We start from the raw sequence: 57,029 nt of genomic DNA, 5'->3' as shown, positions 1-57,029 counted from the left end.
TCTCCGTGGTGATCGCCAACGCCGGCCGTGAGAACGCGCCGTCGCTGCCCTCCACGTTCGTCACCGTCCCCGGCCCGCCGATGATCGCGCCGCCCCGGCCGGACGCCTTCGCGGAACCCGTCCCGGAGGACGTCGCGGCCGACCCCGGGGCACGCCCGGGGGGCGAGCCGCGCGAGCGGAACTGAGCCCGAGCCGGCCCCCGACCGGTTCCGGGCCGCCCCTCGGCCGACCGCGGAGGGTCCGCCGAAAACGGAATCCAACCGCGTACCAAGCTCAAGAAAAGCTCAGATCAATCATGTTGTTCCGGTGCCGGGCGGCGGGCTACCCGTGACATACTTCGTACGCGCTCCGCATCCCCCGTCGGAGCGACAGACCGACGCCGGGCAGCTCCCCCCGTGGCTGCTCGGCGTCGCCTTTTCGGAGCCGTCTAGGGTTGAGTCGTGATTTTCCCGCTCCCCGACACGTCCCCCGCCCCCGGCACTCCGCAGTGCTCCGCCAAGGGCTGCCGCACCGATGCCGTGTGGGTACTCGCCTGGAACAACCCGAAGCTGCACACGCCCGAGCGGCGCAAGACATGGCTCGCCTGCGAGGAGCATCGCGAGCACCTGTCCAAGTTCCTCGGTGTGCGGGGCTTTTTGAAGGACGTGGTCCGGCTGGAGGACTGGGAGGAGCCTGACGCCCTCTGAGGGGCGCGGGGAACTGCCGCGAGCAACCAGGGACGGTCCGCGGCTTCCGGACGGCCCTGGACACCCCTGCGCCCTGCCTTGCCCGATGTCTTGCCCGACGCCTTACCCGCCTATCGCCGACATCGGTCTGTCCGGCTGCAGGAACGACGGGTCGTCCAGGCCCGAGCCCGCCTTCTTGCCCCACATCGCGAGGCGCCAGACGCGGGCGATCTCCTCGTCGGGGGCGTCCGAGCGGAGCGCGGCGCGCAGGTCGGTCTCCTCGGTGGCGAACAGGCAGTTGCGTATCTGGCCGTCGGCCGTCAGCCGCGTACGGTCGCAGGCCGCGCAGAACGGGCGGGTGACCGAGGCGATCACGCCGACGCGGTGCGCGCCGCCGTCCACGAGCCAGCGCTCGGCCGGGGCGGAACCGCGCTCGCCGGCGTCCTCCTCGGTGAGCTCGAAGCGCGTACGCAGCGAGGCGAGGATGTCGCCGGCGGTGACCATGCCCTCGCGCTTCCAGCCGTGCTGGGCGTCGAGGGGCATCTGCTCGATGAAGCGCAGCTCGTAGTCGTGCTCCACCGCCCAGGCCAGCAGGTCCGGCGCCTCGTCCTCGTTCAGGCCCGGCATCAGGACCGAGTTGACCTTGACCGGGGCGAGGCCCGCGTCGCGGGCGGCTTCGAGGCCTTCGATGACGTCGTGGTGGCGGTCGCGGCGGGTGAGGGCCTTGAAGACGTCGGGACGCAGGGTGTCCAGCGAGACGTTCACCCGGTCCAGGCCCGCGGCCTTCAGGGCGGTGGCGGTGCGCTTGAGGCCGATGCCGTTGGTCGTCAGGGAGATCTGGGGGCGGGGTGCGAGGGCGGCAACGCGCTCGACGATGCCGACCAGGCCGGGGCGCAGCAGGGGCTCGCCGCCGGTGAAGCGGACCTCGGTGATGCCGAGGGAGGTGACCGCGATGTCGATGAGGCGGACGATCTCGTCGTCCGTCAGCAGGTCGGGCTTGGCCAGCCACCGCAGGCCCTCTTCGGGCATGCAGTACGTGCATCTGAGGTTGCACCGGTCGGTCAGCGAGACACGCAGGTCGGTAGCCACTCGGCCATAGGTGTCGATGAGCACTGGGGCCCCCTCCCTCGATGCGATCACACGTGCCGGACACGATCGAGCGTACGTGACGTGACCGACATCGACGGCGGCCGTGTCCCACGAGACGCGACGCGGCCGCGTCGTAGCTCTCTACGACGCGGCCGTCGGCGACGACATGCGGGATTCAGTGTGCTCCGGTGCCTGTCAGGGACCGCACCTCCAGCTCGGCGTACTTGCCGGTGTCCGGCTCCTCCTTGGACAGGATCGTGCCGAGCCAGCCCAGCAGGAATCCGACCGGGATCGAGATGATGCCCGGGTTCTCCAGCGGGAACCAGTGGAAGTCGACGTCCGGGAACATCGAGGTGGGCTTGCCGGAGACCACCGGTGAGAACAGCACCAGGCCGACCGCCGTGACCAGACCGCCGTAGATCGACCACAGCGCGCCCTGGGTGGTGAACCGCTTCCAGAAGAGGCTGTAGAGGATCGTCGGCAGGTTGGCGGACGCGGCGACGGCGAAGGCGAGCGCGACGAGGCCTGCGACGTTCAGGTCGCGGGCGAGGGCCCCCAGGCCGATGGACACGGCTCCGATGGCGATCGTCGCGTAGCGCGCGGCGCTGATCTCCTGTTTCTCCGTGGCCTGTCCCCTCTTGATGACGTTCGCGTAGATGTCGTGCGCGAAGGAGGAGGACGAGGCCAGGGTCAGGCCCGCGACGACCGCGAGGATCGTGGCGAAGGCCACGGCGGAGATGGAGGCGAGCAGGATCGCGCCCCAGTTGGAGTCGACGCCTCCCAGGTGCAGTGCGAGGAGTGGTGCCGCCGTGTTGCCCGCCTTGTTGGAGGCGATGATCTCGTCCGGTTTGATCAGCGCGGCGGCGCCGAAGCCGAGGGCGAGGGTCATCAGGTAGAAGGCGCCGATGAGGCCGATCGCCCAGTTCACGGACTTCCGCGCGGTCTTGGCCGTGGGCACGGTGTAGAAGCGGATCAGGATGTGCGGCAGGCCCGCGGTGCCCAGGACCAGCGCCATGCCCAGGGAGATGAAGTCCAGCTTGGTGGTGGACGTGGCGCCGTACTTGAGGCCGGGCTCCAGGAAGGGCGCACCCTTGCCGCTGTTGTCGGCCGCCTTGCCGAGCAGGTCGGAGATGTTGAAGTTGAACTTCAGCAGCACCAGGAAGGTGAGCAGCAGGGCGCCGAGGATCAGCAGGACGGCCTTGACCATCTGCACCCAGGTGGTGCCCTTCATGCCGCCGATGGTGACGTACACGATCATCAGGACGCCCACGAGGGCGACGATGCCGACCTTGCCGCCGTCGCTGGTGATGCCGAGGAGCAGGGAGACGAGGACGCCCGCGCCCGCCATCTGGGCCAGCAGATAGAAGATCGACACGACGATGGTGGAGGTGCCCGCGGCCGTACGGACCGGGCGCTGGCGCATGCGGTACGCGAGGACGTCGCCCATCGTGTACCGGCCGGAGTTGCGCAGTGGTTCGGCGACCAGGAGCAGGGCCACCAGCCAGGCGACCAGGAAGCCGATGGAGTACAGGAAACCGTCGTACCCGAAGAGGGCGATCGCACCCGCGATGCCGAGGAAGGACGCGGCGGACATGTAGTCGCCGGAGACGGCCAGGCCGTTCTGGAAGGCGGTGAACTGGCGGCCGCCCGCGTAGAAGTCGGCCGCGTCCTTGGTCTGGCGGCCCGCCCAGACGGTGATGACGAGGGTCGCGGCGACGAACACCGCGAAGAGGCTGATGATCAGCGGCCGGTGCTCGCCGGCCTCGCCGGCCGCCAGCAGTGTCGTGGTCGTGGGGCTCATGCGCCGCCCTCCATCCGGGCCTTGATCGCCTCGCCCTTGGGGTCCAGCTTCGCGGCCGCGTACCGCGAGTACCACCAGGCGATGAGGAACGTGGTGAGGAACTGGGCGAGTCCGAGTACCAAGGCGACGTTGATGTTGCCGACCACCTGGGTGCCCATGAAGTCGCCCGCGTAGTTCGAGAGCAGGACGTACAGCAGGTACCAGGCGATGAAGCCGACGGTCAGCGGGAAGGCGAACGAGCGGTGCGAGTGGCGCAGTTCGGCGAACTCGGCACTCTCCTGCACCTCGATGAACTCCTCGGTCGAGGGAAGCCGGGGATCGGCCTTCGAGGGGGGCGGTGCGTCGGTGGCCACGAAGTCTCCTCGCGTTGCGGGTGCGGTTGCGACGGTGAACGGGGGCGAGTCGGGGCTCGCGGACGGGAACGGCTCGGGTGCGGACATACGGTTCTGACCTCACAGTGACCTGGATCACGTGACCGAGTGCGATGAATTCACTCCCGTGCGTGATCCAACAGGGGGCTCGATCGTCCACGGGCTCCCTGCTCAAGGTCACGGCGCCACGCGTGGACCGGTTCAACTCCCCCGACTTCTTTCGGAAGTCGTCCCCGGAAGTCATTGCTGGCCAGGTCGGACGGGAGATAGCTTCGGCCTGCACCGCTTCGTCATGTACCTGCCCGAGCACCACCCGTGTTCGGGCAGCTCCGTTTTCCGGATGATATGGAGACCCCATGGCTCATCTGCGCTTGCGCTCCAGACGTCGGCTCGCCCTCGCCGTGCCGGTCGTCCTGTCGCTCACCGCCTCGCTCGGGTTCCTGCCGGGCGCCGCGTCGGCCGCCCCTCTCACCATGTCGGCCACCACGCGCGCGGACGGCCGCGACCTGGCGTACGTGGTCAACACCAGGTCGGACCACGGCACGATCCGGTCGGTGGAGAAGGCGATCACCGCGGCGGGCGGCACCGTCGTCATCGCGTACGAGAAGATCGGTGTGATCGTCGTCCACTCGGCCAACCCGGACTTCGGCAAGCAGATCCGCGCGGTGCGCGGGGTGCAGTCGGCGGGCGCGACCAGGACGGCGGCGCTGACCGCCGCGGGGACGACGGACGAGGGCGCGGCGCAGATGCTGTCCGCCGCCGAGGCCGCGAAGGTCTCCCGGACCGCCGCCCCGGGCGAGGAGCCCCTGGAGGCCGACCAGTGGGACCTGCGGGCGATCGGCGCGGACAAGGCGGCGAAGATCAACCCGGGTAGCAAGAGCGTGACGGTCGCCGTGATCGACGTCGGTGTCGACGACACCCACCCGGACATCGCCCCGAACTTCTCCCCCTCCCAGTCCGCGAACTGCGTGGGCGGCAAGCCGGACACCACGTACGGTGCCTGGCGGCCCGTGGACGCCGACCACTACCACGGCACGCATGTCGCGGGGGAGATCGCCGCGGCCCGCAACGGCATCGGCGTCGCGGGCGTCGCCCCCGGTGTGAAGGTCTCGGGCATCACCGTGGCCCAGCCGGACGCGGGCCAGCTCTTCTATCCGGAGAGCGTCGTCTGCGCCTTCGTCTTCGCCGCCGACCACGGTGTGGAGATCACCAACAACAGCTACTACGTGGACCCGTGGCTCTACAACTGCCTCGACGACCCCGACCAGCGGGCCATCGTCGACGCGGTCAACCGGGCCCAGCTGTACGCCCAGAGGAAGGGCACCCTCAACGTCGCCGCGGCGGGCAACTCCAACGACGACCTCGACTCCGACGCCCTCGTGGACGCCTCCAGCCCCGACGACTCGACCGCCGTGACCCGCACGGTCGACCCGCACAAGTGCTTCGACGTGCCGACCCAGCTGCCGGGTGTCGTCACGGTCGCCTCGACCGGCGTCGCCGGCGCCAAGTCGTACTTCTCCAGCTACGGCAAGGGTGTCATCGACGTCGCGGCGCCGGGCGGCGACAGGTACCAGATCCCGGACACGCCGTCGCGGAACGGCCGCATCCTGTCGACCATGCCGAACAACCAGTACGGCTTCCTGCAGGGTACGTCGATGGCGACGCCGCACGTCGCGGGCGTGGCCGCGCTGCTGAAGTCCACGTACCGCTGGGCCTCCCCGGCCCAGCTCCAGGCGCTCCTCAAGGCCGAGGCGGACAACCCGGGCTGCCCCACCGCCCCGTACGACGGGAACGGCGACGGCGTGGTGGACGCCACCTGCGTGGGCGGCAGGCACCTGAACGGCTTCTACGGGGCCGGGATCGTCAACGCGCTGCGGGCGGTCAGGTAACCCGGCTGCCCCGGTAACCCGACCAGCCCTCCAACAGGCTTCCGCACGGCCCGTACCGCGAGTTCTCGCACGGGCCCGTACCGCTGAACTTCCGCACGGTTCCTACCGCGAGTTCTCGCACGGCTCGCACGCTCGTACCGCGAATGAACTGGAGACTCCATGACCGCGCCTCACAAGCGCTCCCGTCGCGCCATAGCCGTCCCGCTGGGGATGGTCACGGCGACGGCCCTCGCCTTCCTGCCGAACATCAGCGCGGCGGCGGCCGACACCGACAGTGCCGCCGCGCAGACCGCCACGGCGACGACGGCGGACGCGACCGCCCTCAGCTATGTGGTCAACGTCCGCCCCGGGCACGGCACTTCCGCCTCCGTGAAGAAGGCCGTCGCCAAGGCCGGCGGCACGATCGTGACGTCGTACGACCAGATCGGCGTGATCGTCGTCCACTCCTCGAACGCCGACTTCGCCAAGACGATCCGTCACGTACGCGGTGTGCAGTCGGCCGGCAACACGCGCAACGCGCCGCTGCCCGCGCAGTCGACCACCGACATGGGCGCGCCCCAGGTGCTCACCGCGGCGCAGGAGAAGGCCGCGAGCGCCGAAGCCGCCGCCGGGCAGGACCCGTTGGAGCCGCTGCAGTGGGACCTGCCCGCCATCAAGGCGGACAAGGCGCACGAGAAGACCCTCGGCAGCAGCAAGGTCACCGTCGCCGTGATCGACACCGGTGTCGACGACACACACCCGGACATCGCGCCGAACTTCGACCGCGCCGCCTCGGTCAACTGTGTGACGGGCAAGCCGGACACGACCGACGGGGCCTGGCGGCCGACCGCCGCGGAGAGCCCGCACGGCACGCATGTGGCGGGTGAGATCGCGGGCGCCCAGAACGGCGTCGGCATCACCGGAGTCGCGCCCGGCGTGAAGGTCGCGGGCATCAAGACGGCCACGACGGCCGGCTACTTCTACACCGAGGCCGTGGTCTGCGGTTTCGTGTGGGCGGCCGAGCACCACGTCGACGTGACCAACAACAGCTATTACACCGACCCCTGGTACTTCAACTGCAAGGACGACCCGGACCAGAAGGCCCTGGTCGACGCGATCACCCGCGCCACGCGGTACGCGGAGCACAAGGGCACGGTCAACGTCGCCGCGGCGGGCAACGAGAACTACGACCTGGCCGCCGACTCGATCACCGACCCGGTCTCCCCGAACGACGGCACCCCCTCGGACCGGGTGATCGACCCCTCCAAGTGCTACGACATCCCCACCCAGTTGCCGGGTGTGGTCACGGTGGCCGCGACGGGCGCCAAGGGCATCAAGTCGTCCTTCTCCAACCACGGCCTGGGCGTCATCGACGTCGCCGCGCCCGGCGGCGACTCGACGCGCTACCAGACCCCGGCCCCGCCCGCCACCAGCGGCCTGATCCTCGGCCCGCTGCCCGGCGGCACCTGGGGCTACATGGCCGGTACGTCGATGGCGTCCCCGCATGCCGCCGGCGTCGCCGCCCTCATCAAGTCGACCCACCCGCACGCCTCCGCCGCCCTGGTGAAGGCACTGCTGTACGCGGAGGCCGACGCCACGCCGTGCACCGACCCGTACGACATCAACGGCGACGGCAAGGTCGACGCGGTGTGCGAGGGCACGAAGAACCACAACGGGTTCTACGGCCGGGGCACCGTGGACGCGCTGGACGCGGTCACGAAGTGACCCCATGAGCGTGCGGGGCCGGGGGGGGCGCCCCCTCGGCCCCGCGCGCCATGTTGATTCCGTACACCCGGCATAGTGCCTGTATGACGCGATCGGATGCCGGTACGGAGTTCGTGTGGGCGGCGCTGGGCGGCGACGCCGCGCTGCTGTCCCGGGTGTCGTCGGTGGTACGGGCGGGAACGCTCGACGCCCGGCTGCCCGTACGGGAGCTGGCGCGGGCGTGCGTGGGTGCGTGCGCGCTCGCGGGCGCCGAGCTGGCCGCCGTCCGCTCCGGAGGGGCCGTTCCCGAGGTGCGGGTCGACGACGGGGCCGTGGCGACGGCGTTCGTGAGTGAGCGGCATCTGCTGATCGACGGTCGGGCGCCCGTCAGCTTCGCTCCGCTGTCCCGGTTCTGGCGGACCGCCGACGGCTGGGTACGGACGCACGCCAACTATCCGCACCACCGGGCGCGGCTGCTGGGCGCGTTGGGGCTGGGCGAGGACGTGTCCGTGGAGACGGTCGCGGCCCTGCTCGCCGAGCGGTCCGCCGCGGAGGTGGAGGACACCGTGTACGCGGCCGGGGGCCTCGCCGTCGCCCTGCGTACGGCCAAGGAGTGGGCGGAGCACGGACAGGGGGCGGCGGGGGCAGGCAGGCCGCTGCTGACCTCGGAGCGGGCCGACGACGCGCCCGCGGGAGCGCTCGCGCCGCTCACCGGGGATCCCCTGCTGCCCGCCGCGGGCGTACGCGTGCTGGACCTCACCCGGGTCATCGCGGGCCCGGTGGCCACCCGCACCCTCGCCCTGCTGGGCGCCGACGTCCTGCGCGTGGACTCGCCACGGCTGCCCGAGGACCCCGACGCACACGCCGACACGGGCTTCGGGAAGCGCTCCACGACGCTCGACCTGAGCGTGCGCGCGGACCGCCGTACCTTCGAGGAACTGCTCGCCGGGGCCGACGTCGTGGTCACCGGATACCGGCCCGGCGCCCTGGACCGCTTCGCGCTCACGCCGGAAGCACTGGCCGGGCGCCGACCCGGGCTGGTGGTGGCGCAGTTGTCGGCGTGGGGCGGGTACGGGCCGTGGGCCGGGCGGCGGGGCTTCGACAGCCTGGTGCAGGTCGCCACCGGGATCGCGGAGATCGAGGGGCCCGCACAGCGGCCGGGCGCGCTGCCCGCGCAGGCCCTCGACCACGGCACGGGATACCTGCTGGCCGCCGCGGTGCTGCGGGCGCTCACCGAGCGCACCCGGGAGGGCGGTACGCGGCTCGTACGGCTGGCGCTGGCGCAGACGGCCGAGTGGCTCGTGAGCGGGCTCACGCGGCAGGACGAGTCGCCCGCCGGCGCCTCGTACGAACCGGCCTCCTGGCTCGCCGGGGCCGACAGCGCGCTGGGCCGGCTCAGGTATGCCCGGTCGCCCGTCTCCTTCGCCGGCGGACCGGCCGACTGGGCACGGCCGCCGGAACGTTGGGGGACCGACGCGGCCCGGTGGGAGACCGACGCGGACCGGTGAGGAACCGACTCCGATCGGTGAGCAACCGACGCGGGCCGGTGAGGGACGGACTCGGGCCGGTGAAAGACGGACTCGGCCCGGCGGGCGTGAGCGGCGGCCCGACCGGAAACGTACCTATGAGCGGAATGCCGAACCACCGCTTGTTTCCCCGCACTTGCCCGGTTCTGTGCCGACTGGTGAAGATCTTGGGGTGGCCTTGATACGACCGACAGCCGAGGCGGCCGACGCGAGCGGTCCGGCGCGGCGCCCCGCCGCCGGCCGGGCCGTCGCCGTACTCGCCCTGGTGGCCGTGGCCGCCCTGATCCCGTTGCTCGGCCCGCGCCCCGCGCTGCACGGCACCGGCGAGGCGGCGGCTCCCGGAGTCGGCGGGATCGCCCTGCTGCGCGCGGTCCTGTTCGCCGCGCTGTGCGTCCCGGCGGGCGAACTGTTCGCGGCCCGGCTGGCCCGCCGGGTGCCCGGCGCGCCCCTGGAGCACGCGCCCCGCAGCTGGGCACCGTACGCCGCGGCGGCCGGGTTCGTCGCCGCGCTGGGACTCGCCTCGGTGGTGGCCACCGGCAATCTGCTGCCGCACCACCTCTCCGACATGGACGTCGGCGGGCTCTACCGGACCCGGGACGGCAAGCTCGCGCTCCTGGAGGTCAACGCGTTCCTGGCCGCCGGGCTGTGTGCCCTCTCCCGCCGACCGGCCGCCCAGGTGTGGCCACTGGCCGCGGTGGCCGTCGCCGAGGCGCTGCGCGCCCACCCCGCGCCGGAACACGGCCCGCTCGTCGGCTCCGCTCTGACGCTCGTCCACGTGACCTGTGCGGCCCTGTGGACGGGCGGCCTGCTGCACGTCCTGCGGATGCTGCGCGCCTGGCGCACCTCTTCGGAGGCGGCCGCCGCGTCCGGTGCGGCGCTTCTGGGCCGCTACGCGCGCGTGGCGGCCGTCCTGTTCGCGACGCTCACCGCGACGGGCGTGTGGAGCGCGCTGCGCCGGATGCCGCCGGGCACCGTCCTGGACCAGCTGACGGCGACGTCGTACGGGCGCGCCCTGCTCGCCAAGCTGGTACTGGTGGCCACCGTCGCCGTACTGGCCCTGCTCGCGCGGCTGCGGCTGCGCCGGGCCACCGACCCGCTCAGCGCCTGCGTGCCCGCGCGCGCGGAGGTGGTGGCACTGGGCCTGGTCGTGACGGTGTCGGGACTGCTGACGGCGCTCCCGCTGCCCATCAGATGGTCATGAGCAGCTGATCTCTCGGACGGTCAGGAGCGGATGATCCCCCGGACGTTCAGGAGCCGTTGCTGACGAGCACCTTGAGGGCGGTGCGCTCGTCCATCGCCTTGTAGCCGTCGGGCACGCCCTCCAGGCCGACGGTCATGTCGAAGACGGGCGACGGGTCGATGGTGCCGTCCAGGATGTCGGGCAGCAGTTCCGGGATGTACGCCCGTACGGGCGCCACACCGCCGCGCAGCGCGATGTTCCGGTCGAACATCACCCCCAGGTCCAGCCCCGTCCCGCTGCCGTGCGGCACTCCGACGAAGCCGATGGCGCCGCCGTCGCGGGTGATGTTCACGGCCGTCCGCATGGACTGTTCGGTGCCCACCGCCTCCACGACGGCGTGCGCGCCCTGTCCCCGGGTCAGCGCGCGCACGGCCTCGACGGCCGCCTCGCCGCGCTCGGCGACGACGTCCGTGGCACCGAAGGCACGCGCGATGTCCGTACGTGCCTGGTGGCGTCCGAGCGCGATGATCCGCTCGGCGCCGAGCCGCTTGGCGGCCAGCACGGCGCACAGTCCGACGGCCCCGTCCCCGACGACGGCGACGGTGGCGCCCTTGCGGGCCCCCGCGCCGAGGGCCGCGTGGTGGCCGGTGCCCATGACGTCGGAGAGGGTCAGCAGGGCGGACAGCAGGTGGTCGTCGGAGGCCGCCTCCTTGGGCAGCTGTACGAGGGTGCCGTCGGCGAAGGGAACCCGGACGGCCTCGCCCTGTCCGCCGTCGTACCCGACCGCGCCCCAGAAGCCGCCGTGCTCGCACGAGGTGGTGAGACCCTCACGGCAGTGGTCGCAGACGCCGTCCGACCACATGAAGGGCGCGACGACCAGGTCACCGCGGCGCACTCCGGTCACGTCGGAGCCGGTCTCCTCGACGACGCCGAGGAACTCGTGCCCGATCCGCTGCCCCGGCTGCCGCGCCGCCTCACCGCGGTACGCCCACAGGTCGCTGCCGCAGATGCAGGAGCGCAGCACCCGGACCACCGCGTCGGTGGGCAGCTGCACCACGGGCTCGGGCACGTCCTCCACGCGCATGTCGAACGGGGCGTGGATGGTGGTGGCGCGCATGACGAGGATCCTTCTCGGCCGAGGTGCTTGTTGGATGCGCTCAGGGGGTGGTTGAGCGCATCCAACCGTACGCCGCCCTCGCCGCGGATTGCGCGCCGAGGGTGCCCAGCACTCCGCTGACCAGCAAGAACTGGGCGGCGGCATACGTCATCATGATCCAGAAGTCCGGCCTCGGAAGCTGCGGCCAGTGGGCGACACCGGCGGCGATGAGGGTGTCGGACGCGGGAAGAGCGCCCCGCCCGCGACGGGCCCGAGCTGGATGCTTCGGGCCCACCATCGCGGTCAGCAGCACGCTTTGACGCCCTCCCCTGCCCGAGAGCAGGAGATTCCGGTCCGTACCGCTACGCGGCACCACCACGGGTTCCTGTTTCACGGGCCCTTGCCGACCGGTGAAGGTCGGTCTTACAAGGCCTCCGCAGGCCTGACTTCCCGCCCGTCCGGCGGTAGGTCCGAAAGCTCCGCTGTCGGACAAGGCGATGCCAGCCCAGACGCTGAGCCCCTCCGGACAGGATGCCCTGCACCTCCACCCCGAAGGGTGGACCCCTGGGCAAGCGTTCGGTAGCTCGCGACGGGGATCCGAAGGGCGGCGAGCAGCGGCATCAGGAGCGGCTTGGCGACGAGGTGCCCCGGGGCGAACCCGGCGGCGAGGGAGACGAGGTCCACGACCACCGCGAGGCCGAACACAACGAGCAGCACGCGCGCGTGCCGTGGGCTCACGCGACGGGCTCCGTGACCGGCTTGGGCGCGGCGGCGGCCGGCGCCGGCTGCCAGCCGGGCCCGCGCAGGACCCGACCGACGCGCTCGCGCCAACCGGCCGCCGCCCTCAGGTCCCTGGCGATGGCGGCGTACTCGTGGGTGGCGACGCGCAGCGGGTTGTAGGTGTCGATGTTCTTGGTGAGCCCGTAGACGGGCCGCTCGGTCTCCGCGACGAACGATCCGAAGAGCCGGTCCCAGACGATGAGGATCCCGCCGAAGTTGCGGTCCAGATAGCCGCCCTGGGAGGCGTGGTGGACCCGGTGGTGCGAGGGCGTGTTGAGGACGAACTCGAACCAGCGGGGCATCTTGTCGATGCGTTCGGTGTGGATCCAGAACTGGTACACGAGGTTGGCGGACGAGCAGAACGCCAGCGCGGCAGGGTGCACGCCGAGCGCGATCAGCGGCAGGTAGAAGGGCCAGACCGTCCAGGTCGTCCAGGGCTGGCGCAGCGCGGTGGTGAGGTTGAACTTCCGGCTGGAGTGGTGGACGACATGACAGGCCCACAGGATGCGGATGACGTGATGCCCGCGGTGCGACCAGTAGTAGAAGAAGTCCTGCCCGAGCAGCATCAGCGGGACGGTCCACCACAGGACGGGCACCCGGAGCGGCGTCAGCTCGTAGACCGCCGTGTAGAGCGCGACGATCGGGATCTTCCAGAGGAAGTCGAAGACGAGACTCCCGAGCCCCATGCCGACGCTCGTCGCGGCGTCCTTCGCCTCGTACCCCGCTCCGTCCTCGTCCGGATGGAACCTGACGCTCACCATCTCGATCACGGTGAGCAGCACAAAGGCGGGTATCGACCACAGCACGACATCGGGCAGGTTCGGCATGGGTGCACCGTAGAACCGCCGGTCGGCTGCGGCTAGACGTTGTTACCCACAAGTATTACCGGGGGTACGCGCTTGCTTCTTGGTGATCTCCGCCAAGGGCCCCGCCCATGACCCGGGCAAGGACCCCGGCAAGGGTCCCTGCGGATCCGGGCCGCCGGCCGTCACACCCCCGCCGCCCCCAGCAGCGCCCCCGCCGCGTAGGTGACCCCCATCGCCAGCGCACCCCCGACCACGTTCCGCAGCACCGCGCGTCCCGGGTCCGCCGAGCCCAGCCGCGCGCTGCTCCAGCCGGTGAGGACGAGCGCGGCCGACACGGACACCACGGTGACTCCCACCCGCCAGTCCGGCGGGGGCAGCACGATCGCCAGCAGGGGCAGCAGGGCGCCCACCGTGAAGGACAGGAAGCTCGCCCAGGCCGCGTGCCAGGGGTTGGTGAGGTCGTCGGGGTCGATGCCGAGCTCCACGCGCGCGTGCGCCTTCAGGGCGTCCCGTTCCGTGAGCTGCAGCGCCGCCTCGCGGGCCACCTCCCGGGACAGCCCGCGATCCTGGAGCAGCTCCGTCAGCTCCTCCAACTCGGCCTCGGGCTGCTCCTTGAGTTCCCTCTTCTCCACGGCCAGGGCGGCGAGTTCCGAGTCCCGCTGGGTGGAGACGGACACGTACTCCCCCGCCGCCATCGACATGGACCCGGCGAGCAGCCCGGCCAGTCCCGCCGTCAGCAGCGCGGAGCGGTCGTCCGTGGCGCCGGCCACGCCGACGACGAGGCCCGCGGTGGAGACGATGCCGTCGTTGGCGCCCAGGACCGCGGCCCGCAGCCAGTTCAGCCGCGAACCGAGGCTCTCGCCGTGGGCCTCTTCGTGGGCCTCTTCGTGGGCCTGGTCGTGCGTGGGTTCCGTCACAGAGGGAGGATCGCACCCGGGGCACCCACAGCGGCGTACCGCCCCATCCGTCACCAGACCCGGACGGAGGCTCCCCTCGCGAACACCGGGCTGGTCGCGTCGGCGGGCGGCTTCTCCAGGGGCTCGGCCAGCTCCCGCACGGTAGGTCCCGCCTTCGCCGCGATCGGGTCGAGCAGGTCCAGGTCGAAGCCGTACACCCGCGCGGCGTTGCCGCCGACCATCGCCGCGATCTCCGCCCGGGGCAGGCCCGCGTACGCGAACCGCAGGCCCTCGCGGGAGTAGGGGTGGGTGCCCTCGTCGTGCGGGTAGTCGCTGCCCCACATGATCTTGTCGATCCCGATCCGGTGGCGCAGCGGCACCTCGTGCGGGCGCATGAAGCTCGCGCCGACGAAGCAGTTGTCCCGCCAGACGTCCGAAGGGCCCTTGCCCATCGCCGCGGCGAGTCCCGCGCCGAACTTCGACTCCGCCGTCGACCTCTTCGTCGCCGCCGCCGACAGCCGCCCGTGGTAGTAGTCCAGCATGTCGAGCACCCCGGGGATCCAGCCCGAGCCCTGCTCGGTCAGCACCAGCTTCAGGCCGGGGTGGCGGCGGAAGGCGCCGCCGAAGATGAGGTGCCAGAGCGCGCGGTGGGAGAACCAGGTCGTCTCGACCATGAAGACCGCGCGGGCCGCCGGTTCCTCGCCCAGCGGCGGGGACGCCGAACCCGCGTGGTGGTTCACGGGGACGCCCAGTTCCTCGCAGACCGCCCAGATCGGGTCGTACGTCGACGAGTACAGCTCGGGCAGTCCCGAGCCCGGCGGTGTGCCGGGGAGCAGCAGGCCGCCCTTGAGGCCCGCCCGGGAAGCCCAGCCGATCTCCTTCACCGCCTCCTCCACGTCGTTCAGGAGGATCTGGAAGACGCCCGCCCGGCGGCCCGGCGCGGCCGCGCAGAAGTCCGCGAGCCAGCGGTTGTGGGCGCGCAGGCCCGCCCAGCGGCGTTCGAACTCCGCGGCCGTCGGCGCGGGCGCCATCAGGGAGGCCGACGGGAAGAAGGGCGGGATGGTGTTGGGGAACACCACCTCCGCGACGATGCCGTCCTCCTCCAGCTCCGCCAGGCGCCGCTCGGAGTTCCAGTTCTTGTCGGCGGTGTCGGCGAGCAGGTCCTCGTACGGATTGACGTAGCCGGCCGCCCACGCGTCGAACGCCTCGTGGTGTTCCTTCGCCAGGTAGGGCCGGTAGTCCAGGAGGTCCGCTCCGGCATGGCAGTCCGCCGAGATCACGGTGTACCGGTCGGTGACGGGATCGGTGACGGGATCGGTGACGGGGCCGGTCCTGGGGGCGGTCACGGCGTCGTCCCCAGGACCGGGAAGTCGTGGTCGGTCAGCCAGTGGCGGCCCACCTCCCGCGAGCGCGCCCAGGACGCCTCCACGGCCGCCTGGCCGTCGCTCTGGCCGAGATCGGCCGGGGTCGGGCCGATCCGCCGGGCGAGCGGGGTCAGCGTCTCGACGTCGAAGCCGAAGACGTCCGCGGCCGCGAGACCGAGCATGCGGCGGGTCTCCGCCACGGGGATGTCGTGGAAGGTCTTCGACAGCCACGCGCGCGTGTCGGGCCAGGTGCCTTCGGGGTGCGGGAAATCGCTGCCCCAGAGGATGTTGTCGACACCGATCTCGTAGCGCTGGGCGAGTTCGCGGCGCTTGGTGTTCGTCGCGCAGATGAAGAGCTGCCGGTCGAGGTACTCGTGCGGGGGCCGCTTCAGCCCCTCGAAGGGCGACAGCTTCTTGCCGCCGTGCGCGCCCAGATAGAGGCGGTCCATGAACCAGAGGAGGTTCGGCAGCCACCAGCAACCCGACTCCGCGACACCGAACTTCAGCCCCGGGTGGCGTTCGAGGACGCCCGACCAGAGCAGGAACCACAGGGGCCGAGCGGGCCACCAGGTGACTTCGGAGACGAAGATCCCCAAGTGGTCGCCGTACTCGTGGCGCGGCGCGGCGCCGGAGTGGGTGACCACGGGCATCCCGCACTCGGCCGCCGCCGCCCACACCGGGTCGTAACGGCGGTCGTGGTAGGGCTCCTTGTCGACCCACATGGCGGGGATCATCAGGGCGCCGAGTCCCGACTCCTTGGCGCGGTACACCTCCGCGACGACCACGTCGGGGGACGCCGTGATCGGCAACAGGGCGACCCCGCAGTGCCGTTCGGGGTTCTCCCCGACGAACTCCGCCAGCCAGCGGTTGTGGGCCTGCGCGCCCGCCATGCCGAGCTGCGGGTCATGGTCGCCGGAGAGGCCGAGGCCCACGCCGAAGGGGGCGGCCGTGCGGCTGTCCACGGCATCGGCGTCCGGGAAGACCACCTCCCCGGCCACACCGTCGCCGTCCAGCTCCTTGAGGCGCTGCGCGGTGTCCCAACCGCCGCGCAGGCCCTCCTCGTTGTCCTGGAACCACTTGTCCGCGAACGCGTCGTTGCGGATGCCGAGGCGGGTCATCTCCGCGCGGCGCCGGCCCTGGCCCGCGAGGAACTCGTCGAAGTCCCGGTGGAAACGGGCGTCCAGATAGGGCCGGTACTCCTCGGTCGGGAGCCCGGCGTGGCAGTCGGAGGAGATGATCAGGTAGGGGTCCCGGTCGGTCATCGTCCGCCTCCTCAGTCCAGAATGAAGTGCTCTAGGTACGACGGGTCGGCCCGGTCGAGCATCGACTGCGACCTGGCCCGGATCTGCCGGTCGCTGTGCTCGCTCGCGGGCAGCAGCCAGAAACGGCCCTCCCCGATGCCGTCCGCCACCAGGTCGGCGACCTCCTCCACCGGCGTGAACCGCACCTCCTGTCCCGCTTCCCTCATCGCGGCCTCCCACTGGTCGAGGCTGCGGTACGGGGTCTTCCTGGGGCGCTGTTTCGCGTACCGGGAGGGCCGGTTGCGGTGCGACTCCCACAGGCCGGTACGGAGCATGTGGGGCCCGGGGAAGAGCACGGACGCCCCCACGCGCGCGTGCTCCGCCTTCAGATGCGCGTAGAGGGACTCGGTCATCGTCACCACGGCCGCCTTGGTGACGGCGTACACGGAGGCGGTCGGCAGCGGGGCGATCCCGCCGTCGCCGGACGAGGTGTTGACCACGTGGCCCGGCTCTCCCCCGGCGATCATCCGCGGCACGAACGCCTGAATGCCGTGGAAGACGCCCCAGACGTTGACGGCGAAGGCCCACTTCCAGTCGTTCGCATCGTGCTCCCACATCCGGCCCTCGGCGCCGGAGCCCACCCCGGCGTTGTTGCACAGGACGTGCACGGCGCCGTACTTCTCGTACGTCTCGGCGGCCAGCGCTTCGAGCTGTTCCCGCTCCCCGACGTCCACCACGCGCGCGTGCACCTCGGCGCCGTCCTCCCGCAACCCGGAAGCCGCCTTCTCCAGGGCGCCCTCCTCGACGTCCGCGAGGACCACCTTCAGACCGTCGGCCGCGAACCGCCGGGCCATGGCGAGCCCGATGCCGCTCGCCGCGCCGGTGACGACGGCGACCTGCCCCGCTCGGAGGTCCATCAGGCACTCCCCTCCGGCGGGCCGTCCAGGATCTGCCGGGGATCGTCGTAGCGCTGGTGGATGTACGGGAGCAACGCCTGCCCGTCGACCCGCTCGACGACCTTGCCGCGCTGGTCGGTGGTCTTCTCGCCGATGGTGATCTCAAGGAGCTCACGCACGGGGAGGTCGGCGACCGGGTCGTACATCGACTCGCGCAGCACGACGTCCCCGGTGACGCGTTCCAGCCTGCGGACCTTCTCGTTGCGCAGGCAGTGCACGAGCACCGGGTCGGTGTCGAAGCCCGAACCGTCCACCGAGGGCAGGAACTTGAAGTAGAAGTCGGTCTTCTGGACGGGTTCGGGCAGCGGCAGGTCGCCGCTCACCGCACCGCGCACCTCGACGAACGCGATGCCGTGCCGGGCGAGCACGGCGCGTACGACGAGACCGTCGCGCTCGACCGTCACCTCGCCGAGTTTCTTGGGCTCCCCGAAGACCTCGCGGCCGCCGATGAGGGCCCGTTCGTGGGTCATCGGCATGACGAGCGGATACCAGCCCTCGACACCGTCGTGCGCCGCGGCCACGGCGAACGAGCCCGCGCCGAGCGGGTATCCGGGCAGCTCGACCTTGCTGATGTTCACTCGCACCAGGGGGCGCCCGGTGGGTTTGAGCGGGGGCGGCAGGACCGCCGCGACCGCGTCCGGATCGCTCTCCCAGAGGGCCACCACACCCGTGGACCAGATGTCGGGGAGCCTGGCGCTCGCGGTGCGCGCGGCGGCGATCTCCGCCTCGGTCCGTGCGCCGTACCTCACTCGTGCCATGTCCGTACCGCCCTTCGTAGGCGCTACCTGCTGGGGCGCGCAGCACGCTTGCACCGCGCGCGCGAAAGGTCCATAGCCGTGCGCTCCGGGCTTGCCCCGGGCCGAACCAACCGTCCGCCCGGGCCTCAGTAGCACCGCGCGTACGGACGACCTGTACGGACGACGTCGTCGGGGTGGTGCGGCGGGCAGCCGCGGGCCGGCCGCGTCAACTTCGGGCCGCCGTGCCCGATTACGGGGTCCACGCGCGCGTGGCCATGTCCCGGGCCCTCAGGGGCGCCGGATCGGGCCGGGCGGCGGTCTGACTGTCAGTCGCGGCCCGTATCCTCAGTGACCATGCTCGAAGACCTGACGACCGCAGCGTCCCCAGCCCCTTGGCCGGCCGCGTATCCGCAGGGGTACGCGGTCGTCGACGTGGAGACCACCGGGCTCGCCCGGGACGACCGGATAATCTCGGCCGCCGTCTACCGGCTGGACGCGCGCGGCGAGGTCGAGGACCACTGGTACACGATGGTCAACCCGGAGCGGGACCCGGGCCCGGTCTGGATCCACGGTCTGACGACGGACGTGCTCGAAGGCGCCCCGCTCTTCCAGGACATCGCCGAGGAATTCGCCGACCGGCTCGCCGACCGCGTACTCGTCGCGCACAACGCGGTCTTCGACTGGTCGATGATCGCGCGGGAGTACGCGCGCGCGGAGCGTGAGGCGCCGGTGCGCCAGCGGCTGTGCACCATCGCGCTGGCCAAGGAGCTGGGCCTGCCACTGCCCAACCACAAGCTGGAGTCGCTGGCCGCGCACTTCGGCGTCGTACAGCGGCGGGCGCACCACGCGCTGGACGACGCGCGGGTGCTGGCGGAGGCGTTCCGGCCGAGCCTGCGGGCCGCCGCGCGCGACGGGATCCGGCTGCCGCTGCTTGAGTGCCGGCCGCTCAAGGAGTGGTCGGAGAGCCCCGCGACGCCGCGCATCGGACAGCAGTCCGGCGGCTACTCGGCCGGGGGTCACGCGGCCGGCGGTTACCCGTCCGGTGGTTACCCGTCCGGGAGTTGGCGCCCCTCCCGCAAACGCCCCGCATGCCCCTATCCCAATCCAGGGCGTTACGAAACGGGCAAACCGCTCAAGCAGGGCATGAGGGTCGCGTTCTCCGGAGACACCTCCGTCGACCGCGAGCTGCTGGAGGACCGCGCCGTCGAGGCCGGGCTGCACGTCGCGACGAGCCTGTCCCGGCTGACCAGCCTGCTCGTCACCAACGATCCGGACTCCAGTACGTCCAAGGTGGTCAAGGCCAAGCAGTTCGGGACACCGGTGATCGACGAGGCGGCGTTCGGCCAGCTGCTGCGTGACGTGGAGCCGGCCACGGAGAAGTGACGGGGCCACCCACGGACGCACCGGCACGCTGACGAACTCACCGGCGCTCCGACGGACGCACCGACACAGTGACGGACGCACCGACACGGTGACGGACGCACGGGCGCGCTGACGGACGTACGGGTGATTGCCGGGCGACTCGCCCGGCGCCCGCTCGCCCGCGCCGCGTCGGCGTCCCACCCTGTGGCGCATGGCCAGATGCGAAGTGTGCGGCAACGACTACGGCATGACCTTCGAGGTGCACGCGCAGGGCGCGGTGCACGTCTTCGACTGTTTCTCCTGCGCGATCCACCGGATGGCCCCCATCTGCGAGCACTGCCGGGTGCAGATCATCGGCCAAGGGGTCGAGGTCGAGGGCCACTGGTTCTGCGGCGCGCACTGCGCCCGCGCCGAGGGGAAGGTGGGGATCATCGACAGGGTCTGAGAGCACCCGCCGACGTCCGGGCCGACATGCACCCCCCTGAATTCGCCCCACGACCGAGTTGTACGGTCGTGGGGTGTACCGCTTCCTGTTGTCCCGGCAGTGGGTGATTCTCACCCTCGTGGCCCTCGTGCTCATCCCCACGATGATCAAGCTGGGCTTCTGGCAGCTGCACCGTCATGAGCACAAGGTCGCGCTGAACAAGGTGATCTCCCAGTCACTGACGGCCACACCGGTGCCCGCCGAGTCGCTCACCGCGCCGGGGCGGCACATCAAGCACGCCGACCTGTACCGCCGGGTCACCGCGAAGGGCACCTTCGACACCGCGCACGAGGTCGTCGTCCGGCGCCGCACCAACGCCGACGGCGAGGTCGGCTACCACGTCCTGACCCCGTTCGACCTGGACGACGGCCGGGTGCTGATCGTCAACCGGGGCTGGATCGACTCGGACGGCTCGCAGACCACGTTCCCGAAGATCCCTGCGCCCGCCAGGGGCGAGATCACCGTCACCGGGCGGCTGATGCCGGACGAGACGACCGGCGACAGCGGCATCAAGAACATCCAGGGCCTGCCCGACCGCCAGGTCATGCTGATCAACAGCGAGCAGCAGGCGAAGAGCCTCGGCAAGCAGGTCCTCGGCGGGTACATCGAGCAGACCGCGCCCGCGCCCAAGGGTGACTCCCCCGAGCTGATCCCCGATCCCGAGCACAACGACATCGGTCCGCACATGGCGTACGCGATCCAGTGGTGGCTCTTCTCCGCGGGCGTACCGGTGGGCTGGGTGATCCTGGTCCGCCGAGAGCGCCGCGACCGGGCGGAGGCCGCCGCCGCCCCGACCGCGCCGGAAGCGGCCCCGGCCGTCGTATAGCCGCCGTACAGCCGCCGTACAGCCGCCGTACAGCCGCCGTCCGGGCCGGCCGGTGAGCGGCTCCGCCGCATTCCCACCTCACGAAGCATCACCCGGTCGGCCCCCGGCCCGATTGGCCCCGGCCCCCGCCGGGAACTCGCCCCACGTGCACCCACGCATCGAGGACTACGCGCTCATCGGGGACGAACAGACCGCCGCGCTGGTGGGCCGGGACGGCTCCGTCGACTGGCTCTGTCTGCCCCGGTTCGACTCCGCGTCCTGCTTCGCCAGACTCCTGGGCGACGAGGACAACGGCCACTGGCAGATCGCGCCCAAGGGGGCGGGCCCCTGCACCCGACGCGCCTACCGGCCGGACTCACTGGTGCTCGACTCCGAATGGGAGACGGCCGAGGGCACCGTCCGCGTGACCGACTTCATGCCGCAGCGCGAGCACGCCCCCGATCTCATCCGCGTCATCGAAGGCCTCAGCGGCCGGGTGACGATGCACAGCGCACTGAAGCTGCGCTTCGACTACGGCTCGGTCGTGCCGTGGATGCGCCGGACCAACGGCCACCGGGTGGCGATCGCGGGCCCCGACTCCGTGTGGCTGCGCAGCGAGCCCGAGGTACGCACCTGGGGCAAGGACTTCTGCACGCACTCGGAGTTCACCGTGGGACCGGGCGAGCGGGTCGCCTTCGTCCTGACCTGGCACCCCTCGCACGAGTCACGCCCCCCACTGGTCGACCCGTTCGAGGCGCTGCGCTCCAGCGTCGAGGACTGGCAGGCGTGGGCGGCGCGCTGCCGTTACGACGGCCCGCACCGGAACGCCGTCGTGCGCTCCCTGATCACGCTCAAGGCGCTCACCTACGCGCCGACCGGCGGCATCGTGGCCGCCCCCACCACCTCGCTCCCGGAGGAACTCGGCGGCGTCCGCAACTGGGACTACCGCTACTGCTGGCTGCGCGACTCGACCCTCACCCTGGGCGCGCTCCTGTCGGCCGGGTACCACGAAGAGGCCGAGGCCTGGCGCAACTGGCTGCTGCGCGCGGTCGCGGGCGACCCGGCGGACCTCCAGATCATGTACGGCCTCTCCGGTGAGCGCCGGCTGCCGGAGTTCGAGCTGCCGTGGCTGCCCGGCTTCGCCGGCTCCTACCCGGTGCGGATCGGCAACGAGGCCGTCAAGCAGCTCCAACTGGACGTGTACGGCGAGGTCATCGACTCGCTCCAGCTGGCCGTGCGTTCGGGCCTGTCGTCCAAGCCGCACATGTGGCGGCTGCAGTGTGCCCTGATGGACTTCCTGCGGACGGCCTGGCGGCAGCCGGACGAGGGGATCTGGGAGGTGCGCGGCCCACGCCGGCACTTCGTGTACTCCAAGGTGATGGCGTGGGTGGCCGCCGACCGTGCCGTACGCGCCATGGAGACCGCTCCGGGGCTCGTCGGCGACCTGGACGGCTGGCGCACGATGCGCGACGAGGTGCACGCGGAGGTGTGCGAACAGGGCTTCGACACCGAGCGGAACACCTTCACGCAGTCCTACGGTTCGCGCGAACTCGACGCCTCGCTGCTGCTGATCCCCCGCGTCGGTTTCCTGCCGCCGGACGATCCGAGGGTCGTCGGCACCATCGACGCCGTGCGCGCGGAGCTCGAACGCGACGGCTTCCTGCTGCGCCGCTACAGCGCCGAGGGCACCGGTGTCGACGGGCTCCCGGGCGGCGAGGGCACCTTCCTCGTCTGCTCGTTCTGGCTCGCGGACGCGCTGCACATGACGGGCCGTACGAAGGAGGCCCGGGCGCTGTTCGAACGACTGCTCGGGCTCGCCAACGACGTGGGGCTGCTGTCCGAGGAGTACGACCCCGTCGGGCGCCGCCAGCTCGGGAACTTCCCCCAGGCGTTCAGCCACCTCGGTCTGGTGGGGACGGCCTTCAACCTGTTCGTGGACGAGCAGCCGGGAGGAGTCGAGCGGACCGGATAGGGGAGGATGGGGCCATGGATCTTGGACTGAAGGACCGTGTGTACGTCGTCACGGGAGCCACCCGTGGTCTGGGCAACGCCACCGCCCGCGAGCTCACCGCCGACGGCGCGAAGGTGGTCCTCACGGGGCGCGACGAGAAGAGCGCCGCCGGCGCGGCGTCCGCGCTCGGCCCGAACGCGGTCGGGGTGGCCGCCGACAACGCCGACCCGGGGACCCCCGACCGGCTGATCGCGACGGCCCGAGAGCACTTCGGCGCCTTCGACGGCATTCTGATCAGCGTCGGCGGCCCGCCGCCCGGCTTCGTCGCGGACAACACGGACGAGCAGTGGACGGCGGCGTTCGAGTCCGTCTTCCTGGGCGCGGTGCGGCTGGCCCGCGCGGCCGCCGCGGAGCTCGGCGAGGGCGGCGTCATCGGCTTCGTGCTCTCCGGCTCGGTGCACGAGCCGATCCCGGGCCTGACCATCTCCAACGGTCTGCGCCCCGGCCTCGCGGGCTTCGCCAAGTCCCTCGCGGACGAACTGGGCCCGCGCGGCATCCGTGTCCTGGGCCTGCTCCCGGCCCGCATCGACACGGACCGCGCGCGGGAGCTCGACGACCTCTCCGCCGATCCGGCGGCCGCCCGCGCGGCCAACGAGTCCCGCATCCCGCTGCGCCGCTACGGCACCCCGGAGGAGTTCGGCCGCGCGGCCGCGTTCCTGCTCTCACCGGCCGCGTCGTATCTGACCGGCATCATGCTGCCGGTGGACGGCGGCGTGCGGGGAGGGTACTAGGCCGACCGGGCCCAGCGGCCTCGTACGGCGCTCAACCGACCCTCTCGGCCCGGTGCTTGACCCCGCGGAGGCGCACCTCCGCGGGGAACGCGGCGAGGCCCGCCGAGTCCCGGGCGTGCGCGAGCGCCTCCGTCGTCAGCAGGTGCAGCGCGTAGCCGGGGTCCACATGCGGTTCCAGCAGCAGCTGCACCCGTGTGCCCGGAGCATCGCGCCGCCCGGTCAGCTGGACCTGGGCCCGTTCGACGCCGTCCAACCGTCCCGCCTCGTCGGCCAGTACGCCTTCCAGGGCCCGCCCGCGCAGCAGCGCCCCCTCGCCGTCGCCGGTGTCGACGAGCACCTCCGTGAGCCGGCGGCGCCGCAGCACGGCCGCCAGCCACCACAGGGCGAGCAGGACGAGGACCGCGAGAACGGCGATGACGGTCGGCCACCACCAGCCCTGCTCCCGCCACCGGGTCCGCTCGGCGGCGCTCAGCAACACGTCGTGCCGCCCGTGGTGGATCCACCAGGACGGTGGCCGCGCCCCCAGTCCCACGGCGAGCACGGAGCCGCCGAGAACGAGCAGCGCGAGTCCGACGATTCCCAGCAGAACACGGTTGACGATCCCGAGCACCGTCCTCACCCCTTCCGGCCGGGGCGCACCACATGCACCGACAGGGCGGGCGGCCGGGCGAGCCCGAGCCCCCGGATGCCGTCGGTGAGCGTGGCGTCCACGTCGGCACGTACGTCGTCGAGCTCGCGGAAGTGCGAGACCACCCGCACGTCGACCTTCCTGCGCCTCATCCGCACCCGGACCGACCGCACCCCGGAGACCTCCATGGCCCGGTCGCGCAGCGCCGTCGCGGCGGCACCCCGGTGCAGTCCGGCCCGTACGTCGGGGTGGGTGCGTCGCATCGGCAGGACATCGCGCACCCCCGGGGTCACGGCGAGGACGATCAGCCAGAGCCCGAGCGCCGCGGCGACGCCGCCGCCGACCAGCACCCAGGTGTCGTCCAGGGGCCGTTCGGCGAGCTGTCGGGCCAGGGACCTGCGCCAGTGCAGGGCGGGCCGGTGGGCGCGTACGGCCGCGATGTCGTACAGGAAGACGCCCGCGGCGACCAGGATCAGCAGCGCGAGGATCCCCGCGGGGACCCGGCGCGCCGACCAGAACCGCCCCTGTCCGTCGTCGTCGGCAGCCGCGGTGGGCGGTGGGCCGTAGTCGGCCGCGGGTGCGGACCCGCCGGGTTCTCCCTCGGCCGGCGCGCTCTCGGACGGCCCGCCCCGGGCCGCCTTCTCCAGAACGGGCATACGTCGGGTGGTGTTCTCCGAGCCCTGGGGCTCGCTCATCGCGTCCTCCCCTGTGCCACGCCGGCCGCCGGCACCAGGTGCAGCCGCTCCACCTGAACCGTCACCTCCGGCACTTCCATCCCCGCCAACGCGTGTACCCGCTCGGCGACATGACAACGCACCGCGTTGCAGCGGCCGCCGATGTCGGAGGGATAGCCGAGTTCGAGGTGGACGCGGACGCGGGCACTTTCGTGGTGGACGACGACGGTGGCGTGCGGGGACGCGGCGTCCGGGGGCAGTGCCTCCAGGGCCTCGCGGGCCGCCTGCGCGGCGATCTTCGCCACGACCCGGTCGGCGATCCGCGTCGCGCCGCGCTCGGCCGCGGCGACGGCCGTCACGGGCCGTCGGGACTCACCGGGCGGGCCGGTCACGGATGTCACCGCCGACGGTCGTCACGGGGACGGAAGAAGTCACCGAGATCCAGGTCCCCTTCGAGGAAACGTCCGACGACGAATCCGACGGCACCCAGGGCGGCGACGAGCAGGAAGGCCCCGAAACCCCCGAAGTACCCGGCGAAGCCCAGCGCCATTCCGGCGATCATGCCGATCACGGCCAAGCTCATGTTGCGCTCCTCAGCGGTTCGACGGCCGGGATGTCGTCGGCGGTCCGGTGGCCGGGATGTCGTGGGCCGTTCGATGCCCGGGTCGGTCACTGGAGCCGCGTCTCCGGCTCCTCATCTTCTTCCTCGGGAAGCTTCACATCACTCACCGCGATGTTGACCTCGACGACCTCAAGCCCCGTCATGCGCTCCACGGCCGCGATCACGTTCTCGCGGACGGCACGGGCGACGTCCGCGATCGACACCCCGTACTCGACGACGATCTCCAGGTCGAGGGCGGTCTGCAGCTCCCCGACCTCGGCCTTGACGCCTCTGCTGACGGACTTCGAGCCGCCCGGGACCCGGTCGCGCACGGCCCCGAAGGTACGGCTCAGCCCACTCCCCATCGCATGCACACCGAGGACGTCACGGGCGGCGAGTCCGGCGATCTTCTCCACGACTCCGTCGGCGATCGTGGTCCGCCCCCGGGTGGCGGGATCACCGCCGCCGCGTTTGGTGACTCCGGGCCTGCGGGACTGGGGCGCTTCCTTCTCGCCCTCAGGGCTCTCCGTCCGGTTCCGCTCCGTCATGTCGGTCATGGCCGCACGCCCCTTTCGGTCGTCCTTCTCCGCCCACAGTAAGTGGGGTGGCGCGTCGGCGCGCCACCAATGCGGCAGGCTGGAGGAATGACGGCGGACCGGTGGACGCAGGCGGTACGACAGCAGCTCGGGCTCGGACGGCTCCTCCCGCTCGGGCATGCGCGCGACGGCGCGTGGATCACCGAGGAGGCGGCGGACACGGTCCTGCGGCGCGCGGCGGCCAGGGTGCCCGGCATCCGCCTCGGCACGCTCCGGATCGGCCTCGCGCACCCCGACGAGGTGGACGACCCCGCCGTCCCGCCGCCGCCCAGCGCACTGCCGCCCGGGCCGCTGCGCATCACCGCGGAGTTCACCGCCTCGACGGACCCGACGGCGCCCGGGGTCGAACCGCTTCCCACCACGGCGGCCCGGCTCCGTCTGCCCCTGGCAGAGACGGCGACGGAACGTCTCGGCCTGACGGTCACGGAGGTGGACCTGCATGTGGCGGAGCTGCGCGACACGCAGGAACCCCTCACCGCCGTACAACCCGACGGCCCACGCCCGGCCGCCGTACCGACCACTGCCGACGAGGCCCGGGCGGCGACCGCCGCGCTGTCCGTCCGGGGCGTACTGCATCTGACAGACGTGCTGGGCCACCCGGTCCGCATCACCGAGGTCCACGGCGGTGGGACCGCCCTGCCCCGCCGCCACATCCGCGTCGAACTGGCGGTGACGACGACGGAGCGAACGGTGGACGTGGCAAGAGCCGTCCGAACAGCGGTCACGGACGCACTGACGGACACCCCCTCAGTGACGGTACTGGTGACGGCCGTCGAGTAGAGCGCCCCTCAGTCCCCCATGCCGGCCAGGTCCCGCAGCCGCCGGGCCTGAGCCGCCCGCTCGGCGACCCGCTGCTCCTCGTACGTCCGCTCCTGTGCCCCCCGCAACAACGCCTTCGTCTCGACGACCGCGTCCCGGGGCGCGGCCAGCACCGCGGCGGCAAGGTCCCGCACGGCACCGTCGAGCTGATCCGCGGGCACGGCGAGATTGGCGAGCCCCGTGCGCTCGGCCTCCTCGGCCGCCACGAAACGTCCCGTCGCGCAGATCTCCAGCGCACGGGCGTACCCGACGAGGCTCACCAGCGAATGCGTACCCGTGAGATCGGGCACGAGCCCGAGGCTGGTCTCCCGCATGGCGAACTGCACATCGTCGGCGACGACACGCAGGTCACAGGCGAGGGCCAGCTGGAAACCCGCGCCGATGGCGTGCCCCTGCACGGCGGCGATGGAGACGACGTCGCTGCGCCGCCACCAGGTGAACGCCTCCTGGTACTCGGCGATGGTCGCGTCGAGTTCCGCGTCGGTGCCGCGCGCGAGGTCGATGAACGACGGCTCGCCGTCGAAGCCCTCGGGCGTGAACGCCTGCCGGTCGAGCCCGGCCGAGAACGACTGGCCCTCGGCGCGCAACACGACCACACGGACGGTGCCCGGCAGTGACCGCCCGGCCTCCGTCAACGCCCGCCACAGAGCGGGACTTTGGGCGTTGCGCTTGGCCGGATTGGTCAGCGTCACCGTGGCGATCGCGTCGTCGACGGTGAGCCGTACGCCGTCCTTGTCGAGTACGGGGTCAAGATCCTTGTCGAGCGAAGCCATGGGCTGCCTCCGATGGGTGCGGTCGGATCAGATACGTACCTCATGGCGGGCATGAGGTAACACACCTAAGTGACTGCACAGTAACCACCCGGTCGATCATCCGACCGACCGGGTGGCCACCACCGAAGCCGATGGGGACGCCCGGCCTCAGGCCGAGGCGGCCTTCTTGCCCCGCGTCGCTCCGCCACGCCCTCGCAGCGTGACGCCCGACTCGCTGAGCATCCGGTGCACAAAGCCATACGAGCGGCCGGTTTCTTCGGCCAGCGCCCGGATGCTCGCACCGGAGTCGTACTTCTTCTTCAGGTCTGCCGCGAGCTTGTCGCGCGCGGCGCCGGTCACCCGGCTGCCCTTCTTCAGAGTCTCGGCCACCCGTGCCTCCTCATGGGAAGTGCGCTCTGGACTTCTCATGATCACCCCTCAAGGGCTTCATGGCCACCCATTCGGCAAGGTCCGTGAGACAAGGTTTTGACGACAGGAGCCCGTACACACAAGTGGAATCACAGACTCCGCACTGACTTGTCCGTACGGCCGAACGGGTTCTCCCGTGAAGTGCCAGGTCAGCGACGCAAGACGGCCGAGCCCTTGAGAACAAAGGGCTCGGCCGGCAAATCGATGTAGGACACACCTCGGTACGAGGAGATCTCACACAGATGATGGATCACGGATCGGCCGAATGATCCATACACAGTGGATCAGTCATTCGATCAAGCCGCGCGGACACCTCGTGAAAGCGCGGAACGGCACGGGCGACGGCAACGCCATCGGCCCAGTCGGCTCAGGCGAGGGCCACCAGGTCCGCGTAGTCGGCACCCCACAGGTCCTCGACGCCGTCCGGCAGCAGGATGATCCGCTCGGGCTGCAGCGCCTCCACGGCGCCCTCGTCGTGGGTGACGAGGACCACGGCGCCCTTGTAGGTGCGCAGGGCGCCGAGGATCTCCTCGCGGCTGGCCGGGTCGAGGTTGTTCGTCGGCTCGTCGAGGAGGAGGACGTTGGCGGAGGAGACCACGAGGGTCGCGAGCGCGAGCCGGGTCTTCTCGCCACCGGAGAGAACGCCGGCCGGCTTGTCGACGTCGTCGCCGGAGAACAGGAACGAGCCGAGCGTCTTGCGGACCTCGACCAGGTCGAGGTCGGGGGCGGCGGAGCGCATGTTCTCCAGGACCGTGCGCTCGGGGTCGAGGGTCTCGTGCTCCTGGGCGTAGTAGCCGAGCTTGAGGCCGTGACCCTCGATGACCTCGCCGGTGTCGGGCTGCTCGGCGCCGCCGAGCAGCTTCAGCAGGGTCGTCTTGCCGGCGCCGTTGAGACCCAGGATGACCACGCGCGAGCCCTTGTCGATGGCCAGGTCGACATCGGTGAAGATCTCCAGCGAGCCGTACGACTTCGACAGGCCCTCGGCCATGAGCGGGGTCTTGCCGCAGGGCGCGGGCTCCGGGAAGCGCAGCTTGGCGACCTTGTCGGAGACGCGGACCGCCTCAAGGCCGGCGAGCAGCTTGTCGGCGCGCTTGGCCATGTTCTGCGCGGCCACCGTCTTGGTGGCCTTGGCGCGCATCTTGTCCGCCTGCGAGTTCAGTGCGGCGGCCTTCTTCTCGGCGTTCTGCCGCTCGCGCTTGCGGCGCTTCTCGTCGGCCTCGCGCTGCTGCTGGTAGAGCTTCCAGCCCATGTTGTAGACGTCGATCTGGGCGCGGTTGGCGTCCAGGTAGAAGACCTTGTTGACGACCGTCTCGACGAGGTCGACGTCGTGGGAGATCACGATGAAGCCGCCGCGGTAGGTCTTCAGGTAGTCGCGCAGCCAGACGATCGAGTCGGCGTCGAGGTGGTTGGTCGGCTCGTCGAGCAGCAGCGTGTCGGCGTCCGAGAACAGGATGCGGGCCAGCTCGACACGGCGGCGCTGACCGCCGGAGAGCGTGTGCAGGGGCTGGCCGAGCACACGGTCGGGCAGGTTGAGCGCGGCGGCGATGGTGGCGGCCTCGGCCTCGGCGGAGTACCCGCCCTTGGTGAGGAACTCCGTCTCCTGGCGCTCGTACTGCCGCATGGCCTTGTCGCGGGTGGCGCCCGAGCCGTTGGCGATGCGCTGCTCGTTCTCCCGCATCTTGCGCAGCAGGGCGTCCAGGCCGCGCGCGGAGAGGATGCGGTCGCTGGCGAGGACGTCGAGGTCGCCGGTGCGGGGGTCCTGGGGCAGATAGCCGACCTCGCCGGAGCGGGCGACGTTGCCGGAGGCGGGGATTCCCTCGCCGGCCAGGACCTTGGTCAGGGTCGTCTTGCCCGCGCCGTTCCGGCCGACCAGGCCGATGCGGTCGCCCTTGGTGATGCGGAAGGTGGCGGACTCGATGAGGATGCGGGCGCCGGCGCGCAGCTCGATACCGGAGGCGGAGATCACGGACAGACTCCAGGGCAGGGTCGTTGGCGGGGTGGACGGCTGAGGACGTTCCCGCCGTCTAATGCGCGAGGAGAATGGCCATGGGCCAAGTCTAACGGGGCCGTGCAACCACTTTTTCTGACTGCGGGTGTTCGACACTGTGACGCTCGCCCCGTCGCTCGTTGGCCAGCGGCTTGCGGTGCGGGGTGATTCTGCCCAGGTCGTCCACGGCGACGAGTTCCGTGGTCCAGCTGTCGGTGAGGGCGCAGGGCTGCGCGATCAGCAGCGCCGCACCGTGACGTACCGCACGTTCGGGGGCGAAGGCGCAGCCGTGCCGGGCGGGCAGGGTCCAGCGCAGGTCGCCGTCGGCGATGCGGTAGGCGGCGACGCGCCGCGGGGTGATCACGGCGAGTACCTGGGCGCCCAGGGGCCGCAGCACTCCGGCCGCCCGGTGGTCCGCGAGCCAGCGGGCGGCCCCGGGAAGGGCCCGGTGCCAGCGCACGGCGCTGCCGTCGCCGCGCGCGGTGTCGGTGACCAGTCCGTCGTCCCAGAGCGCGATCGCGTGCCCGCGCGCGGGGACCACGGCCAGCGGACGGCGGCCCTCGCGGGCATAGCTCCAACGCGGGCGGCCGGTCGCTTCGTCGTACGCCTCCACGGTCGTCCACGTGGTCCGCAGCGTGGGCTGGCGGGGGGCGCCCTGCTCGTGCTCCACGCGCGCGTGGAGCACGAGTCGGTCTCCGTAGGGGGCGGGGCGGGTTTCGTGGGCCGCGGTGAGCAGCAGGGCGACGGCGACGGGGAGGAGCGCACGGGCCGTACCGCGGCGGGCGGCGGGAGGAAGGAGCCGGGGGGCCGGGGAGCCCGCGGTGGCCGGAGCGGACCCCCTGGCCTCCGCCGCCTCGATCGGCACAGCGCTCACCTCGCCCCCTCGGCCGCCACTCGCCGCCACCGCCCATGGATCAGGCGCAGAGCGTAGGCGGGGGCGGCGGGAGCGCCCGCCGGGACACGGCGGGCGGCCGGATCGGGTAGCCCGTTCGGCCCTCCGCCCGGCGCCGGGGCCCGGCGGACGTACGAGGATGGCGCCACGGTGCGACTCAGGAAGACGTATGCCGACTTGTACAAATGAATGCGCATCTACGCGGACGTATCCAGCATGGTGAGGGCGAACGCGGACATACACGGAGGGTGGTGTGCCCATGCAGTTCGACGACGACGCGGACCTGGACACCTCCGAGGTGCAGGATGTACGTGGCAGTCGGATCCCCGGCGGCAAAGCGACCGTCGGCGGCGGCCTCGTCGGCCTGATCGCCCTGCTCCTCGGGCTGTTCCTCGGGGTGGGGCCCGACCAGCTCGGGCTCTCCTCCGGCAACGACCACCCCGCGGCGACCACCTCCTCGCTCGCCCAGCTCCAGCAGAGCTGCCGGACCGGACGGGACGCGAACAGCAAGGCGGACTGCCGCATCGTGGCGGTGGTCAACAGCGTGCAGGACTTCTGGAGTCAGGAGTTCGAGCGGCGCGGCGGTACGTACACGCGCTCGCCGACCGTCTTCTTCAGCGGGCGGGTGGCCACCGCGTGCGGCACCGCGACCTCGGCGGTCGGGCCCTTCTACTGCCCCGCCGACCGCAAGGTCTATCTGGACCTGGGCTTCTTCGACGATCTGCGGGGCAGGTTCGACGCCTCCGGCGGCCCGTTCGCACAGGCCTATGTGGTGGCGCACGAGTACGGGCACCATGTGCAGGACCTGATGGGAACGCTGGGCAGGGCCCAGAGCGGCGTCACGGGGGCGAACAGCAACTCGGTGAAGGTGGAGCTGCAGGCCGACTGCTACGCCGGGGTGTGGGCGCACCACGCGACGACGACGAAGGACCCGTCGACGGGCAGGCCGCTGATCATCGGCCTGATGCCGGCCGACATCCGTGACGGCCTGAACGCGGCGGCGGCCGTCGGCGACGACCGGATCCAGCAGGAGTTCCAGGGCCGGGTGACCCCGGAGACCTGGACGCACGGCTCGTCCGCGCAGCGGCAGCAGTGGCTCTACCAGGGCTATCGCACGGGCGACATGGCGCAGTGCAACACCTTCCGCTGAGCCCGGACGCGGCGTGGGCCCGGGGCGGCCGTCGCCCGGCGGCGTTGTCAGTGCCCGGTGCAAGACTGGGCAGCGGGTGACATTCCGGCCCGGCAGGACGAGTTCCGGTGGGAGTGATCGGCATGGCAGGTATGGACGGCGGGCGCCCGAGCATTTGCCCGACGCTGCTGTACGTGGACGCGAAAGCGGCGATCAGGCAGCTCACCGAGGCCTTCGGCTTCACGGAGGCCTCGGTGTACGAGGGTGAGGACGGCACGGTGCTGCACGCCGAGCTGGTGCAGGGCAACGGCGTGGTGATGCTCGGCTCCAAGGGCCGCGGCGGCGTCTTCGACGGCGCGATGAAGGACGCGGGCCCCACGGGGGTGTACGTGGTCGTGGACGACGTCGACGCACACCACCAGCGTGCCGTGGACCACGGCGCGGAGATCCTGATGCCCCCGACCGACCAGGACTACGGATCGCGGGACTACATGGCCCGGGACACCGAGGGCAACATCTGGAGCTTCGGAACCTACGCCCCCGAGATACGGGCCTGACGCCGCCCCCGGCCGACGCGGTCCGTCGGGCACGCGGGAATGCGGGAATGCGGCGTCACCCCCTAGCTGCCCCCGGTGTGCACCTGGAAGGCGGCCCGGCGTACGGCTTTGGCGAGCGCCGGGTCGGGGTGGGCGGCCGCAAGCGCGACCAGGACCTGGACGGTGCGGGGATGGCCGACGGCGCGCACCTCGTCGAGGAGTGCGGGCACGGTGGGCTGCACCGCGGACTCCAGGTGGCGCACGAGAAGCGGGGCCTCGCCGTGGTCGGCGACGGCCGCGGCGGTGTCGACCCAGAGCCAGGTGGACTCCTCCCGGGTGAGCATCTCGTGGGCGTCCTCAGGGTCGTGGCCGTCGTGCTCGGCGAGCCACAGCAGGGCGTAGGGGCGCAGCCAGGTCTCCTCGGCCACGGCGCGCACATCGGGTTCGGCGGGGGCGCCGACCACGCGCAGCGCCTCGAAGGCGAGGCCGCGGGTGAGGGCGTCCTCGCCGCGGGCGGCTTCGAGGAGCTCGGTGACGGCGCTGCCGACGGGCCGGGCGGCGAGCCAGGCGCGGTATTCGGCGCGGGCCGCGTTCGGGCGCAGCTGGGCGCAGCCGCGGAGCATGTCCTCGGCGGGCTGTTCGATGTTGCCGGCGGGGCTCTGCGCGGCGACGCAGATCTGCTCCAGCTTGACCCAGACCGCCCAGCTGCCGAGCGGGGTGAGCGTGGCCTGTCCCTCGGCGCAGGTGAGCGCGCCCACGGAGGCGAGGGCGTGCAGTGCCCAGTCGAGGAGGGGGGCGAGGGGGGCGTCCGCGACCTCCGCGACCTCGGCGACCTCCGGGACGGGCTCCGGCTGCGGACCGTAGGGGATTTCGCAGCGCTCGGTGCGCAGTTCGGTGACGCGCTGTTCGAGCAGGTCGAGGAGCTGCTCCACGGGGACGGGCCCGGCGGAGAGCTGGAGGAAGGAGAGCACCTGGGGCATCGCGGAGACGACCTCGGCGACGGCGGACGCCTCGCGTTCGGCCGGCTCCGGGTAGGCGAGCGACCAGGCGTCGAAGAGGGCGACCCAGCCGCGCAGGACGGCGCTGTCGTCGCGGTTCCAGGCGCGCAGTCGCCAGCCGGGGCGGGCGATGTCGCCGTGCACCTCGACAAGGCCCGCGAGGCGTGCGGTGTCCCAGTCCGCGCGGACTTGAGCCGGGGTCAGCCTCAGCTCCTCGGCAGCCCGTTCGGTGGTTGCGTCGGAGAGCGTGCCCTTGCCGTCGGGGGTCGCGCCGTCGCGCCCGGTGCCGAGCGAGGCGTCGGCCCAGCGGGCGACACGGGCCGCGGCGGCGAGGCCGGTGCGGGCCATACGGGCCAGTTCCGCGGGCGGCGGAGTGCCCTCGGGGGGCCGGGGTGCGGGTCGGCGCGAGCTGCGCTGGGTCACCGCTCGGGAGGCGGCGGCCAGGGGGCGCGGGCGGACGAGTCGGAGCCTGGAGTCGCGCGGGTTACGGGACGTCACGGGTGCAGTCTTCCGGTTGACGGTCCGAAAACCCAAACGGAATGTCACAGCAGGCGACAGGGGTGGCCAATGCACAGGGTTCCGAGGGGGCTCGACACGTGTGAGCGGAGCCCTGTACGAGTTGGCCGGGGCCGAACCGGAAGCGTATGTGCGGGTCCTCCCGGGGGTGTGTGCCGGGGGGGGCGGTGGTGCGGGCTTCGCGGAGCGGTGAGCCGGGCGGATGAGGGGCGGTGATCAGGACGTTCACATCAGGGGCGTGAGGAAGCGGCGCAGGCTCTCTTCGTAGTCCGAGGCGACGTTCCACATGGCGCCGTGCGCGGCGTGCGGGACGGTGTGCAGGGACACCAGGTCCGGGCGGCGCTCGGCGAGGCGGCGCGAGGGGCCCCAGGGGGCGATGGTGTCGTCCGGACCGTGCACGATCAGGGTCGGCACCTTGAGCCGGCCGGGGTCGGCGGCCCCCTGGATGCGGTCGCTGTGCAGGCCGGTGCGGCCCTGGGCGGCACGGACCGCGAGGGGCAGCAGGGCGCTGGGGGTGTGGCGGGCCGAGGCGAGGGCGCGCAGGGTGGCCTCCCAGTCCAGGACGGGCGAGTCCAGGATCAGCCCGGAGATCTGCTCGCGCAGGGCCGAGTGCGCGGCGGTGCGCAGGGCCATGGTGGCGCCGGTGGACCAGCCGTACAGGACGACGTCGGCGGCGCCGTGGCGCACGGCGTACCGCACGGCGGCGTCCAGGTCGCGCCACTCGGTCTCGCCCAGGTGGCTGAGGCCGTCCGGGGAGCGGGGTGCGCCGAGGTCGCCGCGGTAGGCGAGGTCGAGCACCGGGAGCCGGTTGCGGTGGAGGAACTCCATCACGTTCATGGGGTGCTCGCGGGTGGAGCCCAGGCCGTGCACCGTGATCACCCAGGTGTCGCGGACGCCGGGCACGAACCAGGCGGGCAGCGGGCCGAGCTCGCCGGGGATGTCCACGTCGGCGTGGTCGAGGCCGAGCGCGGTGCTCGGGTCGCCGATGTACAGGTTCGGGGTGAGCCACACCTTGTCGCCGGGCTCGACGGTGCCGTGGGTGACACGTTCCAGGCGGCGTACGACCGTGTCGGCGCTGTGCGGGGCACCGTCCAGGACGGGGCCGACGACCGCGTGCGAGCCGTCGCCGCCGAGGCCGTACGTTCCCGGGCGCAGCGAGGCCAGATCCCGGGTGAGGGTGATCTGTCCCGCCCCCGTGGCGTGCACGGTGAGCCGGGGCTCACCGGGCAGGGGCCTGCCGGGCGGTGCCTTCAGCGCGGCGTCGCTGGCGAACCGGCCCGCCGCCACGGAGGCCGCGCCCGCGGCCAGGGCTACGGAGACGGCCGCGGCCGTCGCTGTGACAGTACGCACGTGTTCAGTGTCCCGGCGGAACCTCCGGTCGGCCAGCGGAGGCCGGGGCCCGTGGGGGCGGGGGGCTCGTCCCCGGGTGGTGCCGTGGCGGAGGGGGCGGCGAGAAAGAGAGGGTGTCCGCCCCGGCGTGACGAAGGGATCCGGTTCCCGCGGGCGGGGCAGCGGCGCGACGGAGTGCCGCGGCGGCGCCACGCCACACGCGGGCGCCCTGCGGGCGAGGCACCGCCGCCGGAGGACGCGTCCGCGGCACTGGCGCGCCCCCGCACAGCCGGGGCACCACCGCGTGCGGCCCGCCGGGCAGCCCTCCCGCTCAGGCCGCTCAGGCCGGTCGGGGCGGTCGGGGCGGTCGGGGCGGTCGGGGCGGTCGGGAGTGCGATCTCGCTCCCCGGTGCGCGCCGCTAGGCCCGCTGCCCGTACCCGCGCAACCGCTCCCCCGCCTCCGTCACCTGTTGCCCCGACAGCAACGCGGGCGACAGCCCCGGTACCGCCGACGCCAGGAGCCAGACGCGGCACATCCATTCCAGTTGGGCGGTGCGGTCGTACGCCTGGCCCAAGGTGGCTCCGTAGGCGATGGTGCCGTGGTTCTGGAGGAGGCAGGCGGTGCGGTGGGTGAGGGCCTGGAGCATGTTCTCGGCCAACTCCGGGGTGCCGTAGGTCGCGTAGGGCGCGACACGGACCGGTCCGCCGAGGGCGCCCGCCATGTAGTGGATCAGGGGAAGCTCGGTGACGAGGGCCGAGACGGCCGTCGCGTGCGCGGCGTGGGTGTGGACGACTGCGCGCGCGTCGGTGCCACGGTATATCGCGAGGTGCATCGGCAGTTCGCTGGTCGGAAGGAGCGAACCGCGCATCTGCCGCCCGTCGAGGTCCACCCCGACGACGTCGTCCGGCGTCAGCCGGTCGTACGGCACTCCCGTCGGTGTGACCAGGACCGTGTCGCCGACCCGTACCGAGACATTGCCCGACGTACCGACGACCAGCCCGTCGGCCACCGTCCGGCGGGCCGTGGCGACGAGTTCGTCCCACGCGTCCGCCACCTCCCGCTCCCGCGCACCCGGTGCGCCCTCCGCCACGTCCCGTGCGTCCCGCGCGTCCCGCCGCTGCTCAGCCATGCCGCGATCCTGCCAGGCACGGATGTCAACCCGCCGTCGGCGAGGGCACTTTAGGGCGGAAGTCGAGCGTCCGTAAGGGCACATAGCGGCGGATACCGCACGCCGGGGGTGATTGGCTGGCGATCGACGGGCTTTCGGTGATCTTCCAATAACCTCTGGGGGATTTGTCACGCACGTCGCCATTCCGGGGGGACATATGGCTCGTGACCGCACACCTTTCCTTCGCCGCACCCGCGCCGTCCACCGTGTTCGCGCCATCCACAGTGTTCGCGTCGTCCGTCGCGTCCGCGCCGTCGCGGCGGCGGCCGCCGTTGCGGCGCTCGCCGCCGCCGGGACCGCTCTCGCCGAGGTTCCGGTCTCGGCGGCGGCCAAGCCCAGGGGACACGACGTCTCCTCGCACCAGAAGAACGTCGACTGGCAGAGCGCGAAAGCGAAGGGCGCCCGGTTCGTCTATGTGAAGGCGACCGAGTCCCACACCTACCGCAACCCCTACTTCCGCCAGCAGTACGACGGGGCGCGCACCGCCGGGATACTGCGCGGCGCCTACCACTTCGCGGTGCCGGACAGGTCGTCCGGCACCGCACAGGCCGCGCACTTCGTGCGCAACGGCGGCGCCTGGCGCGCGGACGGCTGGACGCTGCCGCCCGCGCTCGACGTCGAGTACAACCCGTACGACAAGAAGCAGAAGTGCTACGGCCTGAGCAAGGCCGGGATCGTCAGCTGGATCCGGGCGTTCAGCGACGAACTGAAACGGGAGACCGGCCGCCGTCCGGTCATCTACACGACCACCCACTGGTGGAACACCTGCACCGGCGGCAGCGACGCCTTCGCCGCGAACCACGCCCTGTGGCTCGCCCGCTACGGCTCGGCGGACACGGGCGCGTTGCCGGCCGGCTGGTCCACCTGGACGTTCTGGCAGTACGACAACAGCGGCACGCTCCCGGGTGACCAGAATCTCTTCAACGGATCCGTCGCCCGGCTCAAGCAGTTCACCCAGGGCTAGCGTCTCCCGGAAACCCGGGCGGAGCCTGAAATTCCGCTTCTGTTCGAACCGTCCGCACCCCTTCCAGCCACCCCTCCGGCACATCGGTCATCACCGCCGGGGGGGTTCTCTGGCATGTGAGACATCCTGACGCCTGCTCTAGTTCATCTTCCGTTCATTCAGGTTGCCTACGGTCCACCTGCCACTGACGTCCAATAGAAGCCTGGGTTAATGGAACACATCACGCTCCTCCTCGGAATCGTGATCGTCACCGCTCTCGTGTTCGATTTCACGAACGGTTTCCACGACACTGCCAACGCGATGGCGACGACCATCTCGACCGGCGCTCTGAGGCCCAAGACGGCGGTGGCCATGTCCGCCGTGCTGAACCTCGTCGGTGCGTTCCTCTCCGTGGAGGTCGCCAGGACGATCTCCGGCGGGATCATCGACGAAGAGGGCATTCGCACCGAAGTGATCTTCGCGGCGCTCGTCGGCGCCATCCTCTGGAATCTGCTGACCTGGCTTCTGGGTCTGCCCTCCAGTTCCTCCCACGCCCTCTTCGGCGGCCTGATCGGCGCCGCGGTCATGTCGGCCGGCTGGTCGTCGGTGAACGGCTCGACCGTCGTCACCAAGGTGCTGATCCCCGCGGTCGCCGCGCCCCTCGTGGCCGGACTCGCCGCGATGCTCGCCACCCGGCTGACGTACAGGATCGGCAACCGCGCCGACGACAAGGCGACCGCCAAGGGCTACCGCGCCGGCCAGATCGCCTCCGCCGGCCTGGTCTCCCTCGCCCACGGCACGAACGACGCCCAGAAGACGATGGGCATCATCACCCTCGCCCTGGTGACCGGCGGCGTGATCGCCCCGGGCTCCAACCCCCCGGTGTGGGTCATCGTCTCGGCCGGTACGGCCATCGCGCTCGGCACCTACCTGGGCGGCTGGCGCATCATCCGCACCCTGGGCAAGGGCCTCACCGACCTCGCGCCGCCGCAGGGCTTCGCCGCCCAGACCAGCGCGGCGACGGCCATCCTGGCCTCCTCGCACATCGGCTTCTCCCTCTCCACCACCCAGGTCTGCTCCGGCGCCGTGATGGGCTCGGGCCTCGGCCGCAAGGGCGGTGTGGTCCACTGGTCGACCGCGACCCGGATGTTCGTCGCCTGGGGTCTGACCCTGCCGGCCGCCGGTCTGGCCGGTGCCTCCGCCGAGTTCCTGACCGAGCAGGGCACCTGGGGCATCGTCCTCACGGGCGCGCTGCTCGTCGCCGGGTCCGGCACCGTCTGGAAGCTCTCCCGCCGCCGGCCGGTCACCATCGACAACGTCAACGAGATCGACGAGATCGACGAGGTCAACGAGGTCGATGCCGGGCCCGCGGGCGTCGTCACCAGCGCGATCGTCACCGGCGGCCCGACCGGCGATCTGTCCGGCGACCTGTCCGGCGACCTGAAGACCACCATCCCGTCCCCGGACGCGGAGCCCACCCGCCCGGCCACGGTGTAAGGAACGAACAGCATGCACATCGACTGGGCAGCTCTCGGCTCCGTCTTCGGAGTCAGCCTCGTGACCACCATCGGCCTCGTCGGCCTCTTCACCCTCGGCATCGTCGGTCTCTCCCGACGCGAGTCCGCGTCCGCCCAGGGCAGCTCCGCGGCCCTCGCGGTCACCGGCGCGTACGTCTGCTTCGCGGCGTGCGCGGCGGCGGTGGCGTACGGCATCTTTCTGATCGTCGGCAAGTAACCCAAAACGGGCAGCACTTCGGGTGGGGTGCGGGACGGATCGCCGTCCCGCACCCCGCCTGTATGTGGGCCTTCGCACACTCTCCCCGCGCAGGTCAACAGCAAGTTGACGGGTCTTCCAACCCGTGGTGGACTGCCGGAGCCAAGTACGGCGACAGGAGAGGAAGCCGGTGCGAATCCGGCGCGGTCCCGCCACTGTCATCGGGGAAGGAACTCCCCGGGAGCCAGGAACTCTCCCCGCCGGTCTCGTCGAACCAGGGCGCGGACACCCTGAGTGAGGACATAACGCCATGCGCGGCTGCCCAAGTGCCCTGCGAGCGGTTCCGCCCGACCTGACGGCCGGCTGACCCCGTGCGTGCCGATCGCGTCTTCGCGTACGGCGCCGCCACCGGCCTCCTCGGTGACCTGCTGCTCGGCGATCCCCGCCGGGGGCATCCGGTCGCCGCGTTCGGCCGGAGCGCCGCAGCCGTGGAGCGGGTGCTGTGGCGGGACCACCGCGGGTGGGGCGCGCTGCACACCGCCGTGTGTGTGGGCGGTGCCGCCGGGCTCGCCGCCGTCGCCTCCCGTGCCGTACGCCCCTCCCGTACCGCTTCGGTCGCCCTGACCGCGGCCGCCACCTGGGCGGTCGTCGGGGGCACCACCCTCGGGCGGGAGGCCCGGGCCATCGGCGACGCGCTCGCCGACGGTGAGATCGACACGGCCCGGGAGCGGCTGCCGCATCTGTGCGGGCGCGACCCCCAGGCCCTCGACGCCGACGGCATCGCGCGCGCCGTCGTCGAGTCCGTCGCCGAGAACACCTCCGACGCCGTGGTGGGCGCCCTGGTGTGGGGGGCCGTGGGCGGAGTTCCCGGGCTCGTGGGCTTTCGGGCCGTCAACACCCTGGACGCCATGGTCGGTCACAGGTCGCCCAGGTACCGGCGGTACGGGTGGGCCTCGGCTCGGCTCGACGACGTCGCCGGATGGCCGGGGGCACGGCTCACCGCCGTGCTCGCCACTCTCGCGGGCGACAGTCCACGAGGGGCCGTACGGGCCTGGCGCACCGATGCCGTCAAGCACCCGAGCCCCAACGCCGGTCCCGTGGAGGCCTCGTTCGCGGGGGCCCTCGGGGTACGGCTCGGCGGCACCCTCTCGTACGGCGGGCGGGTCGAGCACCGGCCCGTGCTCAACGGCGCGGGGCGCGCCGTCCATGTCGACGACATCGAACGGGCCGTACGGCTGTCGAGGCGCGTCGGCTGGCTCGCCCTCGGCGTGAGTGCCGTCGGACGGCTGACGGCACAGCGGCTTCTCAGGAAGGGGCGTACGTCATGAGCGGCGGTCTGCTCGTCGCCGGGACCACCTCCGACGCCGGGAAGAGCGTCGTGACCGCCGGGATCTGCCGGTGGCTGGTGCGGCAGGGCGTCAAGGTCGCGCCCTTCAAGGCGCAGAACATGTCCCTGAACTCGTTCGTGACCCGCGAGGGCGCCGAGATCGGGCGTGCACAGGCCATGCAGGCGCAGGCCGCCCGGGTGGAACCGACCGCGCTCATGAACCCCGTGCTGCTCAAGCCGGGCAGCGACCGGAGCAGTCAGGTCGTCCTCATGGGAAAGCCCGTGGGCGAGATGAGCGCTCGTGGCTATCACGGCGGGCGGCAGGAAGCCCTCCTGGGAACCGTGCTGGACTGCCTCGCCACCTTGCGGGGCACGTATGACGCGGTGATCTGTGAGGGGGCCGGAAGTCCCGCCGAGATCAATCTGCGGCGGACCGACATCGTGAACATGGGGATCGCGCGCAATGCGCGGCTGCCCGTGCTCGTCGTCGGCGACATCGACCGCGGGGGTGTGTTCGCCTCGTTCTTCGGGACGGTCGCCCTGCTGTCGCGCGAGGACCAGGAGTTCGTCGCCGGGTTCCTCGTCAACAAGTTCAGGGGGGATGTCTCCCTGCTGGAGCCGGGGCTCGACATGCTCCACGGCCTCACCGGGCGGCGTTCGTACGGCGTCCTGCCCTTCCGGCACGGCCTCGGCATCGACGAGGAGGACGGGCTGCGGATTTCTTTGCGGGGAGCGGTCCGGGAGTCCCAAGTGGCCTCCCCCGTGGGCGAGGACGTGCTGCGCGTCGCCGTCTGCGCGATCCCGCTGATGTCCAACTTCACGGACGTGGACGCGCTGGCCGCCGAGCCGGGTGTCGTCGTGCGGTTCGTGGACCGGGCCGAGGAACTGGCCGACGCCGACCTCGTCGTCGTCCCCGGAACCCGGGGGACGGTGAAGGCGCTGGAGTGGCTGCGTGAGCGCGGCCTCGCCGACGCGATCGCGCGCAGAGCCGCCGCGGGGCGGCCGGTGCTGGGCATCTGCGGCGGTTTCCAGGTCCTCGGCGAGCACATCGAGGACGAGGTCGAGTCGCGCGCCGGTCATGTCGACGGGCTCGGACTCCTGCCCGTCCGGGTGCGGTTCGCACGCGAGAAGACCCTGACCCGGCCCGTCGGGGAGGCACTCGGCGAGCATGTCGAGGGCTACGAGATCCATCACGGTGTCGCCGATGTGACAGGCGGCGAGGCGTTCATCTCTGATGACCATGGACACAGCCTGGACGGGTGCCGGGTCGGCGCCGTCTGGGGCACGCACTGGCACGGCTCGCTGGAGTCGGACGGCTTCCGGCGTGCCTTCCTGCGCGAGGTGGCGGCCGCCGCGGGCCGTCGTTTCGTGCCGGCCGCCGACACGTCGTTCGCGGCGCTGCGCGAGGAGCAGCTGGACCGGCTCGGCGATCTGATCGAGGAACACGCGGACACGGACGCGCTGTGGCGGCTCATCGAGTCGGGCGCGCCGCAAGGACTGCCTTTCATTCCACCGGGAGCGCCCGCATGAACACAGTGTTGTTGTTGTCGACCGCCGACACCGATCTGCTGGCGGCGCGTGCCTCCGGCGCCCCGTACCGGATCGGCAACCCGACCCGGGTGGATGTCGAGGGCGAACTGCCGTCCCTCGTCGAGGGCGCGGACATCGCCGTCGTACGACTCCTGGGCGGCAAGCGTGCCTGGGAGGAGGGCCTGAACAAGCTGCGGGCCTCGGGCATCCCCACCGTGCTGCTCGGCGGGGAGTCCGTGCCCGACGCCGAGCTGATGGCCGAGTCCTCGGTGCCCGCCGGTGTCGTGGCCGAGGCGCTGCGCTACCTGGTCGAGGGCGGCCCGCACAACCTCACCGAGCTGGCCCGGTTCCTCTCCGACACCGTGCTGCTCACCGGTGAGGGCTTCGAGGAGCCGCGGAAGATGCCGGAGCACGGCGTCCACGGCGAGCGCGCCTTCGTCGAGGGCCGCCCGACCGTCGGCGTGCTCTTCTACCGGGCCCACCAGCTGTCCGGCAACACCGCGTTCGTCGACACGCTGTGCGACGCGATCGAGGCGCGCGGCGCCAACGCCCTCGCCGTGTACTGCGGTTCGCTGCGCGGCGCGGACGCGGGCCTGTACGAGATCCTCGGCAGGGCCGACACGCTGGTCGCCACCGTGCTCGCGGCGGGCGGCACACACGCCTCCGAGGCGTCCGCGGGCGGCGACGAGGAGGCCTGGGACATCGGCGCGCTCGCCGACCTGAACGTCCCCGTGCTGCAAGGGCTCTGCCTGACCTCGTCCAGGAGTGCCTGGGACGCGTCGGACGCCGCCCTCTCCCCCATGGACGCGGCGATGCAGGTCGCGATCCCCGAGTTCGACGGCCGCCTCATCACGGTCCCCTTCTCCTTCAAGGAGCAGGGTCCGGACGACGTCCCGGTGTATGTCGCGGACCCCGAGCGGGCCGCGCGCGTCGCCGGAATCGCCGTACGGCACGCCCGGCTGAAGCACAAGCCGAACGCGGACAAGAAGCTCGCGCTCGTCTTCACCGCCTACCCGACCAAGCACTCCCGGGTGGGGAACGCGGTCGGCCTCGACACGCCCGCGTCGGCGGTACGGGTGCTCGACGCGCTGCGGGACGCCGGGTACGTCGTCGAAGGGCACCCCGACAACGGCGACGAGTTGATCCACCGGCTCATCAACGCCGGTGGCCACGACGTCGAATGGCTCACCGAGGAGCAGCTCGCCGCCGCCCCCGCGCGCGTGCCGCTCGCCGACTACCGGGCGTGGTTCGACAAGCTCGACCCGGACCTGCGGAACGGGATGCTGGAGGCGTGGGGCGAGCCGCCGGGCAGCCTCTACGTGGACGGCGACGACATCGTCCTGGCCTCCCTCCAGTTCGGGAACGTCGTGGTGATGATCCAGCCGCCGCGCGGCTTCGGCGAGAACCCGATCGCGATCTACCACGACCCGGACATGCCGCCGTCGCACCACTACATGGCGGCGTACAGGTGGCTGGAGGCCGCCACATCGGAGGGGGGCTTCGGCGCGGACGCCGTCGTGCACATGGGCAAGCACGGCACGATGGAGTGGCTGCCGGGCAAGGGACTCGGGCTCAGCGGCGGCTGCGCGCCGGACGCCGTCCTCGGCGAACTCCCGCTCGTCTACCCCTTCATCGTCAACGACCCCGGCGAGGGCACCCAGGCCAAGCGGCGCGGCCACGCCACGGTCGTCGACCACCTCGTACCGCCGATGGCCCGTGCGGACACCTACGGCGACCTGGCGAAGCTGGAGCAGCTCCTCGACGAGTACGCGCTCGTGTCCGACCTGGACCCGACGAAGGCCCCGGCCGTCCGCGCGCAGATATGGACACTGGTCAAGGCGGCCGAACTCCACCACGACCTGCATGTGGAGGACCAGCCGGACGACGCGGCGTTCGACGAGTTCGTGATGCACATCGACGGCTATCTGTGCGAGATCAAGGACGTGCAGATCCGCGACGGTCTGCACATTCTCGGCGGCGGTCCGGAGGCCGAGCCGCGCGTCAACCTCGTGCTGGCCGTGCTGCGCGCCTCCCAGGTGTGGGGCGGCACCGCGAACGCGCTGCCGGGGCTGCGGGCCTGCCTCGCCGAGTACTTCGGCCTGGTCGAGAAGGAGCTGCTCGCCGAGCCGGGCGCGCCGGTGAAGGTGCCGGTCGAGCTGACGGACCTCGTCGAGGGACCGGCGCGGACCGGGGCCGACGCCATCGACCTGCTGGAGCAGCTGTGCCGCCGGATGGCGGCGGGCATGGAGGAACGCGGCTGGGACACCTCCGCCGTCCCGGCTCTCGTCCGCGAGGTCCTGGGAACCGAACTCCCGGACGCCGTCGCTGTGCTGGAGTTCGCCTGCCGTGAGGTGGTGCCGCGCCTGGCCCGGACGACGGACGAGATCACCCACATTCTCAAGGCACTTGACGGTGGTTACGTCCCGGCGGGCCCGTCGGGTTCGCCGACCCGCGGGCTGGTGAACGTCCTGCCGACCGGCCGCAACTTCTACTCCGTCGATCCCAAGGCGATCCCGTCCAGGCTGAGTTGGGAGGTCGGGCAGTCGCTCGCCGACTCGCTGGTGCAGCGGTATCTGCAGGACACGGGCGAGTACCCGAAGTCGGTCGGGCTGACGGTCTGGGGCACGTCCGCGATGCGTACGCAGGGCGACGACATCGCGGAGATCCTCGCGCTGCTCGGCTGCCGCCCGGTCTGGGACGACGCCTCGCGCCGTGTGACCGGCTTCGAGGTGGTCCCGCCGGCGGAGCTGGGACGGCCGCGCATCGATGTCACGGTCCGTATCTCCGGCTTCTTCCGGGACGCGTTCCCGCACGTCGTGGGTCTGATCGACGACGCGGTGCGGGCGGTGGCCGAGCTGGACGAGTCCGCCGACCAGAACTACGTCCGGGCGCACGCCGACGAGGACACCGCCGAGCACGGTGACCGGCGCCGCGCCACCTCCCGCATCTTCGGCTCCAAGCCGGGCGCGTACGGAGCCGGGCTGCTCCCCCTGATCGACGCCCGCAACTGGCGCTCCGACGCCGACCTCGCCGAGGTGTACGCGGTGTGGGGCGGCTACGCCTACGGGCGCGGGCTCGACGGGCGGGCGGCGCGCGGGGACATGGAGATCGCGTTCCGGCGGATCGCCGTCGCCGCGAAGAACGTCGACACCCGCGAGCACGACCTCGTCGACGCCGACGACTACTTCCAGTACCACGGCGGGATGGTCGCGATGGTGCGGCACCTGACGGGGGCGAGCCCGGAGGCGTACGTCGGTGACAGCGCCGTACCGGACCAGGTGAAAACCCGCACGCTGGGCGAGGAGACCCACCGCGTGTTCCGTGCCCGGGTGGTCAACCCGCGCTGGATGGCCGCCATGCGACGGCACGGCTACAAGGGCGCCTTCGAGATGGCGGCGACCGTCGACTACCTCTTCGGGTACGACGCCACGGCCGGGGTCGTGGACGACTGGATGTACGAGAAGCTCAGCGCGGAGTACGTCTTCGACCCGGAGAACCGGGACTTCATGAAGAAGTCCAACCCCTGGGCGCTGCGCGGCATCACGGAACGACTGCTGGAGGCCGCCGACCGGGGGCTGTGGGCCGAGCCGGACGCGGACACGCTGGAGCGGCTGCGCGCCACCTATCTGGAGCTCGAAGGCGACTTGGAGGGCGACGACCAGTGAGTACCCCGTTCCCGTTCACGGCCGTGGTCGGCCAGGACGACCTGCGGCTCGCGCTGCTGCTGAACGCCGTGTCGCCCGCCGTGGGCGGTGTGCTCGTCCGCGGTGAGAAGGGCACGGCCAAGTCCACGGCCGTACGCGCCCTCTCGGCGCTCATGCCGGGGGTGGACGTCGTCGCCGGGTGTCGGTTCTCGTGCGACCCGGCCGGGCCCGACCCGGCGTGTCCCGACGGGCCGCACGAGCCGGGGGCGTTCGCGACCCGGCCGGCCCGCATGGTCGAGCTGCCGGTCGGCGCCTCCGAGGACCGGCTCGTGGGCGCGCTCGACATCGAGCGGGCGCTCGCGGAGGGCGTGAAAGCCTTCGAACCGGGGCTGCTGGCCGACGCGCACCGCGGGATCCTGTACGTCGACGAGGTCAATCTCCTGCACGACCACCTGGTCGACCTGCTGCTGGACGCCGCCGCCATGGGCGCCTCGTACGTCGAGCGCGAGGGCGTCTCCGTACGGCATGCGGCCCGTTTCCTGCTCGTCGGAACCATGAACCCCGAGGAGGGCGAGCTGCGGCCGCAGTTGCTCGACCGGTTCGGGCTGACCGTCGAGGTGGCGGCCTCGCGGGAGCCCGATCAGCGGGTCGAGGTCGTGCGGCGCAGGCTCGCCTACGAAGACGATCCGACGGGTTTCGCGGAGCGCTGGGCGGACGAGGAGTCCGCCGTACGGGCCCGGATCGTGGCGGCACGCGAGCTGTTGCCGTCCGTGCGGCTCGGGGACCCGGCGCTGCGGCAGATCGCGGCGACCTGTGCGGCCTTCGAGGTGGACGGCATGCGGGCCGACATCGTCATGGCCCGCACCGCGACCGCGCTCGCCGCGTGGGCGGGGCGCACCGAGGTGCTCGCCGAGGACGTACGGCAGGCGGCGCTGCTCGCGCTGCCGCACCGGCGGCGGCGGAACCCCTTCGACGCGCCGGGACTCGACGAGGACAAACTCGACGAGACGCTGGAGGAGTTCGGGGGCCAGGACGGCAACGGGGACGACGACCCCGATCCGGACGGACCCGGTGGGGGCGGCCAGCCGCCTCAGGACGGGCCGGACGGCGACTCCCCCGCCGGTGACGTGCCGGCGCAGGGCGAGCCCTCCGAGGACGAGCGTGCGCCGGCCGCGCGGGGCGGCGGCGAGCAGTCTCCCGTACGGGCCGCCGAACCCTTTCGCACGAAGGTGCTGAGCGTGCCGGGACTCGGCGAAGGTGCCGCCGGGCGGCGTTCGCGGGCGCGGACCGAGCACGGGCGGACCACCGGGTCGCGGCGGCCCCGGGGCGCGCTCACCAAGCTGCACCTGGCGGCGACCGTGCAGGCGGCGGCCCCGCATCAGCGGGCGCGCGGGCGGTCGGGGCGCGGTCTCGTCGTACGGCGGGACGATCTGCGGCAGGCCACCCGGGAGGGCCGTGAGGGCAACCTCGTGCTGTTCGTGGTGGACGCCTCCGGGTCGATGGCGGCGCGGCAGCGGATGAGTGCCGTCAAGGGTGCGGTGCTGTCGCTGCTGCTCGACGCGTACCAGCGGCGGGACAAGGTGGGGCTGGTGACCTTCCGGGGGAAGGACGCCGAAGTCGCGCTGCCGCCCACCTCCTCCGTGGACGCGGCGGCCGCCCGCCTCGAGTCGCTGCCCACGGGTGGGCGGACGCCGCTCGCGGCCGGGCTGCTGCGCGCGCACGATGTGCTGCGGGTCGAGCGGCTGCGGGATGCGGCGCGGCGGCCGTTGGTCGTCGTGGTGACCGACGGGCGGGCCACCGGTGGTCCTGAGCCCGTGGCACTCGCCGAGCGGGCGGCGCGGCTGTTCGCGGCCGACGGGGTCGCCTCCGTGGTCGTCGACTGCGAGGCGGGGCCCGTGCGGCTCGGGCTCGCGGGGCGGCTCGCGGGTGAGCTGGGCGGCACGGCGGTGACGTTGGACGAGTTGCGGGCCGACGCGATCGCCGGGCTGGTCAGGGATGTGCAGGGGACTTCGAGGAGGGCCGCGTAATGCCGCAGGGGCAGCCGAGTGTCGTACCGGACGACGGGCTGACGACGCGTCAGCGTCGCAACCGGCCGCTGGTCGTGGTGCATACGGGGATCGGGAAGGGCAAGTCGACGGCCGCCTTCGGGCTGGCGCTGCGCGCCTGGAACCAGGGGTGGCCCATCGGGGTGTTCCAGTTCGTCAAGTCGGCGAAGTGGAAGGTCGGGGAGGAGAACGCGCTGCGCGTGCTCGGCGCCTCCGGCGAGGGCGGGTCCGTCGACTGGCACAAGATGGGCGAAGGGTGGTCGTGGGTGCAGCGCGACTCCCAGATGGACAACGAGGAGAAGGCCCGCGAGGGCTGGGAGCAGGTCAAGCGGGACCTCGCCGCCGAGACGTACAAGCTGTATGTGCTGGACGAGTTCGCCTACCCCATGCACTGGGGGTGGGTGGACGTCGACGAGGTCGTCGCCGTGCTGCGGGACCGGCCCGGGACCCAGCATGTCGTGATCACCGGGCGCAACGCTCCGGAGAAGCTCGTCGAGGTCGCGGATCTCGTGACGGACATGTCCAAGGTCAAGCATCCGATGGACGCCGGTCAGAAGGGGCAGAGGGGCATCGAGTGGTGACGTCCGTCCCTCGGCTGGTCATCGCCGCGCCCTCGTCGGGCAGCGGCAAGACCACCGTTGCCACGGGGTTGATGGCGGCCTTCGCCTCGCGGGGGCTCGCCGTGTCCCCGCACAAGGTGGGGCCCGACTACATCGACCCCGGGTACCACGCGCTCGCCACCGGGCGCGTGGGGCGGAATCTCGACGCGTATCTGTGCGGTGCGGAGTTGATCGCGCCGTTGTTCGCGCACGGGGCGCGCGGGTGCGATCTCGCGGTCGTCGAGGGTGTGATGGGGCTGTACGACGGGGCCGCCGGGGAGGGGGAGCTGGCGTCCACGGCGCAGGTGGCGAAGTTGCTGCGGGCGCCGGTGGTGCTGGTCGTCGACGCGTCCTCGCAGTCCCGGTCCGTGGCCGCGCTGGTGCACGGGTTCGCTTCCTGGGATCCCGAGGTGCGGGTCTCGGGGGTGATCCTCAACAAGGTGGGGTCGTCGCGGCATGAGGAGATGCTGCGGGAGGCCCTGGACGAGTCCGGGGTGCCGGTGCTGGGGTGCCTGCGGCGGGCCGCGCAGGTGGACACGCCCGCTCGGCATCTGGGGCTGGTGCCGGTTGCCGAGCGGCGGGCGGATGCCTTGGATGCCGTGGGGGCGATGGCTGAGCAGGTGCGGCGCGGGTGTGATCTGGAGGCGTTGTTCGCGTTGGCGTGTAGTGCGGGTGCGTTGGTGGGTGGGGCTTGGGATGCGGCTGAGGCTGTTGTTTCTTCGCCCCCGCCGCCCCTTCCCGTCCCCACCCTGGGGGCTGCGCCCCCAGACCCCCCTCATCGGCCTGGACGGCCTCGTCCTCAAACGCCGGACGGGCTGAAAGATCGCGGGACCGGGCTGCGTGCGGCGCCCCGAATCGCCGTAGCCGGTGGGGCCGCCTTCACCTTCTCCTACGCCGAGCATGCCGAGTTGCTGACCGCCGCGGGAGCCGAAGTCGTCGCCTTCGACCCTCTGCGGGACGAACAACTGCCGGACGGTACCGGCGGGTTGGTCGTCGGTGGCGGGTTTCCCGAGGTGTACGCGCCCGAGCTGTCCGCCAATGAGCCGTTGCGGAAGGCCGTGGCCGAGTTGGCGTTCGGTGGGGCGCCCGTCGCCGCCGAGTGTGCCGGGCTGCTGTATCTCTCGCGTGAGCTGGACGGGCAGCCGATGTGCGGGGTGCTCGACGTCTCGGCCCGGATGAGTGAGCGGCTCACGCTGGGTTATCGGGATGCCGTGGCCGTGAGCGACAGCGTGCTCGCCGTCGCCGGGACCCGGATGCGGGGGCACGAGTTCCACCGGACCGTCGTCGAGCCGGGCGCCGGGGCGGCTCCCGCATGGGGGGTGCGCACCCCTCAGCGGCGCGTCGAAGGTTTCGTACAACAAGGTGTGCACGCGAGTTATCTGCACACGCACTGGGCGTCGCAGCCCGGTGTCGCCCGTCGGTTCGTGGAGAGGTGCCTGACGTCATGAGCAGCAAGCTGATCGGAATCGGGGTCGGCCCCGGTGACCCGGAGCTGGTGACCGTCAAGGGCGTCAACGCGCTGCGGGCCGCCGAGGTCGTGGTGGTGCCGGTGATGGCTGCGTCTGATGGAAAAGACGGCGGAGAGCGGGGGCGAGCGGAGGCGACCGTCCTGCACTACGTGCCCGGGGAGAAGGTCGTCCGGGTCGTGTTCGCGCTCAACGAGCGGACCGACCGGGGGCGGCGCGAGGCCGCCTGGGACGCCGCCGGCGCGCGGGTCGCGGAGCTGCTCCGGCGGCACGCGTCCGTCGCCTTCGCGACCATCGGCGATCCGAACGTGTACTCGACCTTCACCTATCTCGCGCAGACCGTCGGGGAACTGGTTCCCGGCACGGTCGTCGAGACCGTGCCGGGTATCACCGCCATGCAGGATCTGGCGGCGCGGTCGGGGGCCGTGCTCACCGAAGGGACCGAGCCGCTCACCCTGGTGCCGGTGACCGCCGGGGCCGCCGTGCTCAAGGACGCCCTGAACGGGCCCGGCACCGTCGTCGCGTACAAGTTCGGGCGGCAGGCGCACGAGGTCGCCGAGGCGCTGCGGGTGACGGGGCGGCTCGACGACGCCGTGTGGGGGTCCGCACTCGGGCTGGAGGGCGAGTCCATCCGGCCCGCGGCCGACCTCGACGGCGAGCCGCTGCCGTATCTCTCCACCCTGATCGCGCCCGCCCGGCGCGACGGCGGGCGCGGCGGGAAACTGTGAGCCCCGGAGCGTCACCCGCTTCCGGCGAGGCCCACCACCAGCCAGATGAAGCCCGCTCCCGCGATCGTGCACAGCAGGGTCGAGCGGGCCGGGTGCTCGTGGTGTGCCTCGGGGAGGATCTCGGCGGCGGCCAGGTACAGGAGTACGCCGCCGAAGAGGCCGAGATAGCCGCCGAGCACCTGCTCCGGGATGGTGAGGAACAGGGTGGAGGCGGCGCCGATCACCGGGGCCACCGCGTCCGCGAACAGCATCGTGATCGCCTTGCGGCGCGCGTTCCCGTACAGGCTCGTGATCGTGTACGTGTTGAAGCCGTCCGCGAAGTCGTGGGCGATCACCGCGAGGGCGACCGCCAGGCCCATGCCGCCGCCGACCTGGAAGGCGGCCCCGATCGCGACGCCGTCCATGGCGCTGTGGCCGACCATCGCCGCGGCGGCCGTCAGGCCCACCTCGGGCGCGCGTCCGCCGTTCTCCTCGCCGCCGTGCGCGGCCTGCCGGGCGGCCAGCAGACGTTCCACCAAATGGGCGAACAGGAACCCGGCGACGAACAGCAGCAGGGCGGCCGGTACGCCGAACACCTCCTCGCCCGCCGCGTTCAGCGCCTCCGGGAGCAGATCCAGGCCGACGACGCCGAGCATCAGCCCGCCCGCCAGGCCCAGGACCAGGTGGCGGCGGTCGGTGACCCGCTGTGCCGTCCAGCCGCCGGCCAGCGTCATCAGGAACGCGCCGAGCGCGACGAAGACCGCCATGGGCCCTTGGTATCCGATCACACCCCGTTCGCGCACATCCGGCGACAACCTCGCGGCCGCTGACGCCCCCACCGACGCGCCCGCCGACTGCTCGCAGCACCCGATTCATCCGTAGGAGAGGACCGATTCCCATGGCCGATGCCCCCACCGGCAAGGTGACCTTCGTCGGGGCAGGGCCCGGCGCCGCCGACCTGCTGACGTTCCGTGCCGCACGCGCCATCACCGAGGCCGACATCGTGATCTGGGCGGCCAGCCTGGTACAGGCCGAGGTTCTCGAACACGCGCGCGAGGGCGCGGAGATCCTGGACTCGGCGACGATGTCCCTGGAGGACGTCGTGGCCGTCTACGAGCGGGCGGCGGCCGGGGGGCTGCGGGTGGCCCGTATTCACTCCGGCGACCCGGCTCTCTGGGGCGGTACGCAGGAGCAGCTCGACCGGTGCGCGGACATCGGCATCGCCACCGAGATCGTTCCCGGTGTCTCCTCCTTCTCCGCCGTGGCCGCGCTCGCCCTCCGCGAGCTGACGATTCCCGAGGTCGCGCAGTCCGTGATCCTCACCCGGCTCGGCGGCGGCAAGACGCCGATGCCGCCCGGGGAGGAGGTACGGGAGTTCGCGCGGCACGGGACGACCATGGCGCTGTTCCTGTCGGCGGCCCGCAGCGGCCAGCTCGTACGGGAGCTCCTGGAGGGCGGCTATCCGACGTCCACGCCGGTCGTGGTCGCCCACCAGGCGACCTGGCCGGAGGAACTGATCGTGAAGTGCACGATCGAGACGCTGGAGGAGACCGTCAAGGAGCACAAGCTCTGGAAGCACACCCTCTTCCTCGTCGGCCCGGCCCTCGACGCGAGCGGCACCCGCTCGCACCTCTACCACCCCGGTCACTTCCACGGCTTCCGCAAGGCCGACCCGGAGGCTCGCAGGGCCCTGCGCGCGCAGGGTACGAAGCCGTGATCATCGTCGTCGGTACGGGGACGGGGGCGCCGCTCCCCGCGGACGCCGAGGCCGCCGTCGCCGGGGCCGGGCTCGTCGTGGGGGCCCGCCGTCACCTGGCGGGCGCACGGCTGCCGGAGGCGTCGGAGCGGATCGTCCTCGGGCCACTGGCTCCCGCGCTGGACGCGATCGAACAGCATCTGGAGAAGCGGGACGGCCACGTCGTGGTCCTCGCCTCCGGTGACCCCGGGTTCTTCGGGATCGTACGGGCGCTGGCCGAGCGGTTCGGGGCCGAACGGCTGGACGTACGACCCGGTGTCTCGTCCGTGGCGACCGCCTTCGCGCGGCTCGGGCTGCCCTGGGACGACGCGGTCGTGGTCAGCGCCCACGGTCGCGCGCTGCGCACGGCCGTCCATGTCTGCCGCTCGCACCCCAAGGTGGCGGTGCTCACCGGGCCCGGATCCGGGCCCGCCGAACTGGGCGCCGCCCTCGCCCACCGCTCCACCGGCCGCGTCCTCGTCGTGGCGAGCGCCCTCGGCGACCCCGAGCACGAGCGGGTGGAGCGGGTCACCCCGGCACAGGCCGCGGCCCGCGACTGGGGCACGGCGGTGAGCGTCGTCCTGTGCCTGGACGAGTCACGCGCCCTCGCCCCCGTGCGCACGGTCGCCGGACCGCCGGCCGGACCCGCCCGATGGGCCCTGGACGAGCGCGAGTTCGCCCACCGCGACTCGATGATCAGCAAGTTCGAGGTACGGGCGCTCGCGCTCGCCCGGCTCGGGCCGCGCCTGGGCGAACTGGTCTGGGACGTCGGCGCGGGCTCCGGGTCCGTCGCCGTCGAGTGCGCGCGGTTCGGGGCCGCCGTCACCGCGGTGGAGAAGACACGGGACGGCTGCGACCGGATCCTCGCCAACGCCGAGGCGCACGGCGTCGACGTCCGGGTGGTGCACGGGGCCGCACCCACCGTGCTGTCCGACCTGGACGATCCGGACGCCGTGTTCATCGGCGGCGGGGGGCGCGAACTGCCCGCCATCGTGACCGCCTGCGCCCGCCGGGCCCGGCGGGCCGTCGTGGTCGCCATGGCCGCGCTCGACCGGGTTCCGGCGGCCCGGGAGGCGCTCACCGCCGCCGGCTTCGACTGCGACGGCGTACTGCTGCAGTCCTCACGGCTCGCGCCGCTGCCCGGGAACGTCACCCGGCTCGCGGCCACCAACCCCGTTTTTCTACTGTGGGGCGTCCGGCCTCCGGCGCGTACCGAAGGAGTCCTCGATTGAATCCTCGCCTCCGCGAACGGAGGTGATTCCTGGCTCACGCTGCCTCTCGGACCGGCGGTCCGTCAGGTCTTCCACGATCAACACCAGCCGGGTTGAAACCAGCCCGGGCAGCTCACCTGCTGCAAGGTCACACAACTTCAAGGAGACTCCGCGTGCTTGGCTCTCGCGACGCATCGTCTGCGATTCACGCTACCAGCACGCCGGTCCGCCCTGGGGGCGAACCGGCTTTTCCTGCCCTGCTGCGCAGGTGTCCGATTCCTCCCCGGCCTGAAGGCCGGGACGTCCTCGGAGGGATCCAGTGATCGGCCTGATTTCCGCCACGGCGGCGGGCGCGGCTGCCCGTGACCGGCTGGCCGCGGCCTGGCCCGCCCGTACCCGGGTGTACGACGGGTCCGCGGAGTCCGCCGGGTCCGTCGGGTCCGTCGGGGACGCCGTGCGGCGGGCCTTCGCGGAGTGCGACCAGCTGGTGTGTTTCCTCGCCACGGGGGCGGTGGTGCGGCTGGTCGCGCCGCTGCTGGGCGACAAGGCCTCCGACCCCGGGATCGTGTGTGTCGACGAGGGCGGGCGGTTCGCCGTGTCGCTGGTCGGCGGCCACGGCGGCGGCGCCAATGAACTCGCCCGCGAGGTGGGCGAGTTGCTCGGGGCTGAACCGGTGGTGACGACGGCGACGGACGCGGTCGGGATGCCTGGCCTGGACACGCTCGGGTTCCCCGTGGAGGGGGAGGTCGCCGCGGTCACCCGGGCGCTGCTGGACGGCGAACCCATCGCCCTGCGGGCCGAGTTGGCGTGGCCGCTGCCGCCCCTGCCGGTCGCGGCTGAGGGCGCGTACGGCATTCGGGTCACCGACCGTGCCGTGGCGCCCGGCGAGCGCGAGGTGCTGCTGCGGCCGCCCTCCCTCGTGGTGGGGGTCGGGGCGTCCAAGGGCGCTCCGGTCGCGGAAATCCTCGGCCTCGTCGAGGACGTACTCCGTGCCGCCGGGCTCTCCCCGAAGTCCGTCGCGGAGCTGGCCACCGTCGACGCCAAGGCCGAGGAGCCCGGCATCGTCGGGGCCGCCGAACGACTCGGGGTGCCCGTGGTGACGTACTCCGCCGAGGAGTTGGCGGCGGTGGAGGTGCCGAACCCCTCGGACGCGCCGCTCACCGCCGTCGGCACGCCGTCCGTGGCGGAGGCCGCCGCCCTCGTACGCGGCGGCGAACTCCTCGTCCCCAAGCGGAAGTCGGCGCGTGCGGACGGGCGGCCCGCGATGGCCACCTGCGCCGTCGTGCGCCGCGTCGGACGCGGGCGGCTCGCGGTGGTCGGGCTCGGGCCCGGCGCCCGTGATCTGCTCACCCCGCGGGCGAAGGCGGAACTGCGGCGGGCCTCCGTGCTCGTCGGGCTCGACCAGTACGTCGACCAGATCCGCGATCTGCTGCGGCCCGGCACCCGGATCCTGGAGTCCGGGCTCGGCGCCGAGGAGGAGCGGGCGCGCACCGCGGTCGCCGAGGCGCGGCGCGGACAGGCCGTCGCGCTGATCGGCAGCGGCGACGCGGGCGTGTACGCGATGGCGTCACCCGCGCTCGCCGAGGCCTCCGACGACATCGACGTGGTGGGGGTGCCGGGCGTGACCGCCGCGCTCGCGGCCGGGGCGATCCTGGGCGCGCCGCTGGGCCACGACCATGTGTCGATCAGCCTCTCCGACCTGCACACTCCGTGGGAGGTCATCGAGCGCCGGGTGCGGGCCGCCGCGACGGCCGACATCGTCGTGACCTTCTACAACCCGCGCAGCCGGGGCCGCGACTGGCAGCTCCCGAAGGCGCTCGCGATCCTCGCCGAGCACCGGGAGCCGAGCACACCGGTCGGGGTCGTCCGCAACGCCTCCCGGCCGGACGAATCGAGCCGGGTGACGTCGCTGGGGTCCCTGGATCCGGCAATCGTCGACATGATGACCGTGGTGACCGTGGGCAATACGGCGACCCGTGAGATCGCCGGACGCATGGTGACACCGCGCGGCTACCGCTGGCAGGAGGAGCCCAAATGAGCCGAGTGAGCCGGGTGTTCCCGGAGAACCGGGTCGTGCACCCCATCGAGCAGGAGTCCTTCCGGCGGCTGCGTGCCCGCCTGGACACCTCGCACTTCCCGCCGCTGACGCGGGCGGTCGTGGAGCGGGTCATCCACTCCGCGGCCGACCTCGACTACGCGGACGACCTCGTCACCGACGAGAACGTCCTGGAGAAGGCGCACACGGCGCTGCACGCCGGGGCGCCGGTCGTGGTGGACGTGGAGATGGTCGCGGCGGGCATCACGCGCCTCGACACCGTCTGCCGCCTCAAGGACGCCAAGTCCGGCCCGGGGCTGACCCGTTCGGCGCACGCCGTCCGGCTCGCGTTCGAGGATGTCGGGCCCGGCGCGCTCTGGGTGATCGGCTGTGCGCCGACCGCCCTGGAGGAGCTGCTGACCCTCGACGCCGGTCCGGCGCTCGTCATCGGGCTGCCCGTCGGCTTCGTCGGCGCGGCCGAGTCCAAGGCCGCGCTGCGCGAGAGCGGACTGCCCGCCGTCAGCAACCTGTCCGAAAAAGGCGGCTCGGCGGTCGCCGCCGCCGCCCTCAACGCCCTGCTGTACCACCCCGTGACCAAGGAGTTCTCGTGACCACCCCGCCCCCCGCCCTGCTCATCGCCGGACACGGCACCCGGGACGAGGCCGGAGCCGAGGCCTTCCGGGACTTCGTACGGCAGTTGGGGCGCCGCAACCCCGAACTGCCCGTCGCCGGCGGGTTCATCGAGCTGTCGCCGCCGCCGCTGGGCGACGCCGTGACCGAACTGGTCGAGCGGGGGGTACGGCGGTTCGCGGCCGTCCCGCTGATGCTGGTGTCCGCCGGGCACGCCAAGGGGGACATCCCGGCGGCGCTGGCCCGCGAGAAGGAGCGGCACCCCGGGATCTCCTACACGTACGGGCGTCCGCTGGGCCCGCACCCCTCGCTGCTGGCGGTGCTCGAACGGCGGCTGGACGAGGCGCTCGGCTCCACGGCCCGTACGCCCGAGGACCGTGCCGACGTCACCGTGCTGCTCGTCGGGCGCGGCTCCACCGACCCGGACGCCAACGCCGAGGTGCACAAGGCGGCGCGGCTGCTGTGGGAGGGGCGCGGGTACGCGGGCGTCGAGACGGCCTTCGTGTCGCTGGCGGCGCCGGACGTCCCGTCGGGCCTGGACCGCTGTGTGAAGCTGGGCGCGCGCAGGATCGTCGTGCTCCCCTACTTCCTCTTCACGGGCATCCTCCCCGACCGGGTGCGGCAGCAGACCGAGGGCTGGGCGGCCGCGCACCCGGACGTCGAGGTGCGGTCGGCCGACGTCATCGGCCCCGAGCCGGAACTGCTCGACCTGGTCATGGAGCGGTATCGGGAGGCCGTGCGGGGCGACCTGCGGATGAACTGCGACTCCTGCGTCTACCGGATCGCGCTGCCCGGCTTCGAGGACAAGGTGGGGCTCCCCCAGCAGCCGCACTTCCACCCGGACGACGACGGGCACCACCACGGCGCGCACCACCACGGGCACCAGCACGGCGGCCACGCACATGCGCACTGAGGG

54 protein-coding genes and 1 riboswitch (2 of these 55 cut by a window edge) are annotated in these 57,029 nt (G+C 72.2%); of the genes, 30 read left to right on the top strand and 24 right to left on the bottom strand.

The features are described from left to right. A protein-coding gene (locus tag RV986_RS39870; protein WP_475924602.1) for a DUF3099 domain-containing protein crosses the window boundary here: on the top strand, positions 1–185 show its 3' portion. Its footprint begins 202 nt before the window's first position; the window shows 185 of its 387 coding nt (coding positions 203–387); the start codon falls outside the window, past its left edge; its stop codon occupies positions 183–185. Between the two features lie 255 nt (positions 186–440). Then, positions 441–686 (top strand): hypothetical protein, encoded by a 246-nt coding sequence (locus RV986_RS39865; protein WP_475922044.1) that lies wholly within the window; start codon positions 441–443, stop codon positions 684–686. Between the two features lie 102 nt (positions 687–788). On the opposite strand, the gene moaA is transcribed toward RV986_RS39865, so the two are convergent. The 3 genes from moaA to RV986_RS39850 all read right to left on the bottom strand — a co-directional run bounded on the left by moaA (position 789) and on the right by RV986_RS39850 (position 3,908). Continuing rightward, positions 789–1,778, bottom strand: a complete 990-nt coding sequence (moaA, locus tag RV986_RS39860) for a GTP 3',8-cyclase MoaA (RefSeq protein ID WP_475922043.1) — start codon at positions 1,776–1,778, stop codon at positions 789–791. Between the two features lie 151 nt (positions 1,779–1,929). Then, positions 1,930–3,555, bottom strand: a complete 1,626-nt coding sequence (locus RV986_RS39855) for a solute symporter family protein (RefSeq protein WP_475922042.1) — start codon at positions 3,553–3,555, stop codon at positions 1,930–1,932. Next, complete coding sequence (locus tag RV986_RS39850) at positions 3,552–3,908, bottom strand: DUF485 domain-containing protein (RefSeq protein WP_475922041.1); 357 nt, start codon at positions 3,906–3,908, stop codon at positions 3,552–3,554. Before RV986_RS39850 ends, RV986_RS39855 begins: the two co-directional genes overlap by 4 nt. Before the next feature lie 374 nt (positions 3,909–4,282). Between RV986_RS39850 and RV986_RS39845 the strand changes: the two genes are divergently transcribed. The 4 genes from RV986_RS39845 to RV986_RS39830 all read left to right on the top strand — a co-directional run bounded on the left by RV986_RS39845 (position 4,283) and on the right by RV986_RS39830 (position 10,225). Next, a complete protein-coding gene (locus tag RV986_RS39845; RefSeq protein ID WP_475922040.1) occupies positions 4,283–5,815 on the top strand; it encodes a S8 family serine peptidase in 1,533 nt (510 codons plus the stop codon). Positions 5,816–5,974: 159 nt separating this feature from the next. Then, positions 5,975–7,519: a S8 family peptidase gene (locus RV986_RS39840; protein ID WP_475922039.1), complete on the top strand. Its 1,545-nt coding sequence runs from the start codon at positions 5,975–5,977 to the stop codon at positions 7,517–7,519. Positions 7,520–7,602: 83 nt separating this feature from the next. Further along, positions 7,603–9,006 (top strand): CoA transferase, encoded by a 1,404-nt coding sequence (locus RV986_RS39835; RefSeq protein ID WP_475922038.1) that lies wholly within the window; start codon positions 7,603–7,605, stop codon positions 9,004–9,006. Positions 9,007–9,196: 190 nt separating this feature from the next. After that, the gene (locus RV986_RS39830; RefSeq protein WP_475922037.1) at positions 9,197–10,225 is read left to right on the top strand and encodes a CopD family protein; all 1,029 of its coding nucleotides are present in this window, start codon (positions 9,197–9,199) and stop codon (positions 10,223–10,225) included. Between the two features lie 46 nt (positions 10,226–10,271). Here RV986_RS39830 and RV986_RS39825 read toward each other — a convergent pair whose 3' ends face one another. From RV986_RS39825 to RV986_RS39790, 8 genes are all read right to left on the bottom strand, one after another. Further along, positions 10,272–11,321 carry a zinc-dependent alcohol dehydrogenase family protein gene (locus RV986_RS39825; RefSeq protein ID WP_475922036.1) on the bottom strand — a complete coding sequence of 350 codons (1,050 nt, stop codon included), beginning with the start codon at positions 11,319–11,321 and terminating at the stop codon, positions 10,272–10,274. Between the two features lie 40 nt (positions 11,322–11,361). After that, complete coding sequence (locus RV986_RS39820) at positions 11,362–11,613, bottom strand: lysoplasmalogenase family protein (protein WP_475922035.1); 252 nt, start codon at positions 11,611–11,613, stop codon at positions 11,362–11,364. A 421-nt stretch (positions 11,614–12,034) separates the two neighbouring features. After that, on the bottom strand, positions 12,035–12,907 hold the full coding sequence (locus RV986_RS39815) for a sterol desaturase family protein (RefSeq protein ID WP_475922034.1): 873 nt from the start codon (positions 12,905–12,907) through the stop codon (positions 12,035–12,037). Between the two features lie 161 nt (positions 12,908–13,068). Next, positions 13,069–13,803 (bottom strand): VIT1/CCC1 transporter family protein, encoded by a 735-nt coding sequence (locus tag RV986_RS39810; protein ID WP_475922033.1) that lies wholly within the window; start codon positions 13,801–13,803, stop codon positions 13,069–13,071. Positions 13,804–13,853: 50 nt separating this feature from the next. Next, positions 13,854–15,128, bottom strand: a complete 1,275-nt coding sequence (locus tag RV986_RS39805) for an amidohydrolase family protein (RefSeq protein WP_475922032.1) — start codon at positions 15,126–15,128, stop codon at positions 13,854–13,856. Beyond that, entirely contained in the window at positions 15,125–16,408 is a 1,284-nt protein-coding gene (locus RV986_RS39800; RefSeq protein ID WP_475922031.1) for an amidohydrolase family protein, read from the bottom strand. Before RV986_RS39800 ends, RV986_RS39805 begins: the two co-directional genes overlap by 4 nt. An 11-nt stretch (positions 16,409–16,419) precedes the next feature. Then, positions 16,420–17,304: an SDR family NAD(P)-dependent oxidoreductase gene (locus tag RV986_RS39795; protein ID WP_475922030.1), complete on the bottom strand. Its 885-nt coding sequence runs from the start codon at positions 17,302–17,304 to the stop codon at positions 16,420–16,422. After that, positions 17,304–18,101 carry an acetoacetate decarboxylase family protein gene (locus RV986_RS39790; protein WP_475922029.1) on the bottom strand — a complete coding sequence of 266 codons (798 nt, stop codon included), beginning with the start codon at positions 18,099–18,101 and terminating at the stop codon, positions 17,304–17,306. Before RV986_RS39790 ends, RV986_RS39795 begins: the two co-directional genes overlap by 1 nt. 333 nt (positions 18,102–18,434) lie before the next feature. On the opposite strand from RV986_RS39790, the gene RV986_RS39785 reads away from it, so the two are divergent. The 5 genes from RV986_RS39785 to RV986_RS39765 all read left to right on the top strand — a co-directional run bounded on the left by RV986_RS39785 (position 18,435) and on the right by RV986_RS39765 (position 23,473). Beyond that, positions 18,435–19,463, top strand: coding sequence for a DEDDh family exonuclease (locus tag RV986_RS39785; protein WP_475922028.1), 1,029 nt, complete (start codon positions 18,435–18,437; stop codon positions 19,461–19,463). Between the two features lie 190 nt (positions 19,464–19,653). Continuing rightward, entirely contained in the window at positions 19,654–19,887 is a 234-nt protein-coding gene (locus RV986_RS39780; protein WP_475922027.1) for a hypothetical protein, read from the top strand. A 73-nt stretch (positions 19,888–19,960) separates the two neighbouring features. Then, complete coding sequence (locus RV986_RS39775) at positions 19,961–20,752, top strand: SURF1 family cytochrome oxidase biogenesis protein (protein WP_475922026.1); 792 nt, start codon at positions 19,961–19,963, stop codon at positions 20,750–20,752. A 145-nt stretch (positions 20,753–20,897) separates the two neighbouring features. Beyond that, the gene (locus RV986_RS39770) at positions 20,898–22,703 is read left to right on the top strand and encodes a glycoside hydrolase family 15 protein (RefSeq protein WP_475922025.1); all 1,806 of its coding nucleotides are present in this window, start codon (positions 20,898–20,900) and stop codon (positions 22,701–22,703) included. Positions 22,704–22,717: 14 nt separating this feature from the next. Further along, positions 22,718–23,473, top strand: coding sequence for an SDR family oxidoreductase (locus RV986_RS39765; RefSeq protein ID WP_475922024.1), 756 nt, complete (start codon positions 22,718–22,720; stop codon positions 23,471–23,473). A gap of 31 nt (positions 23,474–23,504) precedes the next feature. On the opposite strand, the gene amaP is transcribed toward RV986_RS39765, so the two are convergent. The 5 genes from amaP to RV986_RS39740 form a co-directional block, all read right to left on the bottom strand. Continuing rightward, positions 23,505–24,092, bottom strand: coding sequence for an alkaline shock response membrane anchor protein AmaP (amaP, locus tag RV986_RS39760; protein WP_475922023.1), 588 nt, complete (start codon positions 24,090–24,092; stop codon positions 23,505–23,507). Beyond that, positions 24,089–24,796 (bottom strand): DUF6286 domain-containing protein, encoded by a 708-nt coding sequence (locus RV986_RS39755; protein WP_475922022.1) that lies wholly within the window; start codon positions 24,794–24,796, stop codon positions 24,089–24,091. Before RV986_RS39755 ends, amaP begins: the two co-directional genes overlap by 4 nt. Further along, positions 24,793–25,176: an Asp23/Gls24 family envelope stress response protein gene (locus RV986_RS39750; RefSeq protein WP_475922021.1), complete on the bottom strand. Its 384-nt coding sequence runs from the start codon at positions 25,174–25,176 to the stop codon at positions 24,793–24,795. The genes RV986_RS39755 and RV986_RS39750 overlap by 4 nt, the downstream gene beginning before the upstream one ends. Then, complete coding sequence (locus RV986_RS39745; protein ID WP_054232254.1) at positions 25,173–25,358, bottom strand: hypothetical protein; 186 nt, start codon at positions 25,356–25,358, stop codon at positions 25,173–25,175. The genes RV986_RS39750 and RV986_RS39745 overlap by 4 nt, the downstream gene beginning before the upstream one ends. A gap of 86 nt (positions 25,359–25,444) precedes the next feature. Next, entirely contained in the window at positions 25,445–25,933 is a 489-nt protein-coding gene (locus RV986_RS39740) for an Asp23/Gls24 family envelope stress response protein (RefSeq protein WP_475922020.1), read from the bottom strand. Positions 25,934–26,020: 87 nt separating this feature from the next. On the opposite strand from RV986_RS39740, the gene RV986_RS39735 reads away from it, so the two are divergent. Next, entirely contained in the window at positions 26,021–26,752 is a 732-nt protein-coding gene (locus RV986_RS39735; RefSeq protein ID WP_475922019.1) for a nucleopolyhedrovirus P10 family protein, read from the top strand. A gap of 8 nt (positions 26,753–26,760) precedes the next feature. Here the strand turns inward: RV986_RS39735 and RV986_RS39730 are convergent, their stop codons facing one another. From RV986_RS39730 to RV986_RS39715, 4 genes are all read right to left on the bottom strand, one after another. Beyond that, positions 26,761–27,564 carry an enoyl-CoA hydratase/isomerase family protein gene (locus RV986_RS39730; RefSeq protein ID WP_475922018.1) on the bottom strand — a complete coding sequence of 268 codons (804 nt, stop codon included), beginning with the start codon at positions 27,562–27,564 and terminating at the stop codon, positions 26,761–26,763. 147 nt (positions 27,565–27,711) lie between these two features. Beyond that, a complete protein-coding gene (locus tag RV986_RS39725; RefSeq protein ID WP_006123601.1) occupies positions 27,712–27,933 on the bottom strand; it encodes a helix-turn-helix domain-containing protein in 222 nt (73 codons plus the stop codon). 406 nt (positions 27,934–28,339) lie between these two features. Then, positions 28,340–29,938 carry an ABC-F family ATP-binding cassette domain-containing protein gene (locus RV986_RS39720; protein ID WP_475922017.1) on the bottom strand — a complete coding sequence of 533 codons (1,599 nt, stop codon included), beginning with the start codon at positions 29,936–29,938 and terminating at the stop codon, positions 28,340–28,342. A gap of 91 nt (positions 29,939–30,029) precedes the next feature. Continuing rightward, on the bottom strand, positions 30,030–30,833 hold the full coding sequence (locus RV986_RS39715) for a PQQ-binding-like beta-propeller repeat protein (RefSeq protein ID WP_475922016.1): 804 nt from the start codon (positions 30,831–30,833) through the stop codon (positions 30,030–30,032). 277 nt (positions 30,834–31,110) lie between these two features. Between RV986_RS39715 and ypfJ the strand changes: the two genes are divergently transcribed. Together ypfJ and RV986_RS39705 are read left to right on the top strand one after the other, a co-directional pair. Next, positions 31,111–32,001, top strand: a complete 891-nt coding sequence (gene ypfJ, locus RV986_RS39710) for a KPN_02809 family neutral zinc metallopeptidase (protein WP_475922015.1) — start codon at positions 31,111–31,113, stop codon at positions 31,999–32,001. A 122-nt stretch (positions 32,002–32,123) separates the two neighbouring features. Beyond that, positions 32,124–32,537, top strand: coding sequence for a VOC family protein (locus RV986_RS39705; RefSeq protein WP_475922014.1), 414 nt, complete (start codon positions 32,124–32,126; stop codon positions 32,535–32,537). A 62-nt stretch (positions 32,538–32,599) separates the two neighbouring features. Here RV986_RS39705 and RV986_RS39700 read toward each other — a convergent pair whose 3' ends face one another. From RV986_RS39700 to RV986_RS39690, 3 genes are all read right to left on the bottom strand, one after another. Next, positions 32,600–34,012 (bottom strand): hypothetical protein, encoded by a 1,413-nt coding sequence (locus tag RV986_RS39700; protein WP_475922013.1) that lies wholly within the window; start codon positions 34,010–34,012, stop codon positions 32,600–32,602. Positions 34,013–34,255: 243 nt separating this feature from the next. After that, positions 34,256–35,380, bottom strand: coding sequence for an alpha/beta hydrolase family protein (locus RV986_RS39695; RefSeq protein ID WP_475922012.1), 1,125 nt, complete (start codon positions 35,378–35,380; stop codon positions 34,256–34,258). Between the two features lie 398 nt (positions 35,381–35,778). Beyond that, on the bottom strand, positions 35,779–36,489 hold the full coding sequence (locus RV986_RS39690) for a class II aldolase/adducin family protein (protein WP_475922011.1): 711 nt from the start codon (positions 36,487–36,489) through the stop codon (positions 35,779–35,781). A 196-nt stretch (positions 36,490–36,685) separates the two neighbouring features. On the opposite strand from RV986_RS39690, the gene RV986_RS39685 reads away from it, so the two are divergent. From RV986_RS39685 to cobI, 10 genes are all read left to right on the top strand, one after another. After that, entirely contained in the window at positions 36,686–37,492 is an 807-nt protein-coding gene (locus RV986_RS39685; protein WP_475922010.1) for a lysozyme, read from the top strand. Positions 37,493–37,702: 210 nt separating this feature from the next. After that, a complete protein-coding gene (locus RV986_RS39680) occupies positions 37,703–38,968 on the top strand; it encodes an inorganic phosphate transporter (protein ID WP_475922009.1) in 1,266 nt (421 codons plus the stop codon). Positions 38,969–38,980: 12 nt separating this feature from the next. After that, complete coding sequence (locus RV986_RS39675) at positions 38,981–39,205, top strand: hypothetical protein (protein ID WP_475922008.1); 225 nt, start codon at positions 38,981–38,983, stop codon at positions 39,203–39,205. A 111-nt stretch (positions 39,206–39,316) separates the two neighbouring features. Beyond that, positions 39,317–39,457, top strand: a riboswitch (cobalamin riboswitch). Between the two features lie 98 nt (positions 39,458–39,555). Then, a complete protein-coding gene (locus RV986_RS39670) occupies positions 39,556–40,512 on the top strand; it encodes a cobalamin biosynthesis protein (protein WP_475922007.1) in 957 nt (318 codons plus the stop codon). Continuing rightward, positions 40,509–42,041, top strand: a complete 1,533-nt coding sequence (locus tag RV986_RS39665; protein ID WP_475922006.1) for a cobyric acid synthase — start codon at positions 40,509–40,511, stop codon at positions 42,039–42,041. Before RV986_RS39670 ends, RV986_RS39665 begins: the two co-directional genes overlap by 4 nt. Beyond that, positions 42,038–45,706, top strand: coding sequence for a cobaltochelatase subunit CobN (cobN, locus tag RV986_RS39660; protein WP_475922005.1), 3,669 nt, complete (start codon positions 42,038–42,040; stop codon positions 45,704–45,706). Before RV986_RS39665 ends, cobN begins: the two co-directional genes overlap by 4 nt. Then, entirely contained in the window at positions 45,703–47,712 is a 2,010-nt protein-coding gene (locus tag RV986_RS39655; RefSeq protein ID WP_475922004.1) for a putative cobaltochelatase, read from the top strand. The genes cobN and RV986_RS39655 overlap by 4 nt, the downstream gene beginning before the upstream one ends. After that, on the top strand, positions 47,712–48,311 hold the full coding sequence (gene cobO, locus RV986_RS39650) for a cob(I)yrinic acid a,c-diamide adenosyltransferase (protein ID WP_217454325.1): 600 nt from the start codon (positions 47,712–47,714) through the stop codon (positions 48,309–48,311). Before RV986_RS39655 ends, cobO begins: the two co-directional genes overlap by 1 nt. Further along, positions 48,305–49,777, top strand: a complete 1,473-nt coding sequence (locus tag RV986_RS39645) for a cobyrinate a,c-diamide synthase (RefSeq protein ID WP_475922003.1) — start codon at positions 48,305–48,307, stop codon at positions 49,775–49,777. Before cobO ends, RV986_RS39645 begins: the two co-directional genes overlap by 7 nt. Further along, the gene (gene cobI, locus RV986_RS39640; RefSeq protein WP_475922002.1) at positions 49,774–50,523 is read left to right on the top strand and encodes a precorrin-2 C(20)-methyltransferase; all 750 of its coding nucleotides are present in this window, start codon (positions 49,774–49,776) and stop codon (positions 50,521–50,523) included. Before RV986_RS39645 ends, cobI begins: the two co-directional genes overlap by 4 nt. 11 nt (positions 50,524–50,534) lie before the next feature. Here the strand turns inward: cobI and RV986_RS39635 are convergent, their stop codons facing one another. Beyond that, positions 50,535–51,269, bottom strand: a complete 735-nt coding sequence (locus RV986_RS39635; protein WP_475922001.1) for a ZIP family metal transporter — start codon at positions 51,267–51,269, stop codon at positions 50,535–50,537. A gap of 131 nt (positions 51,270–51,400) precedes the next feature. On the opposite strand from RV986_RS39635, the gene cobM reads away from it, so the two are divergent. From cobM to cobC, 6 genes are all read left to right on the top strand, one after another. Continuing rightward, positions 51,401–52,219 carry a precorrin-4 C(11)-methyltransferase gene (cobM, locus tag RV986_RS39630; protein WP_475922000.1) on the top strand — a complete coding sequence of 273 codons (819 nt, stop codon included), beginning with the start codon at positions 51,401–51,403 and terminating at the stop codon, positions 52,217–52,219. After that, positions 52,216–53,469 (top strand): precorrin-6y C5,15-methyltransferase (decarboxylating) subunit CbiE, encoded by a 1,254-nt coding sequence (gene cbiE / locus RV986_RS39625; protein WP_475921999.1) that lies wholly within the window; start codon positions 52,216–52,218, stop codon positions 53,467–53,469. Before cobM ends, cbiE begins: the two co-directional genes overlap by 4 nt. Before the next feature lie 298 nt (positions 53,470–53,767). Next, complete coding sequence (cobJ, locus tag RV986_RS39620) at positions 53,768–55,486, top strand: precorrin-3B C(17)-methyltransferase (RefSeq protein ID WP_475921998.1); 1,719 nt, start codon at positions 53,768–53,770, stop codon at positions 55,484–55,486. Further along, positions 55,483–56,094 carry a precorrin-8X methylmutase gene (locus RV986_RS39615; protein ID WP_475921997.1) on the top strand — a complete coding sequence of 204 codons (612 nt, stop codon included), beginning with the start codon at positions 55,483–55,485 and terminating at the stop codon, positions 56,092–56,094. The genes cobJ and RV986_RS39615 overlap by 4 nt, the downstream gene beginning before the upstream one ends. Then, positions 56,091–57,026 carry a sirohydrochlorin chelatase gene (locus tag RV986_RS39610; RefSeq protein ID WP_475921996.1) on the top strand — a complete coding sequence of 312 codons (936 nt, stop codon included), beginning with the start codon at positions 56,091–56,093 and terminating at the stop codon, positions 57,024–57,026. The genes RV986_RS39615 and RV986_RS39610 overlap by 4 nt, the downstream gene beginning before the upstream one ends. Next, positions 57,016–57,029, top strand: the start of a protein-coding gene (gene cobC, locus RV986_RS39605) for an Rv2231c family pyridoxal phosphate-dependent protein CobC (protein WP_475921995.1). The gene runs 1,066 nt beyond the window's last position; 14 of the gene's 1,080 nt are visible here — the first part of the coding sequence; the start codon lies at positions 57,016–57,018; the stop codon falls past the right edge of the window. Before RV986_RS39610 ends, cobC begins: the two co-directional genes overlap by 11 nt.

The sequence above is a fragment of the Streptomyces sp. RLA012 genome, from assembly GCF_056270325.1.
This window is presented reverse-complemented; position numbering and strand designations above follow the sequence as displayed.

Excerpts from the sequence above, each read along its gene's own strand:
- cobI (WP_475922002.1), top strand. The coding sequence starts at position 49,774 with ATGAGCAGCAAGCTGATCGGAATCGGGGTCGGCCCCGGTGACCCGGAG.
- RV986_RS39730 (WP_475922018.1), bottom strand. The coding sequence starts at position 27,564 with ATGGCTTCGCTCGACAAGGATCTTGACCCCGTACTCGACAAGGACGGC.
- RV986_RS39815 (WP_475922034.1), bottom strand. The coding sequence starts at position 12,907 with ATGCCGAACCTGCCCGATGTCGTGCTGTGGTCGATACCCGCCTTTGTG.
- RV986_RS39685 (WP_475922010.1), top strand. The coding sequence starts at position 36,686 with ATGGCTCGTGACCGCACACCTTTCCTTCGCCGCACCCGCGCCGTCCAC.
- RV986_RS39835 (WP_475922038.1), top strand. The coding sequence starts at position 7,603 with ATGACGCGATCGGATGCCGGTACGGAGTTCGTGTGGGCGGCGCTGGGC.
- RV986_RS39740 (WP_475922020.1), bottom strand. The coding sequence starts at position 25,933 with ATGACCGACATGACGGAGCGGAACCGGACGGAGAGCCCTGAGGGCGAG.
- RV986_RS39785 (WP_475922028.1), top strand. The coding sequence starts at position 18,435 with ATGCTCGAAGACCTGACGACCGCAGCGTCCCCAGCCCCTTGGCCGGCC.
- RV986_RS39800 (WP_475922031.1), bottom strand. The coding sequence starts at position 16,408 with ATGACCGACCGGGACCCCTACCTGATCATCTCCTCCGACTGCCACGCC.
- RV986_RS39755 (WP_475922022.1), bottom strand. The coding sequence starts at position 24,796 with ATGAGCGAGCCCCAGGGCTCGGAGAACACCACCCGACGTATGCCCGTT.
- ypfJ (WP_475922015.1), top strand. The coding sequence starts at position 31,111 with ATGCAGTTCGACGACGACGCGGACCTGGACACCTCCGAGGTGCAGGAT.
- cobM (WP_475922000.1), top strand. The coding sequence starts at position 51,401 with ATGGCCGATGCCCCCACCGGCAAGGTGACCTTCGTCGGGGCAGGGCCC.
- RV986_RS39635 (WP_475922001.1), bottom strand. The coding sequence starts at position 51,269 with ATGGCGGTCTTCGTCGCGCTCGGCGCGTTCCTGATGACGCTGGCCGGC.
- RV986_RS39665 (WP_475922006.1), top strand. The coding sequence starts at position 40,509 with ATGAGCGGCGGTCTGCTCGTCGCCGGGACCACCTCCGACGCCGGGAAG.
- RV986_RS39825 (WP_475922036.1), bottom strand. The coding sequence starts at position 11,321 with ATGCGCGCCACCACCATCCACGCCCCGTTCGACATGCGCGTGGAGGAC.
- cobO (WP_217454325.1), top strand. The coding sequence starts at position 47,712 with ATGCCGCAGGGGCAGCCGAGTGTCGTACCGGACGACGGGCTGACGACG.
- RV986_RS39790 (WP_475922029.1), bottom strand. The coding sequence starts at position 18,101 with ATGGCACGAGTGAGGTACGGCGCACGGACCGAGGCGGAGATCGCCGCC.
- RV986_RS39705 (WP_475922014.1), top strand. The coding sequence starts at position 32,124 with ATGGCAGGTATGGACGGCGGGCGCCCGAGCATTTGCCCGACGCTGCTG.
- RV986_RS39690 (WP_475922011.1), bottom strand. The coding sequence starts at position 36,489 with ATGGCTGAGCAGCGGCGGGACGCGCGGGACGCACGGGACGTGGCGGAG.
- RV986_RS39735 (WP_475922019.1), top strand. The coding sequence starts at position 26,021 with ATGACGGCGGACCGGTGGACGCAGGCGGTACGACAGCAGCTCGGGCTC.
- RV986_RS39680 (WP_475922009.1), top strand. The coding sequence starts at position 37,703 with ATGGAACACATCACGCTCCTCCTCGGAATCGTGATCGTCACCGCTCTC.
- RV986_RS39745 (WP_054232254.1), bottom strand. The coding sequence starts at position 25,358 with ATGAGCTTGGCCGTGATCGGCATGATCGCCGGAATGGCGCTGGGCTTC.
- RV986_RS39855 (WP_475922042.1), bottom strand. The coding sequence starts at position 3,555 with ATGAGCCCCACGACCACGACACTGCTGGCGGCCGGCGAGGCCGGCGAG.
- RV986_RS39615 (WP_475921997.1), top strand. The coding sequence starts at position 55,483 with ATGAGCCGAGTGAGCCGGGTGTTCCCGGAGAACCGGGTCGTGCACCCC.
- RV986_RS39675 (WP_475922008.1), top strand. The coding sequence starts at position 38,981 with ATGCACATCGACTGGGCAGCTCTCGGCTCCGTCTTCGGAGTCAGCCTC.
- RV986_RS39795 (WP_475922030.1), bottom strand. The coding sequence starts at position 17,304 with ATGGACCTCCGAGCGGGGCAGGTCGCCGTCGTCACCGGCGCGGCGAGC.
- cobN (WP_475922005.1), top strand. The coding sequence starts at position 42,038 with ATGAACACAGTGTTGTTGTTGTCGACCGCCGACACCGATCTGCTGGCG.
- RV986_RS39765 (WP_475922024.1), top strand. The coding sequence starts at position 22,718 with ATGGATCTTGGACTGAAGGACCGTGTGTACGTCGTCACGGGAGCCACC.
- RV986_RS39840 (WP_475922039.1), top strand. The coding sequence starts at position 5,975 with ATGACCGCGCCTCACAAGCGCTCCCGTCGCGCCATAGCCGTCCCGCTG.
- RV986_RS39780 (WP_475922027.1), top strand. The coding sequence starts at position 19,654 with ATGGCCAGATGCGAAGTGTGCGGCAACGACTACGGCATGACCTTCGAG.
- RV986_RS39845 (WP_475922040.1), top strand. The coding sequence starts at position 4,283 with ATGGCTCATCTGCGCTTGCGCTCCAGACGTCGGCTCGCCCTCGCCGTG.